This window comes from Streptomyces sp. NPDC006335 (genome assembly GCF_040612795.1).
In the GTDB taxonomy this organism is placed as follows: domain Bacteria; phylum Actinomycetota; class Actinomycetes; order Streptomycetales; family Streptomycetaceae; genus Streptomyces.
In genome coordinates, this window is the sequence record NZ_JBEXQX010000003.1 from 628,295 (window position 1) to 681,159 (window position 52,865).

Sequence of the window (52,865 nt, forward strand, 5' to 3'; positions counted from 1 at the left end):
AGGACCGCGACCTGCTCTACTACCTCGCCGAGTCCTTCCGCGGCCGTCTCGTCAAGGAACTCCCGGCCAGCAAGGAGCACATGTCGGCGAACGGCCGCCAGACCGCCTACCGCGCCAAGTCGCTGCTGGTCCAGCTCGCCGAGATCTCCGTCGAGGTCGCCCAGACTGTCATCGCCTCCGACGCCGACGGCAACCCCGTCCTGCCGTCCTGGTTCCTCGTCGAGGCCGCCCGGGACATGCCCCGGCTCGTGGAGGCGCGGCGGTGAGCCGCGGCCCCGAAAAGAAGAAGAAGCGGGACCTCGCCGGTGAGGCGTTCGCCGAGGGGATGCGTCTGCTCAAGGCCAACCCGGCCCTCGCGGCCGTCGAGTTCGACGTCTGCCGCAAGGAGGACTGCCGGTTCGCGCCCCGCGACGGGCTCGTGGTGGCCGACTCCGACGGAGACCTGCACGTCCATCCCCACCGCCTCGCCGAACCCGCCGCCTGGGCCTGGGCGCTCGCCCACGCCGTCCTCCACCTCGGCTTCGGACACGTCCCCGCAGTGAAGGGCGAACGCGTCCAGCCCGACCGCTTCGACCTCGCCGCCCGCTGCGTGGTCGTCAACCGCTTCCTGCTCGGCTTCACCATCGGCGAGACCCCCGAGCACCTGCCCGCCTCCTACCCCGACGGCGACGAGGAACAGCTCGCCGCCCGCTGGCGGCGCGACGGCATCCCGGCCGCCTACGAACACTGCGGTACCGCGGGCCCCGAGCCCGACCAGCTGCTGCTCAGGTGGGTGGGCTGGTCCCAGCCGCCCGACTGGCAGCTGGCGTTCGCGACCGCCCTGACCCGGACCGTGTCCGCGGCGATGGACATGGCGGGCGGCCGCCGCGACTCCCTCGACGGCGAGCTGCCCCGGCAGCGCCCCTGGCAGCGGGCCCTGAGCTGGTTCATCTCCTCCTACCCGCTGCTCGGCGGCATCGCGGCCGGCATCAAGCTGGTCGCCGACGCCGAACTCGCCCGCGCCCACGGCATCGCGATCGCCGCCGTCGACACCGAGTCCGCGGAGATCTACATCAACCCGCTGCGCCACCTCGACGACGAGGAATGGCGGTTCGTCCTCGCCCACGAGATGCTGCACGCCGCCCTGCGCCACGGCGACCGCTGCGGCACCCGCGACCCCTACCTCTTCAACGTCGCCTGCGACTACGTCATCAACGGCTGGCTGAACGAGATGCAGATCGGCCTCATGCCCGAGGGCCTGCTCCACGACCCCGAGCTCACCGGCCTCTCCGCCGAGGAGGTCTACGACCGCGTCGCCGGCGACCTGCGCCGCATGCGCCGCCTGGCCACCCTGCGCGGCAAGGGCACCGGAGACATCCTCGGCGGCCCGCTCGGCTCGCCCCGCGACTACGTCGACCTCGACGAGTTCTACCGCCGGGGCCTCGCCCAGGGCCTCGACCTGCACCAGCGGCAGGAGCGCGGCTTCCTGCCCGGCGGGCTGGTCGAGGAGATCCGCGCGCTCAGCCACCCGCCGCTGCCCTGGGACGCGCAACTCGCCCGCTGGTTCGACGAGTTCGTCCCCAGCCCACAGCCCGTGCGGTCCTACGCCCGTCCCGCGCGCCGGCAGTCCTCCACTCCCGACATCCCCCGCGCGGGCCGGTACTTCCCGCCCGAGGAGATCGCCCGCTGCACCTTCGGCGTGGTCCTGGACACCTCCGGCTCGATGAGCCGCACCCTGCTCGGCAAGGCCCTCGGCGCGATCGCCTCGTACGCCGAGGCCCGGGACGTACCGGCCGCCCGGGTCGTGTTCTGCGACGCGGCGCCGCACGACGCCGGCTATCTGCCCGTGACCGAGATCGCCGAGCGGGTCCGGGTGCACGGCCGGGGCGGCACCGTCCTCCAGCCCGGCGTCGACCTGCTGCACCGCGCCGACGACTTCCCCGCGAGCGCGCCCGTGCTGGTCATCACCGACGGCTGGTGCGATGTGCTGCGGGTGCGGCGCGAGCACGCCTATCTGATTCCACAGGGTGCTCGACTGCCGTTCACCGCAGGGGGACCGGTCTTCCGGGTGAGCTGAGTCGTAGAGTGATCGAATGGAGCCCGCACCCCCTACGCGGGACCATACGAAAGGACTGATCGTGGCTACCACGCGCTCCGCACACACCGTCTGGGAAGGCAGCCTCCTCGAGGGGAGCGGTGTCGTCAACTTCGACTCCTCCGGTGCCATCGAGGCCCAGCCGGTCACGTGGGCCTCGCGTTCCGAGGACGCCAACGGCAAGACCAGCCCCGAAGAGCTGATCGCCGCCGCGCACTCCAGCTGCTTCTCCATGGCGCTGTCGCACGCCCTGAACGGCGCCGGCACCCCGCCCACCAAGCTCGTCACCTCCGCCGACGTCACCTTCCAGCCGGGCGAGGGCATCACCGGTATCCACCTCACCGTCGAGGGCACCGTGCCGGGCCTCGACGAGGACGGCTTCGTCGCCGCCGCCACCGACGCCAAGGCCAACTGCCCGGTCAGCCAGGCCCTGAAGGCCGTGCCGATCACGCTGGACGCCAAGCTCGCCTGACCCGAGGACACCAGTCGCGCAGGCCGCTCGTCCGGGGCGGTCTGCGCACTGCCGGACTCGGGCGGGAAGCCCAGGGTGTGGGAAGGCACGCGATGATCTCGGGCACAACGGCCGACGGCACGGCGGAACTCGACTCCGGGACCCGGGGACTCACCCGCGTCCTGGTGCTGTTCAGCCTCAGCGGCACCCTGGACCCGCGGGGCCCCGCACTCGGCCGCCTCGTCGACCGGTTCGACTTCGGCCGGTTCGCCCTGCACCTGAAGTCCAGCGAGGCGGTGCTTCCCGCGCCGGTGCTCGTGCAGGACGTGCCGCCCGGGGAGCTGCGGCTGCCCCACGGCCACCACGGACTCGCCCCGGCGTCGGCCGAGCTCGTCGTTCTCACCACCCCGCGCGGCGACATCACCCTGGTCCTGGACTGCGAGTTCGCCGGCCGCACCCCCTCCGACGCCCTCGCCGCGTGGCTCGCCGACTCCTGCTTCGACCGGGACCTGATCAGGCTCGGCGACCGGCCGCTGCTCGACGTCCTCGGACAGCGGCTCGCCCCCCGAGAGCCCCTCGCCTTCGGCCACAACGTCCACCAACTCGTCTTCCCCGGCGGGGAGTTGCGCGAGGAGCTGCTCGGCGCCGACGCGGCCCGGCAGACGGTCGTGCTGAACGAGATCGTGTACCGCGGCCGGCCGGCCACGACACGGCCGCCCCACCTCAGCAGCCACGGCGGCACGCTCTCCGCGCACGGCCGCGGTGTCTCCGTCCACGCCGGCTGGGCCGAGCACGTCGAGAACGGCCTGACCCTGGTCGCCGTCGGCGTGGTCTCCGCGCTCGCCGTCCTCCAGCGCACCCGGCTGGCCGCCTTCGAGGCGATGCGGGCGAACGAACAGGCCTCGGCGAGCTCGCCGTACGAGATCCGCTCGCTGATCTCACGGCTGTCCGCAGGGGTCAACGAACTCCAACTGGACCTGGCCTTCGGGGTGGAGGCGTACGTCGACAGCCTGCTGATCCCGGAGATGGTCATGGAGACCTTCCAGTCCTCGCTGCGGGACGCGTTCGGCATCCGCGCCAGCCTGGACAACTCGGCCCGCATGGTGGAGCGGCTGACCTCGGTGATCAGCGCCCGCTCGGCGGCCCTGGACGCGGAGCTCTCGGAGCGCGACGACCGCCGGGACCGTACGGTGTCCGTGCTGGTCGCCGTCGCCACCCTGATCGCGCTGCCGCCGACGCTGCTGCTCGCGTTCTTCGGCGTCAACGCCACGACCGTGAACCCGCACCGCTCCATCTTCGACCCGCGCTACCTCCCGGCGTACCTCCTGGCCTGGGTTCCCTTCCTCGTGCTCGCCGTGATCGGGTACGTCCGGATCATCCGCACCGGCAGACGCCCCCGCTCCTTGCTGACCCCGGCCGCCCCGGTCCCCGCCCAGCGCCCGCCGTCCGGAGGCTGACCGCCGTATGCCACGCCGTCCCGCCGTCTCCGCCCACCGGGGCGGCTCCGAGCGCGCCGACGCCGCGACCTGGGCGGCCTACGAGGACGCCATCAGATCCGGGGCGGAGTACGTCGAGTTCGACGTCCGGCGTACGGCCGACGGGGTCTTCGTCGTCCACCACGACCCCCGGGCCGGGCGCACCGGCCCGCTCCTCAGGGAGATCACCCACGCCGAGCTCAGCGAACGGGCCGGTCATCCCGTGCCGGTCGTCGACGAGGTGATGTCCCTGATCTCGGGGAAGCTGGTCGGTCATCTGGACCTGAAGGAGAGCGGCTACGAGCGCGAGCTGATCGACCGGGCGGTGGCCCTGCTGGGCACTGACGGCTTCGTCGCCACGACCCTGGAGGACCGTTCCGTCGCGGCCATCACGCGGGCCTTCCCGGGGGTGCGCACGGCGCTGTCGCTGGGACGGGACGGCAAGGAGATCGCCCGCTCCCGACTGGCCGGTGTCCGGCTCAGTGAGCTCCTGCCGATGCGCCGGGTGCGCGCCTGCGGCGCGAGCGGGGTGGCCGTGCACCAGCGGCTGGCCCGGGCCAACGTCCTGCGCGAGGCGGTCCGGCACGACCTGTTCACCATGGTCTGGACGGTCAACGACGACACCCTCATGCGGGCTTTCCTCGACCATCCGCGCGTCGACGTCCTGATCACCGACCGGCCGCGGCGAGCCGTCGCCCTGCGCGGGGAACCGCACGAGTCGCGCGCGCCGGGGTACTCGTCCCACTGAGCAGAGCCCCCTCGCACCATTGACAAGAGCGCACTCAAGTTTTGTGCTGGAGGGCGGGAAGGCTCCCTGGCGGAACTCCTTGACGGAACTCCTTGGCGGAACTCCTTGTGGAAGGGGACAGCGATGGGACGTGCGGTCGGGATCGATCTCGGTACCACGAACTCGGTGGTGGCCGTGCTGGAGGGCGGTGAACCCACGGTTGTCGCCAACGCGGAGGGGGCCAGGACCACACCGTCGGTCGTGGCCTTCGCCAAGAACGGCGAGGTGCTGGTGGGCGAGGTCGCCAAGCGGCAGGCCGTCACCAACGTCGAGCGCACCGCGCGCTCGGTGAAACGGCACATGGGCGACGGGGGCTGGCGCTTCCCGGACCAGGGCTCGATCGACGGCGCCCGGTACCGGGCGCAGGAGCTGTCCGCGAGGGTCCTGCAGAAGCTGAAGCGGGACGCCGAGTCCTACCTCGGCGAGGACGTCACCGACGCCGTGATCACGGTGCCCGCCTACTTCGACGACACCCAGCGGCAGGCCACCAAGGAGGCCGGGGAGATCGCCGGCCTCAACGTGCTCAGGATCATCAACGAGCCCACGGCGGCGGCACTGGCGTACGGCCTCGACCGGGGCGAGGAGCAGACGGTGCTGGTCTTCGACCTCGGCGGCGGCACCTTCGACGTGTCCCTGCTGGAGATCGGCGACGGGGTGATCGAGGTCAAGGCGACCAACGGCGACACGCACCTGGGCGGCGACGACTGGGACCACCGGATCGTGGAGCACCTGGTCAAACGCTTCAAGGGGCAGTACGGCGTCGACCTCGGCAACGACAAGATGGCGTTGCAGCGGCTGCGCGAGGGGGCCGAGAAGGCGAAGATCGAGCTGTCGTCGTCCTCCGAGACCACGATCAACCTGCCCTACATCACCGCCTCCGCCGAAGGGCCCCTGCACCTCGACGAGAAGCTGACCCGCGCGCAGTTCCAGGAGCTCACCGCGGATCTGCTCGACCGCTGCAAGACCCCCTTCCACCAGGCGGTCAAGGACGCGGGCATCAAGCTCTCGGCGGTCGACCACGTGATCCTGGTCGGCGGCTCGACGCGGATGCCCGCGGTGACCGACCTGGTCAAGGAGCTCACCGGCAAGGACCCGCACAAGGGGGTCAACCCCGACGAGGTCGTGGCGGTGGGGGCGGCGCTCCAGGCGGGTGTCATCCGCGGTGACGTGAAGGACGTGCTGCTGCTCGACGTGACCCCGCTGTCCCTGGGGATCGAGACCAAGGGCGGCATCATGACCAAGCTCATCGAGCGCAACACCACGATCCCCACCCGCCGTTCGGAGATCTTCACGACGGCCACCGACAACCAGCCCTCGGTGGGCATCCAGGTCTACCAGGGCGAACGCGAGATCGCCGCCTACAACAAGAAACTCGGCGTCTTCGACCTCACGGGGCTCCCGCCGGCGCCCCGGGGCGTCCCCCAGATCGAGGTGGCCTTCGACATCGACGCGAACGGGATCATGCACGTCTCGGCGAAGGACCTCGCGACCGGACGCGAGCAGAAGATGACGGTGACCGGCGGATCGGCGCTGCCCAAGGACGACATCGACCGCATGATGCGGGAGGCCGAACAGTACGCCGAGGAGGACCGCAACCGCCGCGAGGCCGCCGAGACCCGCAACCAGGCCGAGCAACTCGTCTACCAGACCGAGAAGTTCGTCCGCGAGAACGGCGACAAGGTACCCGCCGACACGAAGACGGAGGTCGAGTCGGCGGTCACCGAGCTGAAGCGCCTCCTGGAGGAGGACGCCGACACGAACACCCTCCGTGGCGGCGTCGAGAAGCTCGCCTCGGTCAGCCAGAAGATGGGTCAGGCGATGTACGCCCAGGCGCAGCAGCAGCCCCCGCAGGACGAACCGCCGGCCTCCTCGCCGCAGGAGGAGGAGGGCGTGGTCGACGCGGAGATCGTGGACGACGAGAAGGACCGGAAGGGCGGAGCCGCCTGAGGTCCGTCAGACATCCGTCGCCGCGGTCGGCAGCGTGGCACAGACGGCGTCGAGGACCGTCGCGTACGGCGTGCCGAAGGCGGTGAGCCGGGAGCGGAGTCGCCGCAGGCCGTCGCGGTGTCGGGTGAGCAGGTCGATGTCCCCGGTGCGGGCCGCGAACTCCAGCACCGAGGGCAGGAAGTCCGGCAGTTCCTCACCGGTGAACTCCAGCCCGGCGGCGCGGTAGGCGTCCTCGAACCGCGCCGGCGACGTCCCGCGTCGCCGCGTGTCCCCGTCCTGCCACGAGCTCAGAAACAGACTGTGCCGGTTTCCGGAGTCGAAGACCTGGACGTAGTGCGCCGCCAGCTCCTGCGCGGGCGTGACCGCCGCGTGGTCGACGAACTCCCTCAGCTGCGGGGCCGCCTCCCGCAGCAGTGGCAGCCGGGCGCGGAAGTCGTCGCCGGGATAGGTCAGGCAGAGCGCCGCCGCCTGGTACAGCACTGCGTCCGAGGGCATCGGACCTCCTCAGTGTGGTCCCGCGGTCGCGGCGGTGTCCGGGTGCCGGGCACGTGCGCTCCCTCTGCCGGCCCGCGGTCGCTTCGAACCTAGGGCGGGGCGCGGGAACGTACCCGTTGACGGCACCCGTCCGGGTCAGACCTTGCGTGCGACCCCGGCGTACACCGACACGATGCCCTCCGCCTGCGCCGCCACGTCCTCCGGGCCCGGACGCCAGCCCGACACCGGGATCACCCCGGGGCCGAGCAGCTCCAGACCGTCGAAGAAGCGCGAGAACTCGGCGAGCGAACGGGGGAAGAAGGGGGTGCCGCTGCGGCGGAACTGCTCGGCGGCCTTCTCGATGGCCGCGGGGCTCAGATCGGGCGTGACCTGGGAGAGGATCACGTGACTGCCCGGAGCGAGCTCGGCGACGTACCGCTCGAGCAGGCCGTACACGTCGTCGCCCAGGTAGTGGGTGAGCGCCACCAGGGACAGCGCGACCGGCTGGGAGAAGTCCAGGGTCTCGGCGGCCGGCCGCAGGACGCTGTCCGGGTCGCGGACGTCGGCGTGGACGTAGTGCGTGGCGCCCTCGGGGGTGCTGTGCAGCAGGGCCTGCGCGTGCCGGAGGACGATCGGGTCGTTGTCCACGTACACGACCTTCGACTCCGGGGCGACCTCCTGCGCCACCTGGTGCAGGTTGGGCTCGGTGGGGATGCCGGTGCCGATGTCGAGGAACTGGCGGATCCCGGCCTCGGCGGCCGTCCGCACCGCCCGGTGCATGAAACGCCGGTTGGCGCGCGCCCCGCGCACCACCGTGCCGTCCACGGCGAGGATCCGGCGGGCCAGCTCCTCGTCCACCGGGTAGTTGTCCTTGCCGCCCAGCCACCAGTCGTACACCCGGGCCGGGTGCGGCCGGCTGGTGTCGATGGCGGGGGCCGCGGCGTCGGATCCGGTCATGCGGTGTCGTCTCCCCTGTGATGGTGGTGTGGTGCACCGGGCATGTCGCGTGCTGCCCGCTCAGAAGTCCTCGCGGCGCTCCCGCAGCAGCTTCTTCGTGCGCTCGGCCGACGCGGCGCGCGCCGACATGTGGTCCAGGACCTCCAGATGCGTGGCGACCTCCTGGCGGGAGTCGAGGTACAGCGCACCGGTCAGGTACTCGGTGAAGACCAGGTCGGGCAGCTCCGGCTCGGAGAAGCGGAACAGCGAGAAGGGCGCGTACGTCCCCGGGTGCGGGCCCTCGTCGAACTCGCACACCTGGAGCGTGACCCGGTCGCGCTCGGCGAACTCCAGGAGTTTGTCGAGCTGTTCGCGCATCACCTCGGAGCGGATGCTGACCGGACGGCGCAGCACCGTCTCGTCCATGATCGCCCACAGATGGGGGGCGTTGGGGCGCTCCAGCAGTTGCTGCCGGGCCATGCGCAGCGACACGTGCCGCTCCAGCGCCTCGGGACCGGCCTGTCCGATCGTCCCGGCCTCCATGACGGCACGCGCGTAGTCCTCGGTCTGGAGCAGCCCGGGAACGAAGTGCGGCTCGTAGGAGCGGATGATCCCGGCGGCGCCCTCCAGGCTGACGTACAGGCTGAACCACTCGGGCAGCACGTCGTGGAACCGCTGCCACCAGCCCGGTCTGTTCGCCTCCTCGGCCAACTGGACGAAGGCCTCGACCTGCTCCCCGGGCACCCCGTACGTCTCCAGGAGCACCTGGACGTACGGGATCTTCAGGGCGACCTCGGCCATTTCCATCCGGCGCACGGTGGCGGGGGCCACCCGCAGTACCTGCGCGGCCTCCTCCCGTTTGAGGCCGGCCGCCTCCCGCAGTTCCTGAAGCCGCCTGCCGAGCACCACCTGGCCCACGGTCGGCGCAGGTCGCCGCTCACTCACGCCACGCCTCCCCTACGCGTCGAAGCTTGCGTGCAGTGTGCCATGTTCCGGTGTCGCTCTCACCGGTCACGACCGTTTCCCTCCACCACGATCCCGGCCGCCCGTCGATCACGCGGGAGACAAGGAGTGAAGGTACTTGGCCGTCGCCGGGTCGGCCGGGAGGAACGTCTCGATGGCCAGCTCGGCGACGGTCACGTCCATGGGCGTGTTGAAGGTGGACGTGGACGAGATGAACGACAGCGTCCGCCCCTCGTGCTCGATCCGCATCGGCAGCGCGAAGTAGGGGACCGCGTCCGCCTGTTCGGGATCCGGCTCGGACTCGGGGGCCGGCACCGGGTACGCCGCCACCTCTTCGTACAGTTCCCGCAGGGACTCCGAGCGGCGCAGGGCGATCTGCCGCCGTATCTGCTCCAGCAGATGGCCGCGCCACTCCCGCAGGTTGCGGATGCGCGGGGCCAGGCCCTCGGGGTGCAGGGTGAGCCGCATGGTGTTGAGCGGGGGCTGGAGCAGGGACTCCGGGACTCCGTCGAGCAGCATCATGATCCCCCGGTTCGCGGCCACGACGTGGTACCCGGCGTCGAACACCAGGGCCGGATAGGGCTCGTAGCCCTGGATGAGCCGCTCGATCCCCTCGCGCACGGCGTCCAGGGCCGGATCGTCCAGCGGGGTCTCCGGGAAGCGGGGGGCGTAACCGGCCGCGAGCAGCAGGGCGTTGCGCTCCCGCACCGGCACCTCCAGATGCTCCGCGAGCCGGAGCACCATCTCCTCGCTGGGGCGGGAGCGTCCCGTCTCGACGAAGCTGATGTGCCGGGCGCTGGAGTCCGCCCGCAGCGCCAACTCGAGCTGGCTGACCCCTCGTTGCTCCCGCCAGGCGCGCAGGAGCGGGCCGACGCCCCGGGTGGGCGGGGTGGCCGCGGCGGAGTGGACAATGGTCATGCAGACGACCGTAGTCGAGGAGTGGGTGGATGAGCGGGCCGTGGACGACGCAGAGGGCCGCGGTGCACCGCGCCAGGGTGCGGGGTTGCCTGCTGGGCGGTGCGCTGGGTGACGCCCTCGGCTACCCGATCGAGTTCTCCTCCCTGGACCGGATCCGCCAGGCCCACGGACGGCACGGCATCACCGGACTGGTACCCGGCGCGTACGGCAGGGTGGGCCTGATCAGCGACGACACCCAGATGACCCTGTTCACCGTCGAGGCCCTCACCCAGGCGCGGGAAGAGGACCAGACACGGCAAGAGGACCAGGCACGGGAGAGCGGTGGCCGGGGCGGCGCCTACTCCCTGCTGCTGCGGTTCGCCTACCAGCGGTGGCTGGAGACCCAGAGCAAGCAGGGCCCCGAGCAGGCCGTCCTGCCCGAGCGCAGCCCCCGGGGCGAGCTGATCGACGAGGCCTGGCTGTACGCCCGCCGCGCCCCCGGCAACGCCTGTCTGTCCGGTGTGGCCCAGCTCCACGCCCCCGACCCGTGGGCGCCGATCGACGGCAGACGAGGGCCGGTCAACCCGCACTCCAAGGGCTGCGGCACGGTCATGCGCTCGGCCCCCTTCGGCCTGGGCGAAACCGCAGAGCGGGCCTTCGACATGGCCGCCCACGGTGCCCAGATCACCCACGGTCACCCCACCGGCTACTACGCGGCGGGAGCGCTGGCCGCGATCGTGGCGCACCTCGTCGCCGGGGACTCCCTGGAGGGAGCGGTGCTGCGCACGCTGCGCCTGCTGGCCCGGCACCCAGGCCACGAGGAGACGACGGTCGCTCTCGAACAGGCCGTCGACCTGGCCGCCGGCAAGCCGCCGACCCCGGAGAAGGTCGAGTCCCTCGGCGCGGGCTGGGTCGCCGAGGAGGCGCTCGCCATCGCGGTCTACAGCGCGCTGGCCGCCGACAGCGTCCGGGACGCGCTGCTGCTGGCGGTCAACCACTCCGGCGACAGCGACTCCACCGGCTCCCTCTGCGGCAATCTCCTGGGCGCCCTGCACGGTGACGTCGGCCTCCCGCACGAGTGGGTGCGGCAGGTCGAGGGCCGGGCCCGGATCGCCGCGCTCGCCGATGACCTCGCGGCCGCAGGTGTCCCCGGCTGACCACCGGGAAACCTCCTGACCAGGGCCCCGGCGGCACAGCTGTGGCACGCTGAGGACACCCCGACCCCCAGGAAGGAGCGAGGTCATGCCCGTCGAACCCCTGTCGCAGAAGGAGATCGAGGACCGGCTCGCCGAGCTGCCGGGCTGGTCCGTCGACGACGGCCGCCTCACCCGCTCGTACCGCCTCGCCACCCACTTCGCGGCCACGGCGATGGTCGTCCACATCGCCCAGGTCCAGGAGGAACTCGACCACCACTCCGACCTCACCCTCGGCTACAACACGGTCGCGCTGTCCGTCCACACCCACAGCGCGGGCGGCGCCCTCACCGAGAAGGACTTCGAGCTCGCGCAGCGGGTGACGGCGCTCGCCTCCGGTCACGGAGCCCAGTGAGCCCGTGCTCGACTACGACAAGGAGGCCGACGCCTACGACGCCACCCGCGGCGGCGAGCCCAGGGCCGCCGCGGCCGCGGACGCCGTGCTCGGTCTGATCCCGGCGGACACCCGCCGGCTCCTCGACGTGGCCTGCGGCACCGGGATCGTCACCCGCAGGCTCGCCGCCGCCCGGCCCACGACCCGGGTCACGGGCGCCGACCTGACGTACGGCATGGCCCGCATGGCCGCCGTACGGCTGCCCGGCGCGGTCGTGCTCGCCGACGGCCGTGCGCTGCCGTTCCCCGACGGGGTGTTCGACGCCGTCACCAGTGTGTGGCTGCTGCACCTCCTCGACCGGCCGGAGGACGTGCGGGCCGTGGTCGCCGAGTGCGCCCGGGTCCTGCGACCGGGCGGGGTGTACGTCACCACCGTCGACAAGGCCGCCGCCCACGACGTGGGCAGCGACATCGACGCCGTCCTCGCCCCGCGCCCGCGCCGCCCGGCCCCGGACGCGGCGCCGCTCGTCGAGTCGTACGCCGCAGCCCACCTCCTGCGTCCGGCCGGGCAGGCCCGCTTCCCGGGGCGCGGTCAGGGCCGCAGCCCCCGGCGGACCGCCGCCGACCTCAGGCGCGGCTGGTTCACCCTGCTGCCGCCCGGCGATCCCCGCACGGAAGCGTTCGCCGCCCGTCTGGAGGCCCTGCCCGACCAGGAACTCCCGCGCCCCGACCCGGTGTTCAGCGTCCGGGCGTTCCGGAAGGCCGGCTGAAGTCCATGGTCCAGTTGGTCACCCAGGTGTCCCCGCCGTCGACGGAGAAGGCCTGCTCCCAGTGTGCCGCCTCCGCGGACATGCCGGACCACACGAACCGCACCCGCACCTCCTTCCCGTCGTACGTGTCGTCGCCGTAGAACTCGCCGCGACCGTCCTCGAACCGCCCCATGACCGGCGGGTACAGCTTCCCGCTGCGGCTCGCGGCCCAGTTCAGCGACCACTGTCCGGTCTCCCGGTCGAAGAGCCGCAGGGTGGCGCCCTTCGCCTCCAGGTGCGGCATGTCGATCTCGTCGATGTTCGCGGTCCCGTCGAACAGCGGCCGGCAGCGGCTGGTGGCGGGGAACTCCTCCCAACCGCCGGCCGGGTCGAGGAAGTCGGCGCGGCGCCGGTTGACGACCTCCCAGTCGCCGTGGAAGAAGTCGAAGTCGTGCGGGCTGCTCATGAACGGTCTCCCGTGGTTCCTTCGGGCAGGGAATCGGCCAAGTAGGCCGTGAGGTCCGGGACTTCGGGCGCGAGCAGATGCCGTACCCAGGCGTCCCGTTCGTGCAGGATCGGCGGCAGCTCCCAGACGCAGCCGATCCAGGGCAGGTCGGGTGTGACGAAGTGCGTGGGATCGGTGTCGGGACAGCGCAGCGCCGGCTGCCCGGCGGCGGCGCCCCGGAAGTGGAGCACGTTGTCCCACACCCAGCTGTAGACGTTGAGGTAGGCGCCGGTGTCCGCGCCCCGGTGCAGCACGACGAAGGTCGCGGGCGGCGTGCCGTCCGGCTCCGGCAGCAGCTCCGGGAGGATCCCGTACGCCGCCTTCTCGACGTCGGGCGCGATGCCGGCCGGGTCGGCGGTGACGTGGTAGCGCTTGACGTGCCGCCCGGCGACCTCGATCGGCGGTGGCACGGTCAGCAGCTTCTCTCTGAAGGCCATGCGCGGGACGCTAGGCCCGGTTCACTGACATCCTGTGTCAGTGAAGGCCGGCCGACTCGTCTCGATCCTCCTCCTGCTCCAGACCCGGGGCCGGATGACCGCCGCCCAGCTCGCCGAGGAGCTGGAGGTGTCCGTGCGCACGGTCTACCGGGACGTCGAGGCGCTGAGCGCGGCCGGTGTCCCGCTGTACGGCGACGCGGGCCACGACGGCGGCTACCGCCTGCTCGACGGCTACCGCACCCGCCTGACCGGCCTCACCGCGCACGAGGCGGAGGCCCTGTTCCTGGCCGGCGCTCCAGGTCCCGCGGCCGAACTGGGCCTCGGTCCGGTCCTCGCCGCCGCCCAGCTGAAGGTGCGGGCCGCCCTGCCGGCGGAGCTGCGGGCCCACGCCGACCGAATCAGCGGGCGCTTCCACCTCGACGCGCCCGGCTGGTACGCCCAGGCCGAGGAGGCGCCGTACCTGCCGCAGGTGGCGGAGGCGGTGTGGAACAGCAGGGTGCTGCGTGTGCTGTACCGCCGCTGGGCCGAACCGACCGATGTGGAACGGCGGTTGGAGCCGTACGGGCTGGTGCTGAAGGCGGGGCGCTGGTATCTGGTCGCGGGACCGGGGCCGCGTACCTTCCGCGTGGACCAGATCCTCGAACTCTCCTGTTCCGGCGAGGAGTTCGTCCGTCCCGAGGGCTTCGACCTGGCCGCCTGCTGGACGGCCTACCAGCGGGACTTCCACGACCGGCTCCACCGGGACCAGGCGCTCGTGCGGACGGCGCCGGGGGTGCGGCTGCCGGGGGCGGTCGCCGACCGTGTCGACTCCGACGGCTGGACCGTCGCCCGGGTCCCCATCGAGTCCGTCGGACACGCGCAGGGCGAGTTCCTGCGCCTGGGCGCCGACATCGAGGTGCTGGAACCTCCCGAGCTGCGCGAACGGATGGCGCGAACCGTCGCCGAACTGGCCGAAAGGTACGGCAACCGGGCATCCCGGGGCGGCGACTGAGGGGTGGAACCCGTCCGCCCCACAGCTTCGGAGGTTCACCCCGTGCAGCACCCCCACCCGCACCGCAGACGCCGCGTCCTCCTCTCGGCGGTCACCGCCGCGACGGCCCTCGTGGCCGCGGGGCTCACCGTCCTGAGCCCCGGCTCCGCCGAGGCGGCCACCGCCCGCCAGGTCGAGAAGCTCGACCGCGGCGTCGTCAGCGTGCACACCAGCAGCGGCAACCTGGTGAGCTGGCGCTGGCTCGGCACCGACCCGAACGACGTGTCCTTCAACGTCTACCGCGCCGGCACCAAGGTCAACTCGGCCCCGATCACCGGCTCCACCAACTACTTCCACTCCGGCGCGCCCGCCGAGGCCGACTACACGGTCCGCGCGGTCGTCGGTGGTGTCGAGCAGGCCGACTCGGTCCACGCCGTCCAACTCCGCACCGGATACAAGGACGTTCCCATCAGCCCGCCGGCCGGCGGCACCACCCCCGACGGCGTCGCCTACACCTACGAGGCCAACGACGCCTCCGTGGCCGACCTCGACGGCGACGGGGCGCTCGACTTCGTCCTCAAGTGGCAGCCCACCAACGCCAAGGACAACTCCCAGTCCGGCTACACCGGCAACACGGTCGTGGACGGCGTCAGGCTCGACGGCACCCGGCTGTGGCGGATCGACCTGGGCCGCAACATCCGTTCCGGCGCGCACTACACGCAGTTCCAGGCGTACGACTACGACGGCGACGGCACGGCCGAGGTCGCCATGAAGACGGCGGACGGCACGGTCGACGGCACGGGCGCGGTGATCGGCAGCGCGTCGGCCGACCACCGCAACTCCAGCGGCTACGTCCTGTCCGGCCCCGAGTACCTGACCATGTTCAACGGCAGGACCGGCAAAGCCATGCAGAGCGTCGACTACGTCCCCGGCCGGGGCACGGTGTCGTCGTGGGGCGACTCGTACGGCAACCGGGTCGACCGCTTCCTCGCGGGGACGGCGTACCTGGACGGGGCGCGTCCCTCGCTCATCATGGCCCGCGGCTACTACACCCGCTCGGTGATCGCCGCCTGGGACTGGCGGGGCGGCGCCTTCACCCGCCGCTGGACCTTCGACACCAGCTCCTCGACCAACAGCGGCAAGGGCTACGACGGTCAGGGCTCGCACAGTCTGTCCGTCGGGGACGTCGACAACGACGGCAAGGACGAGATCGTCTACGGGGCGATGGCGGTCGACGACAACGGCAACGGGCTGTGGACGACGAGGACCGGTCACGGCGACGCCCAGCACCTCGGCGACCTCGACCCCTCCCACGCGGGCCTGGAGTACTTCAAGGTCTCCGAGTCGACGTCACAGCCGGCGGAGCTGTACATCAACCCCGCCAACGGCACGGTGAACTGGAAGCTGGCCGCGTGCTGCGACAACGGCCGTGGAGTTGCCGCCGACATCTGGGGCGGCAACGTCGGCGCCGAGTTCTGGTCGGCCTCCGACACGTCGATCCGCGACAGGACCGGTGCCACCAAGGGCCGCGAGCCGTCCTCGGTGAACTTCCTGTCCTGGTGGGACGGCGACCCGCTGCGCGAACTCCTCGACGGCACCCGCATCGACAAGTACGGCACCTCGTCGGACACCCGCCTGCTCACCGGAGCGTCGGTCCACTCCAACAACAGCACCAAGGCGACCCCGTCCCTGTCCGGCGACATCCTCGGCGACTGGCGCGAGGAGGTCGTCTGGCCGACGTCGGACAACAGGGCCCTGCGGGTCTACTCCACGCCGTACGAAACGACGACGAAGATCACGACCCTCCTCCACGACACGATGTACCGCACGGGCCTCGCCTGGCAGAACACGGCCTACAACCAGCCCCCGCACCCGAGCTTCTTCATCGGCGACGGGATGGCCACGGCACCCAGGCCGACGGTGTACACGCCGTGAGGCGACAGATCTCGAACTGGTGAATCTTCAACCGGTGGGGCGTCCCGGCACGAACCCGGCAGATAATCTTCACACCTCATGCACATGTGGGGGGACTGATGACACAGCAAGACCTGCCGCCGTTGCCGGACGCTCCGCCGCCCGCCGTACCACCGATGATGCCCGCGCCGTTCCCGCCCCAGGCGGTGGTTCCCGCCCGGCGTATGAACCCGCTGGTGGCCGGGCTGATCGGGCTCGCCGTCGGGGCGGCGGTCGTGGGCGGCGCCTGGGCGATCACCGCGGCCGGCCCGGGAGAGCCCGGGACCTTCACGCTCGAAGGCAGCTTCGAGCTGACCGACGAGGTCTCCAGTGACGGCGACGGCTGCAAGGGCGGGTACGACAGCGGATACGACGACATCGCCGAAGGCACCTCCGTCACCGTGTACGGCGCAGGCGGCGAAGTCGTCGCCACCGGGGCCCTCGGGGACAGCGAGCTGGGCGAGGACGGTACGACCTGTACGTTCGCCGTCGCCGTCGACGGCGTGCCCAAGGGGGAGAAGTTCTACAAGGTCGAGGTCTCCCACCGCGGCACCGTGCAACTGAGTGCCGAGGAGGCGGAGAACGGCGGACTCGCCGTCAGCCTGGGCTGAGGAACGGGCGCGTACCCCGTGCGGTACGCGCCCTTCGTGCTTCCCTCAGGTGACCGTGCAGTTCTGGTCACCCACCTTGAACGCGGTCGGTTTCCCGTTCGTGCCCGACCAGCTTCCCGTGAAGCCGAAGCTCACGGACGAGCCCGCCGCCACGCCGCCGTTCCAGCCGACGTTCTTCGCGGTGACCGTCGCGCCCGACTGGGTGGTCGTGGCGTTCCAGGCCTGGGCGATCGTCTGGGCGTCGGGGAAGGTCCAGCCGAGTGTCCAGCCGGTCCAGGCGCTCGTCCCCGTGTTGCTGAGCTGGACGTCCGCCTGGAAACCGCCCGACCACTGGTTGGTGATCTTGTACGTCACCGTGCAGGCACCCGTCGGGGTCGGGTCCGGCGGATCCGTCGGATCGGTGCCGCCGCCCCCGCCGCCGGTGTCGGAGGTGTCGCCGTAGATCACACCCCTGCCGTTGGTCGAGACGTACACCCGGCCGTACACCCGTGGATCACCGGTGATCGCCGCCCCGGTCCAACCCCACTGGTGGGCGTCGTCGTTGACGCGGGTCCAGCTCGCGCCCTTGTCCGTGGAGCGGAAGATGCCACGGACTGCGCCGATCTTCGCGCTGGTGTAGAGCGTCTGGTACGACGCCCCCGTCGCGGCCTTCCCGAAGCCGATCGCGTCGGCCTGGTCGACGTTGGAGAGCTTCGTCCAGCTCGTGCCCCCGTTGGTCGAGTGCCACAGACCGTACGCGCCGTCCGCGGCCCCGCCGGCCAGCCACACATCGCCCTTCACCCCGGGCAGCGCCTTGAAGCGGACACTGTCACCGCTCGGCAGACCGGTCGCCGCCGATGCCGAGAACGTCGCCCCGCCGTCCGTACTCACGTAGAACTTCCCGGACTTGAAGCCGTAGAAGGTCTTCGCGTCCACCCGGTCCGACTCCACGATCGCCCCGGCCGGGATGCCGCTCGACGCCGACCAGGACGAACCGAAGCCCGTCGTGTATTGCACGCCCGCGCCGTCCGGGCTCCACACGAACCTGCTGCCGTCCGAGGCGGCGGCCACCGTCCCGCCACCGCTCACGCCCGAAGGGTCGCTGCCCGCGAACCAGTTGGCCCCGTTGTCCGTCGAGAACGCGATGTGCGGCCCCGAGTCCAGATTGCCGACCCGCACCACCGTGTTCGGGTTCGTCTCGGCGAAGTCCAGACTCGTGGTCGTGGTGAAGTTCGGTGAAGTGAACATCATCGACGGGACCTTGGTCAGGTCCGTGTGCCGGAAGCCGCCGATGTCGCCGAGCGCGCTCAGCAGCGGGGCACCCGAGGGCGGTGACGCGAGGTCCTGGACCGCGGTCTCCTCCAGGCCCTGCACCATGGGCTTGATGGTGAACTGGCCGCCGGAGTCCCAGTTCGTGAGATTCTCCGTGCCGTAGACCGTCGCCCCCGTCCCGTACATCATGCGGTTGGAGTTGAACGGGTCGATCTCCAACGACTCGGTCATCCACCCGAGCTTCGGCGCCTGTTCCGGCGGCGCGGGATTCGCCCCCCAGGTCAGCCACGGGGAGGACGACACGTCCATGGTGTAGCGGTTCGCGCGGTTGGGGTACGACGAGTAGTCCCATGCCTTCGTCCAGGTCGCCCCGCTGTCCGTGGAGCGGAAGATCTGGGTGTCCGGCCACCAGGAGCTGTAGGCGGTGGCCATGACCGTGCCGGGCTTCTGCCGGTCCACCGTCAGTCCGCTGAAGCCGTAGTAGGTGTCGGCCTCCGCGACCGGGCTGATGTTCGTCCAGGTGCCGGTCGCCGTCGTGTACCGCCACACCTGGCCCTTGCCACCGTCGTACGGCCCGCCCTTGTCGCTGTAGGAGAGGTACAGATAGCCGTTCGTCGCGTCCAGGACACCCTTGTGGGCCAGGTACCCGGTCGGCTGCCCGGCGACCCGGCTCCAGGTCGCGCCGCCGTCCGTCGACCGGTACACCGAGTTCTGCAGGTCCGCCACGCCGACGTAGACCGTCTGCGTCGCGCTCCCGGACGTGCCCGTGCGCTCGTCGAAGGTGACCCACACGACGCCCTGATTGTCGCTGGCGTAGCCGCTGCTGTCGCTCGGATCCTGCTGGTAGTTGCCGACGTTGGGGAAGTTCGCCACCTGCGACCAGCTCACACCCGAGTCCGTGGACCGCCACAGCCCCTTGCCGCTCGGCGCCCCGAGGTACAGCACGCTGTTCTTGTTCGGGTCGACCGCCAGCCGCTCACCCATGCCGCGCCCCGGCATGTTCCCGCCGAGCTTGAAGGGCAGGTCGGTCTTCTGCCAGCTCGCGCCCCGGTTCGAGGACCGCATGACCGCGCCGTTCTTCGGGTCCCAGCCGTTGGTGTACGTCCCCACGGCCGCGTACACCCGGTTCGGGTCCACGGAGTCGGAGGCCAGGCTGACCACGCCCGTGTGCCCCCAGTCGTCCCAGCCGACCGAGTCCAGCAGCGGCGTCCAGGTCTTCGAGGACTCCTGCCAGCGATAGGCCCCGCCGATGTCCGTGCGGGCGTACGCGAGGTTCTTCTCCTTGCGGTTGAAGACGATGCCCGGCACGAAACCGCCGCCGTCGATCCGGGCGTTCTTCCAGGTGTACGTGTCGGCGGCGAACGGGACCTTGGCGGCGCTGTCGGCCGCCAGTGCGGGCGGGGTGCCGGCGAGCAGCCCGGCCGCGAGCGCGAGCACGGCCGTGAGGATGCGGGTTCTTCGCACGGGGGGTCCTTTCCGGAAAGGGGGAGTGTGGGGGGAAAGCGCTTTCCGTACGGGGCGAGAGGTGCCGGGCGACCCCCAGTGCGGGAGGGGGCCGCCCGGCCGGTCGGCCCCGTCGTCAGGTGACGGGGCCTCGTACGTGGAGCCTTTCAAGCGGTTCCGTCGGAAAGGGCGGTACCTGGTGCGCCCCTACAGGGGCGCGGGGAACTGCGTGGCCAGCCACATCGGACCCGCAGCCGAAACACCACCCAACCTGCGGAGCGCTCGGCGGGGGCTATTCGAGAAGCTCCGCGTACGAACCCATGGCCAGGGCGATGTCCGCCTGGGCCCAGAACCGGTGGTAGGTGAACGAGGGCACCGCGCCGCCCGCGAGGTACGCCTCGATCTTCGACCAGGCCGGGTCGTCCTCGTAGAACGACCGGATGGACTCGAAGGTCGACGACGAGTTGATCGCGTCACCGTTCGGCATGGTCCCGGTCCAGCCGCTCGGGATGTACACCGAGTCGTCGAACCGGTTGTAGTCCGCCCGGTTCTCCGGCACCGCGATCCCGAGACTGTCCTGGTAGTTGTTCCACATGCCGTCCAGCAGGGCCTTCGCCGTCGACGCGGCGGCGGTGTCACCACTGCGGTCCGCGTAGTACGTCAGGGTCTTGGCGTAGGCGGCGGCCACGCCGACGTCGTTGGTGTAGTCGGCGACGGTGACGTGCAGCCCGCTGTTGGCGCCGGGACTCGACGCGTTCCAGGTGTCGGGCTGGCCCGACCACTGGAGCGTGGAGGGGATCCGGTAGGTGCCGTCCGGGTTGATCGTGGTCTTGGACAGCGCCCACTTGACCCACTTGTCGAGGACCGCCTTGGCCTGGGCGTTGCCCGTCTGCTGGTAGTACTCGGCCACCCGCTCCATCGACCACGCCTGGAAGCCGAACCACTGGTTGGACGGCGGGTCGTGGTAGACGGGCTGCTGGTCGTAGTACATGCCGTAGAACGTCGACTTCCCGGCCGGGGGAGGCGCGTAGCGGCCCGCCCAGCTGTTGGTCGCACCGCCCGCGATGGCGCCCTCGTCGGACTGCAGCCAGCGGTAGAACTCCAGCTGCCGGCCCAGCGAGGTGTTCCAGTCGGATGCGCCCGTCGCCGACTTGGGCTTGAGGTCGGCGTAGGAGCTCAGCGCGTACGCGGCCATCGGGTTCTGGTAGCCGCCGTGCGCGTGACTGGATCCGATGCGCCAGGCCCAGCCGGCCGAGGTGTCGGTGGCGCCGCCCCAGGCGTAGTACCAGGACAGCAGGTACATCGAGGCGTCCTTGCCGGTACCGGCCGCACAGGTGGACGGCCCGACGCAGTTGCCGATCTTCTTGAAGTACTTGTCGTACATCGCGTAGCGCAGGTAGTCGCCCATCTTCGCGGCCTTGCCCACGGTCGCCGAGACGTCCGAGCCCTTGCCCTGCTCCTTGGCCCACTTGTCGGCCCAGTACGCGGCCTGCACCGCGCGCGCGTCGGCGTCCGGGGCGTTGGTGAACTTCCACTGCTTGGCGTAGGAGGCGTCACCGGTGAACAGGTCCAGGTACCCGTTCTTGCCGCCGTACTTGAACTGGTCGCAGGTCGGCTGCGGCACCGTCTCCCACACCGACTCCTGCGCGCCGCGCTGGAAGGTGTTGATGTACGACGGTCCGGTGTCCGTCGGCCCGGCCTCGCACTTGCCGGGCGAGTTGCCGTAGCCGTAGACGTTGTCGACGTCCTGGAGCCAGTGCATGCCGTAGATGTCGTCCGTGCCGTACGCGGACTTCAGCTCACCGGCGATCGGGTCGGAGCCCACCGACACCGAGGAGTCCAGCTTCGCCGGGTACTCGTTCGGCGTGTCCAGCTCGGGCGCGTAGGTGGCCGGCTTGGAGGCGTTGTAGAAGGAGTTGGTCGGCTGGTCGGCGTGCGTGGGGATCATGTACTTCTCCATGATGTCCCAGGCGCCGTTGAACTTGGACCAGTCGCCCGTCACCTTGCCGTACATGGCCTGGAGCCACAGGAGGTAGCTGTACGCCTCCGAGGTGGTCTCGTGGCCGTGGTCCGGCGCCTCGACGATCAGTGTCTCGACCGAGTGGTAGGGGATGCCCTCGGGGGAGAAGTAGCCGTTCGCCGGGTTGGTGATCTTGCCGTACAGATCCAGGAACCGGGCGTTGTAGGTGCCCGTCGCCGCGATCTGGGTGACATTCACCGAGGCCTTGGCATGACCGGTCGCCGTCGACTCGAAGGTGGCCGCGCCGGTGCCGGAGGCGTTTGCGGTGATGGTCACCGTCTGCGCGGTGTTCCAGTTCGACGGGGTGAAGGTCAGCGAGGCCCCGCCGGTCACCGACAGACCCGCGTTGCCGCCCGTGCGGGCGGTCGTGACCGTCACGTTGGCCGAGGGCTGCGTCGACAGCTTCACGGTGTACGTGCCCGTCTTGCCTTGCTGGACGGCCAGTTGGGTGGCCGAGGCGACGACCGCGGGACCCGAGGCGACCGTGATGCCGACCGGCGTCGACTCGGCGGACGCGCCCAGGCTGTCGTACGCCTTCGCGAGCAGCGAATGACTGCCCACGGTCAAGCTTGAGACCGAGAGCGAGTACGGCGAGGTCGTGTCGGTGCCCAGCAGCGTGGTGTTGTCGTAGAACTCCACCTTGCTGATCGTCGCGTTGTCCGCGGCGGCGGCCGTCGCGGCGAGCGGGACCGCGGCGCCCTGGGTGTAGACCGCGCCCGCGGCCGGGCTGGTCAGCACGGTGATCGGCGGCTGGTGGGCGCCGGTACAACTCGTCCCGTTGACCGCGAAGTTCGTCGGGGCGGCGTTGCTGCCGCTGTAGGTGAACTGTGCCCCGGTGGTGACGGCGGCGCCCGCGGCGATGTTCGCGTTGTAGCCGGCGTCCTTCACGCTGATGTTCTGGCCGGACTGGGACCAGGTGCCGTTCCAGCCGTTGCTCAGCTTCTGGTTGCCCGCGTAGCTGTACGTCAGGGTCCAGCCGTTGATGGCGTCCGTACCGCGGTTGGTGAGGGTCAGATCCGCGGTGAAGCCGGAGCCCCAGTCATTGGTCTTGTAGTCGACACTGCACTGAACTGCCGCTGCCTGTGCGGGAGTTGAAGCCGCACTGAGCATAGCGAACGGCAGTGCCATGGCCGCCACGACAGCGGTCCACAATCGCCGGGCGGTCCGGCGTCTCCTGGTGGGGGGCATTGCTGGTTCCTCCTTGTGCGGCTCGGAGAAGTCAAGGCTTGAACCAGTGGGAGCGCTCCCATAGTGAGGACGAGTGTTCAAGGGGTCAAGGTGCTTGAAGAGTCGAAAAGATTCGACGAACGGGGCTTCGGAAAAGTCAAGTGACCCCCCTGTTCTTTGCCGTCACTTGGCGCTACCTTCCTTGACACCAGTGGGAGCGGTTCCATCAGTCGACGCGTCCGTAACGGCGCGCTGAGCTGCAAGGAGTCGCTCATGCGACACCCTCCGCGTTCAGTACTTTTAGCCGTTGCCGGCGCGGTCGCCCTTCTTGGGTCCGTGACGGTTCCGGTGGTCACGGCGTCCGGCGCCGCCCCTGCCTGCTCGGTGGAGTACACCGTCACCAGCCAGTGGGACAGCGGCTTCCAGGGTTCCGTGCGCATCACCAACAACACGGCCGCCGTGAGCAGTTGGAGCCTCACTTTCGACTTCGCCGGCGGCCAGAAGCTCACCCAGGGCTGGAACGCGAAATGGTCCCAGTCCGGTACGACGGTCACCGCGGCCAACGAGAGCTACAACGGCTCCCTGGCCACCGGGGCGAGCGTCAGCGCCGGATTCATCGCGTCCCGGTCCGGGAGCAACGCCGTACCGACCTCGTTCAAGCTCAACGGCACCGCCTGCAACACGGACAGCGAACCCACACCGGAGCCCACGGACCCGCCGTCGGACCCCGGTGACAGCACACCCCCCGCTCTGCGCGTGTCCGGCAACAAGCTCGTCGACGCCGGCGGCGTCACCCGCCGTCTGCTCGGTGTGAACCGGTCCGGTGGCGAGTTCATGTGCGTCCAGGGCCGCGGCATCTTCGACGGCCCGGTCGACGACGCCTCCGTCAAGGCGATCGCCGACTGGAAGGCCAACACGGTCCGCATTCCCCTCAACGAGGAGTGCTGGCTGGGCCTGTCCAACATCAACCCGGCCTACGCCGGGGCGAACTACGTCAACGCCGTCAAGGACCTGGTCGCCAAGGTCAAGGCCCACGGCATGACACCCGTGGTCGAACTCCACTGGACCTACGGGCAGTACACCGGCAACTCCGCCGGCTGCTCCGACGTGCACGCCAGCTGCCAGAAGCCGATGCCCGACATGCAGTACACGCCCTCCTTCTGGGCGTCGGTGGCCGACACCTTCAAGAACGACCGCACCGTCGTCTTCGACCTGTTCAACGAGCCCTACCCGGACCGCGCCACCTCCACGACCACCCAGGCGTGGCAGTGCTGGCGGGACGGCGGCACCTGCCCGGGCATCGGGTACCAGGTCGCCGGTATGCAGGATCTCGTCGACAGCGTCCGGGGCACCGGCGCGACCAACCTGATCCTGGCCGGCGGTATCGCCTACTCGAACGACCTCAGCCAGTGGCTGACGTACAAGCCGACCGACCCGGCGGGCAATCTCGCCGCCGCCTGGCACGTGTACAACTTCAACAGCTGCGCCAACGAGAGCTGCTGGAACTCCACGCTCGCCCCGGTGGCCGCCCAAGTCCCCCTCGTGGCGGGGGAGATCGGCGAGAACACCTGCGCGCACGGCTTCATCGACCAGGTCATGAAGTGGTTCGACAGCCGTGGCCTGTCGTACCTCGGCTGGACCTGGAACACCTGGGACTGCTCCTCCGGACCGTCCCTGATCAGCAGCTACGACGGCACACCCACAGCGTTCGGCACGGGGCTGCGTGACCATCTGCGCGCCCTGACCGGATAGCACCCGCTCAACGGACAGCACCCGCTCAACGGACAACTCCCGCGAACGAGAAGGAAACCCGCACTCATGAGTCGTACGAGAACAGCGCTCCTCGCTGCCCTGGCGCTCGTCGCCGGGGCCTCCGGGACCGCGCTCGCCGTGGCCCCCGGGGACGTGGGCCTCGCCGCCGTCCCCTGCACCGTGGACTACAAGGTGCAGAACCAGTGGGACACCGGCTTCACCGCCGCCGTAACGATCACCAACAACAGCGCCGCCAAGTCGAGTTGGTCGCTGAAGTGGTCGTACGCCGGAAACCAGAAGGTCACCAGCTTCTGGAACTCCAAGATCAGCCAGAGCGGCACCGCCGTCACCGCCGCCAACGAGAGCTACAACGGCACGCTCGCCACCGGCGGTTCGACCAGCTTCGGCTTCCAGGGCACCTACAGCGGCACCAACGCCGTCCCGACCACCTTCACCCTCGACGGGGTGACCTGCAACGTCGACGGCGGTACCGGTCCCACGGACCCGGGCCCCGGGACCGGCAGCCGGGTGGACAACCCGTACGCCGGCGCCAAGGTGTACGTGAACCCGGAGTGGTCGGCGAAGGCCGCCGCCGAGCCGGGCGGCAGCCGGATCTCCAACCAGCCCACCGCGGTGTGGCTGGACCGCACCGCCGCCATCAACGGTGTCAACGGTGGCATGGGAGTGCGCGCCCATCTCGACGAGGCGCTGCGGCAGAAGGGCTCGGGCGAACTCGTCGTCCAGTTCGTGATCTACAACCTGCCCGGGCGGGACTGCTCCGCCCTCGCCTCCAACGGTGAGCTCGGCCCGACGGAGATCGACAAGTACAAGACGCAGTACATCGACCCGATCGCCGCGATCTTCGCCGACCCCAAGTACGCCTCGCTGCGGATCGTCACCACGGTCGAGATCGACTCGCTGCCCAACCTCGTCACCAACACCGGCAGCCGTCCGACGGCCACCCCGCAGTGCGACGTCATGAAGGCCAACGGCAACTACCAGAAGGGCGTGGGATACGCCCTCAACAAGCTCGGTGACGTGCCCAACGTCTACAACTACATCGACGCGGGACACCACGGCTGGCTCGGCTGGGACGACAACTTCGCCCCCAGCGCGGCCATCATGAAGGAGGCGGCCACCACCGAGGGCGCCACCGTCAACGACGTCCACGGGTTCATCACCAACACGGCCAACTACAGCGCCCTGAAGGAGAACAACTTCACCATCAACGACTCCGTGGGCGGCAAGTCCGTGCGGGAGTCCAAGTGGGTCGACTGGAACCGGTACACCGACGAGCTGTCGTACGCCCAGGCGTTCCGGAACCAGCTGGTGTCGGTCGGCTTCAACTCCGGCATCGGCATGCTGATCGACACCTCCCGCAACGGCTGGGGCGGCACCGCCCGGCCCGCCGGCCCGGGACCGATGACCGACGTCGACGCGTACGTCAACGGCGGCCGCTACGACCGCCGTATCCACGTCGGAAACTGGTGCAACCAGTCCGGAGCCGGCCTCGGTGAGCGTCCGAAGGCGGCCCCCGCCGCAGGGATCGACGCATACGTGTGGGTGAAGCCTCCGGGCGAGTCCGACGGGGCCAGCTCCGCGATCCCGAACGACGAGGGCAAGGGCTTCGACCGGATGTGCGACCCGACCTACACGGGCAACCCGCGCAACGGGAACAACATGTCCGGCGCGCTGCCGAACGCCCCGCTGTCGGGGCACTGGTTCTCCGCGCAATTCCAGGAGCTCATGAAGAACGCGTACCCGGCGCTGTAACTCCGCCGAGCGCGACACCCCGCCGGGGCCCGGTCACTCTCTGGCCAGGCCCCGGCGGATCGCGAACTCCACCGCCGAGTGGTCGCCGTCCGGCCGGTCCAACGCGTACGGCTCCGCCGGGAGCAGCGGCGGCTGTGCCATGAAGCGGGGGTTCGTGCCGTGGTGGGGCTGGGCCGCGTGGACCAGGAAGGGGTGGCAGAGGTAGACGTCCCCGGGGCTGCCGGTGGCGTGGGCCAGCGGGCGGTGCGCCGAGGCCTCGGCGACCTTGGGGCCCAACTCCAGGAAGGACGCGCCCTGTTCGCCGTACGGCTCCAGGACCGGGGGGACGTCGAGATGCGAGCCCACCCGGATGCGGGTCGGGGCGTCGGTCTCGGTGACCTCGCTGAACAGGAACAGCATCAGCAGGGCGCGGTCCCTGGACCGCAGATTGGTGTGGTACATGCCGGCGGGCGCGCCCTCGGGGAGGTAGCTGCCTTCGATGTGCCAGCCCGCGTCGTCGGGCTCCTCCGCGTGCGGAAACCGCAACGGGAAACTGCCCAGGGAGTAGCGGGGCTGCCAGCGGTTCTCGCCCACCAGCAGGTCGAACGCCTCGTGCAGGACCGGTGTGTTGGCGGCCGCCGCGAACGGGCCCTGTGCCATTGCGGCCACCCAGACCACCGGGTCCTTCCAGGAGGCCGGATCCTCACGGTCGTAGCCCGTCTCCCGCCACAGCAGCGACGCGCAGTGCTGGGCGACACGGGGCGGGAAGGCGCCCTCGATCCTCACGAATCCGTCCTCGAGGAAGCGTTCCACCAGTTCGTCGTCCATGGGGTCATCGTCGAGGACCGGCCGGGGCGGGCGCACCCCATTTTCTTTGCGTCCCCATTGCCCTGTTTTTTGCTGTCGTGGCAACATCTCTGGCGTCTTCGCGGTGCGTCGACGCACGCTGGCCGCATCCTGAGGAGAGGCTGGCACCATGGCGCACGATCACGACACCCACGCTCCCCACCACCACGACCACAGCGACATCGACTGGTCCGGGATGGCCGCGCATCTGGAGACCCAGGCGGAGCTGTTCACGCCCCTGTACGAGCGGGCCCTGGCCTGGCTCGGGCACAAGCAGACCGAGCCGGGGCTGGTCGTCGACGCGGGCAGTGGACCCGGAGTGCTGTCCTGCCTGCTCGCCGAGGCCTTCCCGGGGGCCCGCGTGGTCGCCGTCGACGGGGCCGAGCCCTTGCTGGAGCGGGCGCGGGCCCGGGCCGAGCGGCTAGGTGTCGCCGATCGCTTCGGCACCCTCACCGGTGAACTGCCCGGAGTCCTCGACGACTTGGACTACCCCGTCGACCTGCTCTGGGCCAGCCGGAGCCTGCACCACCTCGGGGACCAGCGGGCGGGGATCGCCGCGTTCGCCTCACGGCTGGCGCGGGGCGGCACGCTGGCGTTGATGGAGGGCGGACTGCCCGCGCGTTTCCTGCCCCGGGACATCGGGATCGGGCGGCCCGGGTTGCAGGCGCGGCTCGACGCGCTGGAGGAGGAGTGGTTCGCGAACATGCGCGCGGATCTGCCCGGCTCCGTCTCCGAGACCGAGGACTGGCCCGCCCTGATGGCCTCCGCCGGCCTGCGGCACACCGGGACGCGCAGCTTCATGCTGGACCTTCCGGCCCCGACGACCGATCGGGCCCGTGCATACATCGCCGGATGGCTCGGGCGGCTGCGGGACGGGTTCGGGGAGCGGCTGGACCCGGACGACCGCCACACCCTCGACCGGCTCCTCGATCCCGCGGACACGGCGAGCGTGCATCAGCGGGCGGATGTGTTCGTGCTGGCGGTGCACACGGTCCATACGGCGGTGCGGACCGGTTGAGGGCGCCCGGGGACGTGCCGCTTCGTGTCCCGTGCCTGACCCACCCGGCGGCTTCGGAGCCTGCGCCGGACCTGCGGCCCTTGACTTCGAGAACGCTCCAACTGATGTACTCCCCGGTGTTCACGAGATGACAGAAACACACAGGGGGAAGTCATGTCCGACTCACCGGTCGCGCTCATCACCGGCGGCGGCAGCGGTATCGGCGCCGCGGTCGCGCGGCAACTGCTCGACGCGGGGCACCGGGTCGCCGTCACCGGGCGGGGCGAGCCGCGCCTGAGGGCCTTCGCCGAGGAACTGGGCGACCCGAAGGGGCTGTTGACCTTCGTCGGCAACGCCGCCGAGTACGACGACGTCAAGGCCGCGGTCGACGGCACGCTGAAGGAGTTCGGCCGACTGGACACGGTCGTCGCCAACGCCGGCTTCGCCACCCATGACACCGTGGCCACGGGGGACCCCTCCGGCTGGACCGAGATGGTGCTGACCAACGTGCTCGGCCCCGCCCTCCTCGTCCGCGCCTCCATCGACGCGCTCAAGGAGACCCGCGGCCGGATCGTCCTGGTCGGCAGCGTCGCCGGGTTCATCCACGGGCCGGGCAACATCTACGGGGCGACGAAGTGGGCGGTGACCGGGCTCGCCGAGAACACCCGTCGTGAGGTCACCGAGTTCGGCGTCGGCGTCACCCTGGTCGCCCCGGGCCGTGTGGAGACGCCGTTCTGGGACGCCTACGGCAGCCTGCCGCCGGGCCACCTGCTCACCGCCGACCAGATCGCCGCCTCGGTCGTGTGGGCCGTACGGCAGCCGGAGGGCGTCGACGTCAACACCGTGGTCGTACGGCCGATCGGGCAGCCCGTCTGACGCGTGGGGCGCCGCACGTACGACGGCCGGCGGCGGGACCCGAATCCTGGGGCCCGCCGCCGGCCGAACCGCTGTTCCGTCAGGCGGCGTTGAACGTCGTCGGGTCCGGGCCGAGGCGCCGGTCCTCGTTGAGCGCGCTGATCGCCGCCAGGTCCTCGTCGTCCAGGCTGAAGTCGAAGACCTCGATGTTCTCCTTGATCCGGGACGGGGTCACGGACTTGGGGATCACGACGTTGCCGAGCTGGAGGTGCCAGCGCAGCACGATCTGGGCCGGGGTGCGGCCGTGCTTCCGGGCGATGGCCACGACGGCCGGGACCTCCAGGAGGCCCTTGCCGGAGCCGAGCGGCGACCATGCCTCGGTGGCGATGCCCTGCTCCGCGTGGTACTCGCGCGCCGCCTGCTGCTGCAGGTGCGGGTGCAGCTCGATCTGGTCGACGGCCGGGACGACGGACGTCTCGGCGATCAGCCGCTTCAGGTGGTCGGGTTCGAAGTTGGAGACGCCGATGGCCCGGATCCGGCCGTCCGCGTGCAGCTTCTCGAACGCCTTGTAGCTGTCGACGTACAGGTCGCGGGAGGGCGTCGGCCAGTGGATCAGGTACAGGTCCACGTAGTCCAGACCGAGCTTGCCCAGCGAGGTGTCGAAAGCGCGCAGGGTCGAGTCGTAGCCCTGGTCGCTGTTCCAGAGCTTGGTGGTGACGAAGATGTCCTCGCGGGCCACTCCGGAAGCGGCGATGGCCTTTCCGGTGCCCGCTTCATTGCCGTAGATCGCCGCTGTGTCGATGCTGCGGTACCCGGCCTCGAGCGCGGTGGCGACGGCGCGCTCGGCCTCGTCGTCCGGCACCTGCCAGACGCCGAAACCGAGCTGGGGCATCTCGACGCCGTTGTTGAGGATGATCGGGGGGACCTTGCTGCTCACGAGCTCTTGATCCTTACGGTTGTCGTCAGGTGGTACTCCCATCGTCAACGATCACGAGCCGTGATGCATTCCTGACCGGAGAATCCATTCGGTCTCTTTGGTCCGGACCATTGACCGGCCAACTGCCCTGACGCGACTCTGGATTGCGTCACTGAACGTCGTGCATGAATGTGAACACTCCCTCTGTGAGGTGATGTATGTCATGAGCACATCCAGAAGGGCCCTGCTGGGCGCCGCCCTCGCCGGTGCGGCGGGAGCCGCGGCCGGTTTGCCCACCGCCGCGTCCACCGCCATCGCCGCGCCCGCCGCCTCCTGGCAGCAGAAGTGGGCACCGACCGCGAGCGGCGACGGCCTCGGTGCCTTCGAGACGGTCGAGGACGACCGCGCCGACTCGCACCCCGGCGGACAGCCCCACATCCACGCCACCGGCAACAACTGGCGCTTCGACATCCACATGGCCGACCGCGACACCTCGACCGACCGTCAGCGCCAGGAGGTCACCGGGCTGCGCACCAGCGGCAGCAGCTACCTGAAGTGGACCCAGGGCCAGACCTGGCGGGTCACCTACTCGATGTACATCCCGAGCTCGCTGAAGGCGACCACCAGCTTCACGCACATCATGCAGATGAAGCAGCCGGGCACCGGCACCTCGCCGATCGTCGTGCAGTCCCTGCGCCGGGTGAACGGGGCGCAGACCATCGAACTGAAGCTGTTCGACAGCGACACCCTCGTGGGCCGTACCAGCCTCGACCCGCTGCACGACAAGTGGACCGACGTCGACTTCCAGATCAAGGTGGGCAACGGCTCGGCGGGCTCGGTCCGCTGGATCCTCAAGTCCGGCGGCTCGACGGTGATCGACGCGTCGAAGACCGGCGTGGACACCTTCCTCGCCGATCGGGTGCGCCCCAAGTGGGGCATCTACCGCTCCCTGGGCGACACCTCCGGGTCCCTCCAGGACACCTATCTCCTGCTGACGAACCTGCGCGGCTACCAGCTCGTCTGAGGCGGGAGTCAGGCCCGGTACAGCGCCTCGACCTCGTTCGCGTACGCCGTCTCGATCGCCTTGCGCTTCAGCTTCAGCGACGGCGTGAGCAGCCCGTGCTCCTCGGTGAAGGGCTGGGCGAGGATACGGAAGGTGCGGATCGACTCGGCCTGCGAGACCAGGGTGTTGGCGGCGACCACCGCCCGCCGCACCTCGGTCTCCAGGTCGGCGTCGCGCACCAACTGGGCCGGGGCCATCCGGGGCTTGTCGCGCATCCCCAGCCAGTGCTCGACGGCCTCCTGGTCGAGGGTGACCAGGGCGGCGATGTACGGCCGGTCGTTGCCCACGACGATGCACTGCGAGACCAGCGGATGGTCGCGCACCCGCTCCTCCAGCACGCCGGGGGAGACGCTCTTGCCGCCGGAGGTGACGAGGATCTCCTTCTTGCGGCCGGTGATGGTGAGGTAGCCGTCCTCGTCCAGGGAGCCGAGGTCACCGGTCGCGAGCCAACCGTCGTGCAGCGCCTCGTCGGTGGCCTTGTCGTTGTTCAGGTAGCCCTGGAAGACGTTGGGGCCGTACAGCCAGATCTCGCCGTCGTCCGCGATGTGCACGGTCATGCCGGGGATGGGCTGGCCGACCGTGCCGTAGCGGGTGCGCTCGGGCGGGTTGGCGGTGGCGGCCGCCGTCGTCTCGGTGAGGCCGTACCCCTCGTAGATGTGCACGCCGGCGCCGGCGAAGAACAGCCCCAGCTTGCGGTCCATGGCCGAACCGCCGGTCATGGCCTGCTTGATGCGGCCGCCCATCGCCGCCCGCATCTTGGCGTACACGAGCTTGTCGAAGAGCTGATGCTGCATCCGCAGCCCCGCCGACGGGCCGGGACCGAGACCCCAGGCCTTGGCCTCCATGGCCTCGGCGTACTTCACCGCCACGTCGACGGCCTTCTCGAACGGCCCGGCCTTGCCCTCCTTCTCGGCCTTGCGGCGGGAGGCGTTGAAGACCTTCTCGAAGATGTACGGCACCCCGAGGAAGAAGGTCGGCTTGAACGCGGCGAGGTCCGGCAGCAGGGCGGCCGCGTTCATCTGCGGCTGGTGGCCGAAGCGGACCCCGCCACGGATCGCCGCGACCTGCACCATCCGCCCGAAGACGTGCGCGAGCGGCAGGAACAGCAGGGTCGCCGCCTCGTCGCCCTTCTTGGAGTGGAACACCGGCTCCCAGCGCTCGATGACGGTGTCCGCCTCGAACATGAAGTTGCCGTGAGTGATGACACAGCCCTTGGGGCGGCCGGTCGTGCCCGAGGTGTAGATGATCGTCGCGACCGAGTCCGGGGTGACCGCCTGCCGGTGCCGGTGCACCACGTCGTCCTCGATGGCGGCGCCCGCGTCGTACAGCTCCTGCACCGCGCCGGAGTCCAGCTGCCAGAGCCGGTGCAGCCGCGGCAGCCGGTCGATGACGGTGGCGATCGTCATCGCGTGGTCCTCGTGCTCCACGATCGCGGCCGTGCACTCGGCGTCGTACAGCGCCCAGAAGCACTGCTCGGCGGAGGAGGTCGGGTAGACCGGCACGACCTGTGCGCCGATCGTCCACAGCGCGAAGTCGAAGAGCGTCCACTCGTAGCGGGTACGGGACATGATCGCGACCCGGTCGCCGAAGCGGATGCCCTGGGCGAGCAGTCCCTTGGCGAGGGCCAGGACCTCGTCACGGAACTCCGCGGAGGTCACGTCCCGCCACTGTCCGTTGTCGTCCTTGCGGCCGAGGGCGATGTGCACGGGGTCGTTCTGGGCATGCTCGAAGACGACGTCGGCCAGTCCGCCCACCGGGGGTGCCAACGCCAACGGAGGGTTGGTGAACTCGCGCAAACCCCGCTCCCCGCTCTCCCTGGCGCTCAGTGAAGCTCCGCACAGCGCCGTGAAAGCTACCCCACCCCGACATCGGGCGGGAGGGGGGTCGAAGCCGAGGGGTGCTCACGTATGGCCTGGTCAGTACCGGAAAATACCCTCACATGGGGAAGGGTCGGACAGAAAACTGACGGTTGAGTAAGTTTCTACGCCGCAATCTCCACTGAATCTGTACGTCCCGATTACGGCTCACCACCTAGGTGAAACGATTGTCCACGCGGTGGGGTCCTCTCTTCCCTCAGCGTCAACGGCCCGGGATGTGTCACTCCGGTCCGCCTGTCCGGCTCGGCGGGCTCACCGCCGGTGCAGTCGGTCTCCGCCGGCGAGGATCGCTGAGGTCAGCGCGTCGGCTGCCTCCTGGGCGGCGGTCCGGCGGCGGCCGTGGACCAGGACGAAGTCCACGCGCCCGAGCTCGGGCAGCCCGAACCGGTCGGGCACCTCCACCAGCCCCGGTGGCACCAACCCCCGGGAGTGCGCCATCACCCCCAGGCCGGCCCGCGCCGCGGCGATCAGGCCGTTGAGGCTGCCGCTGGTGCACACGATCCGCCACTCCCGCCCCTGCCGCTCCAGGGCCTCCAGAGCCAGCGTCCGCGTGATGCCCGGCGGCGGATAGACGATCAGCGGCACCGCGCGGTCCCCGTCCAGGCGGAGCCGCTCCGCGCCGATCCACTCCAGCCGGTCGTGCCACACCAGCTCCCCCCGGGGATCCTCGGGCCGCCGCTTGGCGAGCACGAGGTCCAGCTTCCCGGCGGCCAGCTGCTCGTGCAGGGTGCCCGACAGCTCGACCGTCAGCTCCAGGTCCACCTCGGGATGGTCGTACCGGAAGCCCTCCAGGATCTCCGGCAGCCGCGTCAGCACGAAGTCCTCCGACGCCCCGAACCGCAGCCGCCCCCGCAGGCGCGTGCCGGTGAAGAACGCCGTCGCCTGGTCGTGCACCTCCAGGATCCGCCGGGCGAACCCCAGCATGGCCTCGCCGTCCTCCGTCAGTTCCACGGAGTGGGTGTCCCGGGTGAACAGCTGCCGCCCGGCGGCGTCCTCCAGACGCCGTACGTGCTGGCTCACGGTCGACTGGCGCAGCCCCAGCCGCCGGGCGGCCTGGGTGAAGCTCAGGGTCTGCGCCACCGCCAGGAACGTACGCAACTGCGACGGGTCGTACATGGCGCCAGGTTATCGCGGAACGTGATGACAGTCAGAGTGGTATGCGGGATTCCCGATCAAGGAGTGAAGGAGGACGATGGAGGGGGACCCTCCGACCTGAGGGAGGCGTCCTTCATGACCCCGTACCGCAGTCGAACACGAGCAAGTGGAGCACCGTGAAGCGCCTGAAGTGGCCGGCCTGGATGCCGGTCGACCCGTACATCCTGTTGCTGCTCGGCACGGTGGGTCTCGCGGCCCTCGTACCGGCGCGCGGGACCACCGCGGACGTGGCCTCCGGAGCCTCCACGGCGGCGATCGCCTTCCTCTTCTTCCTGTACGGCGCCCGACTGTCCACCCGCGAGGCCCTGGACGGCCTCAAGCACTGGCGCCTCCACGTCACCGTCCTCGCCTGCACGTTCGTGATCTTCCCGCTGCTCGGTCTCGCCGCCCGCGGACTGGTCCCGGTGTTCCTGACGGACCCCCTCTACCAGGGTCTGCTCTTCCTCACCCTCGTCCCCTCCACCATCCAGTCCTCGATCGCCTTCACCTCGATCGCCCGCGGCAACGTGCCCGCGGCGATCTGCGCCGGCTCCTTCTCCTCCCTGGTCGGCATCGTCATCACCCCGCTCCTCGCCGCCGCCCTGCTCGGCAGCAGCGGCGGCGGGTTCTCGGCGGACTCGCTCCTGGAGATCGTGCTCCAATTGCTCGTGCCGTTCGTGGCGGGCCAGTTGACGCGCCGCTGGATCGGCGGCTTCATCACCCGCCACAAGAAGATCCTCGGCCTCGTCGACCGCGGATCGATCCTGCTGGTCGTCTACACCGCGTTCAGCGAGGGCATGGTCCAGGGCATCTGGCACCAGGTGAGCCCGCTCAGGCTCGGCGGACTCATGATCGTCGAGGCCGTCCTGCTCGCCGTGATGCTCGCCCTGAGCTGGTACGGCGCCAAGGCGCTGCGCTTCAACCGCGAGGACCGGATCGCCATCCAGTTCGCGGGCTCGAAGAAGTCACTCGCCTCCGGACTCCCCATGGCCAGCGTCCTGTTCGGCGCGCACGCCTCGCTCGCCGTGCTTCCGCTGATGCTCTTCCACCAGATGCAGTTGATGGTCTGCGCGGTGATCGCCAAGCGCCGCTCGCACGACCCCGTCGTCGAGGAGGGCCGGGAGGTCAGCGCCCGGGAGTCAGCCGCAGCGTCACGAAGCGCGGTCGGTACAGCGACACGTTCCGGTTGAGCTGGGCCGAAGCGACCGCCGTCTCCAGCCAGTTGACGTCGTAGCTGAGCACCAGCCGCCCCCCGCCGCTGAGTTCGAGGTGCGCCTGCGGGTTGTAGGCGGCGACCTGACCGGAGGGCAGGGCCGGGGTGAAGTCCCGCTCCGGACCGTGCCACGGTCCGGTGGGGGAGCAGGCCCAGTACGAGGTCACGGCCGCGAGCCCCTTCGTCCCCGCGGCCATGGTGAACAGCACGTACGTCCCGTCCTGCCGTACGACGGAGAAGGCGCTGCCCACCCCGGTGCGCCGCCCGTCCCCGAGCACCGGGCGCGGGCGGGTACCGGTCGTCCACGCCGAGCCGTCCCAGTACTCCCAGGCGCCCGGCTCGGCGAGAGCGCCCCTCGGCACCCGGGCCACGTACGCCGAGGAGGCGGAACGGGACGCGGCCTGGCCGTCGTCGCCGCCGAAGACGTACGTCCACTCGCCGTCCTCGACCAGCGTGGTCCCGAACAGCACCCGCCGGGACGGGTCCTCGACCCGCTGCTGGTCGAGGGTCTTCGTGATCGACTGGACGCGCAGGTCGGGCAGGGAGAGCGTGGCGACCTCGGTGGCGGTCGGGACGCCGTAGATCCAGGGGAACTGGCCGGCTGTGCGCATCCACAGCAGCACTCTCAGGACCTGCTCGTCCGAGCCGGGGGAGCGGGGCTCGACGCGGGCCGCGACCGGCCAGCGCCACTGGTTGGGGCCGGGGTCCGGGAACAGGGGCGCGGGGAGGGTGCCCTCCAGGCGGCCGTCGCGCATCAGCACCGCCGAGTTGCGCACCAGGGGCGCGGTGGTGTCGCGCCAGGCGTGCGACTCGCCGAACGGGTTGGGCGGGCCGTACACCTGGCCCAGGTAGGTGTCGGAGAACAGCCACAGCAGCCGCCCGTCGGGCAGCCGCACCGAATGGGTGCCGTCGCCGCCGGTCCAGTCGTCGCTGCGGGCGCCGTCGTCGCCGTAGCGGGCGAACTCGCCGGTGAGGCGGTCGTCCGCGGACCAGGACCCGACGGTGAGCGGTGCGCAGTCACCGGCGTTCCGCCCGCCGCCGTCCGGGAGGGCGGTGAGCAGCACGGCTCCCAGCACCAGCGCCAGCAGCAGCCCGACGCCGGTGCCGGTTCGCTGTCGTGCTCGTGCGTCCTCGGGCACGGTTGGCGACGTTAGCGGCTGTCGACCACCTGGTCCATGGGCAGCCACAGCACGGTGTTCCCGGGCGTGGCCTTGGCGCCGGTGATCTCCGCGTCGGTCAGGGCCCGGTCCCAGACCCGGACCTCGTCGATCGCGCCGGTGAAGTGGGCCCGGCCGTCCACGCGCTGCCCGATGTGCACCCCGAACGGCGCGTTGCGGCTCACCGAGCCCGGCACGTCCGGTGTGCCGCTCGCCCTGCCGTCGACGAAGAGCGTGAGCCGGCCGCCGCCCCGGCGCAGGGCCAGATGATGCCACCGCCCGTCGTTGTGGGCGCCGCTCGTGCTCACCCACGCCGTCCGCACGGCCGACGCGCCCTCCCGCACGGTGATCAGTCCGCGCACCCGGCCGCTCGCCGGCTCCCCGCGCAGCCAGACCTGCGGCTGGGTGGTGCCGACGCCGCCCATCCACAGCAGCGGCTGCTCCCCGGACCCGGCGGTGTACCGGAACCACAGGGACGCGGTGAAGTCCCCGCTGCCGAGCGGGAGTTGTTCGCGATACGGCAGGCGTACGGCGTCGTCGGCGCCGTCGAAGGCCAGGGCGCCGCCGATCACCCCGGCCGTCTCGCGGGCGCCGCCGAGCACGACCGCGGGCGGGGCGAGGGGAGCGCGGTCCGGGGTGGTCGGGTCGGGGCCGCGGCGCGGGGTCAGCCGGCCCTCGGCGAAGCGGGCGAAGCGGATCTCGTCGCGGGCGTCGACGGCCCCGGCCTCGTACAGCAGGCCCACCGTGTCCTGGTCGACGCGGGCCATGTCGGAGTAGCCGGACCAGTCCGTGGTGACGACCGTGCCGCGGTCGGGGGTGTCCCAGGTGCGGCCGCCGTCGTAGGAGGAGCGGATCGTCATGGTGCGGCGGCGGTCCGGGTCCGCCGGGCAGGACAGCAGCAGGCGCTCGCCGAGGTCGAGGGTGGCGCACTGGACCTGCGGTGCGTACAGGTCGGGCAGGGCCCGGAAGGGGGAGGCGAAGCTGTCGCCGCCGTCGTGGCTGACGGCCTGCGTGCGGTGGCCGAGGTCGGTGCCGTCCTGTTCGCGCCCGCTGACGAGGAGCGAGCCGTCGGCGCGCTCGGCGAGAGTGAGCTCGGAGGGCTTCTGCCGGAAGGTGCCGTCGGCGGCGACCGGCCAGGAGTCGATGGCGCCGAGCCGCCAGTGCGCGCCGCCGTCGTCGCTCACCGCGAGCGCCGCGTGGTTGGCGCTCACCCGACTGCCTTCCCATGTCTCGGCGTTGACACCGAACACCAGCCGCCCCGCGTACCGGCCGCGGCCGAGCTGGATGCCGTGCACGGGGCCGGTGGCGTACCAGGAGCTCCGCCGCGGGGGCAGGATCTCGTCGCTCAGGTCGCGGGGCACGGACCAGGTGCGGCCGTCGTCGTCGCTGTACTGGAGGTGCGGGGTGCGGTCGCAGGGCATCCGGCAGTTCTCGCCGTCCGCACGGCCCGTGTTGTACGTCTCGGCCAGCAGGACCCGGCCGGTCACGCGGTCCACGACCGGGGCCGGATTGCCGTGGGTGTCGCCGCCTCCCTCGTTGACCACCTGGAGGGGACCCCAGGTACGGCCTCCGTCGGTGGACCGCTTCAGGACGATGTCGATGTCGGTGGCGTCCCCGCAGTCGAGGACCCGGCCCTCGGCGAACGCGAGCAGGGTGCCGCCGGTGGTCCGGACGATCGCCGGGATACGGAAGCAGGCGTAACCAGGGTCCCGGCCCGCCTCGAAGAGGGGCCGCTGCTCGAACCCCGGTGGGGTGGACCGGGGTTGGGCGTGAGCCGGGTCCGGCGCGGCGAGGGGGAGGGCGAGCAGGGCGGCGGTGGGCAGGGTGGTCAGGAGGGGTCTCAGACGTGCGCGACTCGACGGCACGGGCGCCCTTTCGGTGGTCCGTACATTCGGAAATGTGACCTTTTCGGTCACGGACCGTAGTTCCGCACCCGGTGCCCCACAAGAACCGTGCGCGTGTCCCGTCACGGATGGAGTACGACCTTTCCGAGGTTGCGCCGCGACTCGATCACCTCGTGTGCCCGCGCCGCGTCCTCCAGGGCGAACTCCCCGTGCACGACGGGCCGGAGGGCTCCGTCCATGAACATCCGCCACAGCTCCCGTCGCCATCGCTCGTACAACTCCGGCCGCTCCCGCGCGATCCGCGCCATCTGGAAGCCCGTCACGGACTTGGCGCCGACGAGGAGGTCGTACGCCTGGATCGTCCCGCCGCCCGAGCTGTACGCCACCAGCCGCCCGCCCGGGGCCAGCGCGGCCAGTGCGGGGGCGAGCAGCTCGCCGCCGACCGCGTCGAGGGCGTAGTCGACGGGATCCCCCCAACTGTCGTCCCCGTAAAGGACGGTGGCGTCGGCGCCGAGCGAGCGCACGAAGTCCGCCTTGCCCGGGTCGGAGACCGCGCCCACCACCCGGGAGGCCCCCCGGACCCGGGCGAGCTGCACGGCGAGGTGGCCCACCCCGCTCGCCGCCGCCGTGATCAGCGCCGTCTCCCCGGGCTCGGGGCGCGCCGCCTCCAGCGCGCCGAACGCGACCAGGCCGCTGCGGACCAGGGCGACCGCGTCGACCGCCGAGGCGCCGTCCGGGACCGGGGAGGCCATGGCCTCGTGGAGCAGCGCGAAATCGGCGTAACCGTGGCCGAAGCACAGTCCCGTGACCCGCTCGCCAGGACGGAAGCGGGTGACCCCGGCGCCGACGGACACCACCTCTCCGGCGAGTTCTCCGCCGAGCGGCACCGGCTGCGCGGCCTCGGTCACCTTGCGCACCACGGGGAGCGTGACGCCGACCGCCTCGCAGCGCACCAGGAGCTCGCCCGGGCCCGGCGCGGGGACCGGCACCTCCTCCAGGAACAGCGGGCCACCCGTGGACTCGTAACGGACGCGACGCATCGACCGACCTCCCGGTGAATTCATTGGGGTTCCCAACGATAGCCAGAAGGTCGTTGGGAAGTCCAATGAATAGTGGCTAGGCTGGCCGCATGACCGAAGCGCCCCTCCCCGCGATCCGCTCCCTCCCCAGTTGGCTCCTCGGACGCGCCGCCGCCCGCGGACGGGCCCTGGTGGCCGAGGCGCTGGCCACCGAGGGCATGAAGATGTGGCACCACGTGGTGCTCTCCGCCGTCCGCGACCTCGCCCCCGTCGCCCAGGCCGACCTCGGCCGCGGAGTGCGGCTCGACCCCAAGGACCTGGTCGGCATCCTCAACGACCTCCAGTCCGCCGGTCTCGTCCTGCGCCAACCGGACCCCGCGGACCGCCGCAAGAACGCGGTGTCCCTCACGGACGAGGGAGCCCGGCTGCTGAAACGCTGCGAGAAGGTCGCCCGCCAGGCCAACGACGAGCTGCTCGCCCCCCTCTCCCCGGCCGAACGCGCCCAGTTCATGAGCCTGTTGATCCGGATCTCCGGCACGGAGGGCTGACGGCGGATAACGTTCCGTCATGACCGGACCCCTCGCACTCGACCCCGCGCGCAGCGCCCTCGTCCTCGTCGATCTGATGGACCGGATCGTCGCGCTGCCCCTGGAACCCCGCAAAGGCACCGAAGTCCTGACCGTTGCCGAGGAGTTGGCGACCACCTTCCGCGCGGCCGGCGCGACCGTGGTCCTCGTGCGCGTCGAACGGCCCGGCGTCGCCGACCAGCCGCCCGGCAGCGGCCTGGCCACCGGCCTCGCCCGCCCCGGCGACATCGAGATCGTGAAGCGGACCATCGGCGCCTTCCAGGACACGGAACTGGACGCCCGTCTGCGCCAACTCGACGTCACGACCCTGGTGTTCGGTGGAATCGCCACCAACCTCGGCGTCGAGTCCACCGCCCGCGCCGCCCTCGACCTCGGCTACGACCTCGTCTTCGTCGAGGACGCCATGGCCGCCTTCACCGCCGCCGAGCACGAGGCCTCGGCACGCCTCGACTTCCCGCGCCTGGGCACCGTGGTCACGGCCGACCAGGTGCGCTTCGTGGCGTGCTGACCGCTCACACCAGAACCGTCCCGCCGTCCACGACCACCACCGAGCCGGTGCTGAAGCCGCCCCGCATCAGATAGAGATACGCCTCGGCGATCTCCTCCGGCTCGCCGACCCGGCCGACCGGAAGCGCCTGGGCGGCGGACGCGAACAGACCCTCGCGGTCCTCCGCCGGCAGCTCCCGCCACAGCTCGGTGCGGACCACCCCGGGCTCGACCACGTTGACCCGGATCGGAGCCAGCTCCAGGGCCAGCGCCCGGGTCAGCGACTCCATCGCCCCGGCCAGACCCGCCACCACACTCGTCCCCGGCATCGGCCGACGCGCGACGGTACCCGTGGTGAGCACGACCGAACCGCCCTCCCGGATGAGCGGCGCCCCGTGCTTGACCACCGTGACCGCGCCCCACAGCCGCGTCTCCAGAAAGCTCCGCGCCCGGGCCAGGTCGGTCCGCGCCAGCGGCTCGAACCGCAGCGGCTCGCCCGCTGTGAAGACGAGGTGATCGAAGGCCCCCGTCCGCGCGAAGAAGTCCCGCACACCGACCTCCGAGGTGACGTCCAGGACGTCCCCCGACACACCCGGCGGCAACTGCTCGAGTGCCGCCTCCACACTCTCCTTCCGGCGCGAGGCGACCACCACCTCGGCGCCCTCCCGCGCCGCCGCGTCCGCCACCGCCAGACCGATACCCGAAGTGCCGCCGACCACGACGATCCGCTGTCCCCGCAGGCTCATGCCGTTCTCCCTTCCGTGGATGTCCGGCTCCAGCCTGCGGGCGCCCCCACCGAGCCGTCCAAGACCTCTTTCGACCACGGCGATACCCTGGAGGTATCGCCCAGGGAAGGAACGGCCATGGACCTCGACCTGCGGAAAGTGCGCTACTTCGTCGCGGTGGCCGAGCTGCTGCACTTCGGACGGGCGGCCGAACGGCTCCACATCGCCCAGCCGGTCCTGAGCCGCCAGATCAAGGCCCTGGAGAAGGACTTGGACGCCGTACTGTTCCAACGCGACAGCCACGGCGTCACCTTGACCCCCGCCGGACGCCAACTCCTCGACGACGCCCGCACCCTGCTCGCCGCAGCCGACGCCACCCGGCGCCGGGTCCGCCGGGCCGCCCACGCCCCGCACCGCCTGATCGTCGGCTTCCGCGCCGGCATCGTGCTGTCCCGAGCCCTGCGCGCCTTCTGCGCCGCCCGCCCCGACATCGCCGTCGAAGCACGCCGGGTCGAATGGGACGACCAGGAGGACCTCATCCTCGACGGCACCGTCGACCTCGCCTACGTACGGCCACCGGTCCGGCAGCACGGCCTGGAACTCCTCCCGCTGTTCACCGAGAACCGCGTGGCCATGCTCCCCACGCACCACCGGCTCGCCGGCAAGCGGGACCTGCTCCTGGCCGACCTGGAGGACGAACCCCGGCTCCGGTACGCCGATCCCGGACCGGACGACGTCCCGATCCGCACCATCGAGGAGAAGTTCGAGCGTGTGGTGGCCGGACAGGGCATCACCCTCGTCCCCGAGTCCGTCGCCCAGCAGTACTCCCGGCCGGACATCACCTACGTGCCGGTCCTGGACGCGGAGCCGGACCAGGTGTTCCTGGCCTGGGAGGCGAACCGGAAGGCACCGCTCGTCGAGGCCTTCGTCGAAGCCCTCGCCGAAGCCCCCCGCGAGGGTTTCGCCGAGGACGCGGAGGACTGAGACGGCCCCCGGTCAGCTCTGGGCGGCCGCCGCCTCCAACGCGAGCCGGTGTTCTCCCGCGTACACGTTCATGGTGTGTCCGCGCAGGAAGCCGATGAGGGTGAGGCCGGTTTCGGTGGCGAGGTCGACGGCGAGGGAAGAGGGTGCGGAGACGGCCGCGAGCACGGGGATGCCGGCCATGACGGCTTTCTGCGCGAGTTCGAAGGAGGCCCGGCCGGAGACCAGCAGGATGGTGCGGTCGAGGGGGAGGTCGTCGTGCTGGAGCGCGCGGCCGATGAGTTTGTCGACGGCGTTGTGGCGGCCGACGTCTTCGCGTATGTCGGTGAGTTCGCCGTGTTCGGTGAACAGGGCGGCGGCGTGCAGGCCGCCGGTGCGGTCGAAGACGCGTTGGGCCGCGCGGAGCCGGTCGGGGAGGCTCGCGAGGAGGTCGGGCTCGATACGGACCGGGGGTGTGTCGTTGATGGGCCAGTGGGTGGTGGTGCGGACGGCGTCGAGGCTGGCTTTGCCGCACAGGCCGCAGGAGGAGGTGGTGTAGACGTTGCGTTCGAGGGTGATGTCGGGGATCTGGACGCCGGGGGCGGTTTTCACGTCGACGACGTTGTAGGTGTTGGAGCCGTCGGCGGTGGCTCCGGCGCAGTAGACGATGTTCTGCAGGTCGCTGTGCTGGGCCAGGACGCCTTCGCTGACGAGGAAGCCGGCGGCGAGGGCGAAGTCGTCGCCCGGGGTGCGCATGGTGATGGCGAGGGGTTTGCCGTTGAGGCGGATTTCCAGCGGTTCCTCGGCGACGAGGGTGTCCGGGCGGGACGAGACGGCCCCGTCGCGGATGCGGATCACCTTGCGTCGTTCCGTGACTCGTCCCATATGTGTCAGTCCCGGTTCTGTACGAGCTGGTGGCCGAAACGGCCCTTGCTGCAGAGGCTGCCCTGGGCCTCCGGCCCGTCGAGCGGAGCGGTGACCTTGACGATCTCATTGTCCTGCACATGCGGGTGCGGGTCTGCGGACCCCTCGTGCCCCAGGTACCCGCGTACCCGCCGCCCGCGTGTCTGACCCGGCCCGGCTCGGCTCGGCCAGGCGCTCCGTTGTGTCGACGGAATATTGTCTACAGTGTGGCCGAGGTTGCGCAAGGGTGCGGCTCGACCGTTCGTCGCGTCCGGGATACCGCTCATCGCATACGGTCGACGCGCCGCCTTTTCAACTACCCTCATTCTTCCTACCGTTCGGGATCATGAGTCCCCCTGTCGCGCCCCCGGGGTGGAGCCGCTGGCTCGTCCCCCCGGCCGCTCTCTCGGTCCACCTCTCCATCGGACAGGCGTACGCCTGGTCTGTGTTCAAGCCGCCGCTCGAGTCCGCTCTCGGTCTCAGCGGCACGCAGAGCGCACTGCCCTTCCAGCTCGGCATCGTGATGCTCGGCCTGTCCGCCGCGTTCGGCGGCACGCTGGTGGAGCGCAACGGGCCGCGCTGGGCGATGACGGTGGCGCTGATCTGCTTCTCGTCCGGTTTCCTGCTGTCCGCGCTGGGGGCGGCCACCGAGCAGTACTGGCTGATCGTCCTCGGCTACGGCTTCGTCGGCGGCATCGGCCTCGGCATCGGCTACATCTCGCCGGTCTCCACCCTGATCAAGTGGTTCCCCGACCGGCCCGGCATGGCCACCGGCATCGCCATCATGGGCTTCGGCGGCGGCGCGCTCATCGCCTCGCCCTGGTCGGCGCAGATGCTGGAGTCCTTCGGCTCCGACAGCTCCGGGATCGCCCTGGCGTTCCTCGTGCACGGGCTGTCGTACGCCGTCTTCATGCTCCTCGGCGTCCTGCTGGTGCGCGTGCCGCGCAGCGAGAAGCCGGTCGAGAACGCGCCCAGCGCCTTCGACGGCCCGCAGGTCTCGGCGCGCAACGCCGTACGCACCCCCCAGTTCTGGTGTCTGTGGATCGTGCTCTGCATGAACGTCACCGCGGGCATCGGCATCCTGGAGAAGGCCGCCCCGATGATCACCGACTTCTTCAAGGAGACCTCGACCCCGGTCTCGGTGTCGGCCGCCGCCGGATTCGTCGCCCTGCTGTCGGCGGCCAACATGGCGGGCCGCATCGGCTGGTCCTCGACGTCCGACCTGATCGGACGGAAGAACATCTACCGCGTCTACCTGGGCGTGGGAGCGGTGATGTACGGGCTCATCGCCCTGTTCGGCGACTCCTCGAAGCCGCTGTTCATCCTGTGCGCGCTGGTGATCCTCTCCTTCTACGGCGGCGGTTTCGCGACGATCCCCGCCTACCTGAAGGACCTCTTCGGGACCTACCAGGTCGGCGCCATCCATGGCCGGCTCCTCACCGCCTGGTCCACGGCCGGTGTCCTCGGCCCGCTGATCGTGAACTGGATCGCCGACCGGCAGGAGGAGGCGGGCAAGAGCGGCTCCGCCCTCTACGGGACGTCGTTCGTGATCATGATCGGGCTGCTCGTCGTCGGGTTCGTCGCCAACGAGCTGGTCCGCCCCGTCAGTGCCCGTCACCACATTCCCGCGCCGAGGGAGGCCGCCGATGTCACAGAACGACAGCAGTCAGAGTCCGCCTGACCGGCGCCCGCTCATCGCCCTGGCCTGGGTGTGGGTGGGCACGCCGCTCGTCTACGGCCTCTACGAGCTCGTACAGAAGGCCACGCAGCTGTTCACCAAGTAACTGTTCGGCAGGTGTTCGGGCGTCCGAGATGTGTGAGGGAAGCCGACAACTCGGGCGCCCGTTTCCTGTGGCCTTACGTGCCCGCGTACCCGTGAGTCACTGATCAGACTGGGGGATCCGGCTACCCAAGGCAACGAGGGGGACCCCCCATGAACGGCTCGCGGATCGCCGCAGTCGGCCACTACCAGCCCGCGAAAGTACTCACCAACGAGGAACTTGCGGGCCTGGTCGACACCAGCGACGAGTGGATCAGGTCCCGGGTGGGGATCCGGACCCGCCACATCGCCGGTCCCGACGAGCCGGTCGACGAGCTCGCCTCGCACGCCGCTGCCAAGGCACTGGCCTCGGCCGGGCTCACTCCCGCCGACATCGACCTCGTCCTGGTCGCCACCTCGACCGCCGTCGACCGCTCCCCGAACATGGCCGCCCGGGTCGCCGCCCGGCTCGGCATCCCCTCGCCCGCCGCGATGGATGTCAACGTGGTGTGCGCCGGCTTCACCCACGCGCTGGCCACCGCCGACCACACCGTGCGGGCCGGTGCGGCGACCCGGGCGCTGGTGATCGGCGCCGACAAGATGTCCGCGGTGACCGACTGGAGCGACCGCACCACCTGTGTGCTCGTCGGCGACGGGGCGGGCGCGGCGGTCGTCGAGGGCGCCGACGTACCCGGCATCTCGCCCGTGCTGTGGGGGTCGGTGCCCGAGATGGGGCACGCCGTGCGGATCGAGGGCGAGCCGGCGCGGTTCGCGCAGGAGGGGCAGAGCGTGTACCGCTGGGCGACCCAGAAACTTCCGGCGCTGGCCCGGCAGGCCTGCGAACGCGCGGGGCTCACGCCCGCGGACCTCGCCGCGGTCGTGCTGCACCAGGCGAACCTGCGGATCATCGAGCCGCTCGCGGAGAAGATCGGCGCGGTCAACGCCGTGGTGGCCCGTGACGTCACGGAGTCCGGGAACACGTCGGCGGCCAGCATTCCGCTCGCCTTCTCCAAGCTGGTCGAACAGGGGGCGATCTCGACCGGTGACGCGGTGCTGCTGTTCGGGTTCGGCGGGAACCTCTCCTACGCCGGCCAGGTCGTCCGCTGCCCCTGACGTGCGGGGTGTGACGAGGCCGACGGGCGGTGTGCCTGGCCACTGTGCGCCGTAGACTGTACACAAAAGGCAACGAGTCAGTGGTGTCCGGGGTAACCGGGTGTCCGGGGTATCCGGGGTGTCCGCCGCCGAGGAGGGGGACCGGCATGTTGTCGACAGGTCTGCCGCAGGGATCCGTACCGAAGCTGGAACGTCCTGGTCCGCTGCGTGATCGTGTCTACGGCGCGCTGCTCGAACTGATCACCACGCGTGCGCTTCAGCCGGGTCAGCATCTGGTGGAGAGTGAGCTGGCGGGTCATCTGGGGGTGTCCCGGCAGCCGGTGCGTGAGGCCCTTCAGCGGTTGAACACCGAGGGGTGGGTGGATCTGCGTCCGGCGCAGGGGGCGTTCGTGCACGAGCCGACGGACGAGGAGGCCGACCAGCTGCTGACCGTGCGCACGTTGCTGGAGGCAGAGGCGGCCCGGCTGGCGGCCGCGAACGCGGGCAGCGCCGGCATCGCCGCCCTGGAGGAACTCTGCGCGCAGGGCGAGAGCGCGGTGGCCGCGGACGACGTCGACGCCGCGGTCGCCCTGAACGCCCGACTCCACGCGAAGGTCATGGAGCTGGCGGGCAACGCGGTCCTCGCCGAGCTGGCGGGGCAGGTGGACCGTCGCGTGCGCTGGTACTACACGCCGATCGCCCGTCAGCGCGGCCACCAGTCCTGGATCGAGCACCGTGAACTGATCGCCGCGATCGCCGACCGGGACCAGCGGCGGGCCACGGAGCTGATGCGCGAGCACACCGAACACACGCGGACGTCGTACCACGCACGTCAGCGGGGGTAGTCGGGCGTCGTCCGGGGGACAACGCGGGCGTGAGTCGTTGTTGCGCGTCGGGTCCTGGTGGGGGTAGTTGCCCGTCGGGTGGGCGGCGGGTCACGCAGGTCGTGGGGCCGCGAGGCTCGGATCGGTAGGGGGTTTGGTCGCTGTCGCCGCCCGGATCGGCGGTGGGCTACGGGGGGATGGGGGTGCGGGCCCGCCGGATTCCGCCGACGCGCGCACGAGTTCGGCCCCCCACGTCCCCCGTCGCACCTCGTCACCGGAAACATGTGCTCCCTCCAGCGAGCCAATCCTGCGGGAGAGCGCGCCGGGCCGCCAGAGGGCGGCACGTCTTTGTCCTGTGAGTGGAGAAAGTCGGCGGCAATCTGTGCACAGCTTCTTCCCAGGTGTGGCAGCCACTGCTACGTTCCCCTCGAAAGCCCGGCAACTGGTGGCCGAACGAGGCGGGGAGGGGCTCGTGAGACGCATGACGGCACGACCCGCGAACGCGCATCAGGCCCGGCTGCTCAAGCTGTTGCGCGACGGAGGACCCAACTCCCGTGCGCAACTGGGCGATCAGGTCGACCTGTCACGGTCCAAGCTGGCCGTGGAGGTGGACCGGCTGCTGGAGACGGGCCTGATCGTGGCCGACGGACTCGCCGCCTCGCGCGGCGGGCGCCGCTCCCACAACATCCGGCTCGCCCCCAACCTGCGTTTCCTCGGCGTGGACATCGGCGCGACCTCGGTCGACGTCGCCGTCACCAACGCCGAACTGGAGATCCTCGGACATCTCAACCAGCCCATGGACGTCCGCGAGGGCCCGGTCGCGGTCTTCGAGCAAGTCCTGTCCATGGCAGCCAAGTTGAGGGCCTCGGGCCTCGCGGAGGGATTCGACGGTGCCGGCATCGGCGTCCCGGGACCGGTCCGCTTCCCCGAGGGCGTACCGGTGGCTCCACCGATCATGCCGGGCTGGGACGGCTTCCCCGTACGGGAGGCGCTCAGCCAGGAACTCGGCTGCCCGGTCATGGTCGACAACGACGTGAACCTGATGGCGATGGGGGAGATGCACGCGGGCGTGGCACGCTCCGTGGGCGACTTCCTCTGCGTCAAGATCGGCACCGGTATCGGCTGCGGCATCGTCGCCGGCGGTGAGGTCCACCGCGGGGTGACGGGCAGCGCGGGCGACATCGGGCACATCCAGGCCGTGCCCGACGGCCGCCCGTGCGCCTGCGGCAACCGGGGCTGCCTGGAGGCCCACTTCAGCGGGGCGGCCCTCGCCCGGGACGCCGTGGAGGCGGTCGAGCAGGGGCGCTCCGAGGAACTCGCCTCGCGGTTCGAGGCGAACGGCGGACTGACGGCCGTCGACGTCGCCGCCGCGGCGGCCGCCGGTGACGCCACCGCACTCGACCTGATCCGTGAGGGCGGCAACCGGACCGGCCAGGTCATCGCCGGACTGGTCTCCTTCTTCAACCCGGGTCTGGTGGTGATCGGCGGCGGGGTGACGGGTCTCGGCCACACCCTGCTCGCCGCGATCCGCACCCAGGTCTACCGCCAGTCACTGCCACTGGCGACCGGCAACCTGCCCATCGTTCTTGGGGAGTTGGGCCCCACCGCCGGAGTCATCGGCGCGGCCCGGCTCATCAGCGACCACCTGTTCTCCCCCGCGTAGCAACCGACGTCAGCACGCTTTCGCCCGCTCAGCACGTTCTCGCCCGCGTAGAAGACAACTTCGGCACGTCTGGCACAGCGCCCTGCTCCGCCCTGCCCTGAAACCGGCCCGCACGCCCGCCAAGGGGACCTCATGGCACCAGAACCACCGCTGCTCAGCATGTCCGGCATCACCAAGACGTTCCCCGGAGTCCGGGCCCTCGACGGCGTCGACCTCGACGTCCAGGCCGGCGAAGTGCACTGTCTGCTCGGCCAGAACGGGGCCGGGAAGTCCACCCTCATCAAGGTCCTGGCCGGCGCCCACCAGCCCGACACCGGCCGGCTGCGCTGGCGCGGCGAGGAGGTCACCCTCCGCTCACCGATCGCCGCCATGCGCCTCGGCATCGCCACCATCTACCAGGAACTCGACCTGGTGGAGCACCTCTCCGTGGCCGAGAACGTCCACCTCGGCCATGAACCCACGGCGGCGGGCTTCGTCGTACGGGGCAAGGCGGCCCGCCGGTCGACCGCCGCTCTGCTGCGACGACTCGGGCACCCGGAGATCGATCCGGCGCGCCTGGTGGGGGAGTTGTCGGCGGCGCAGCAGCAGATCGTGTCCATGGCGCGGGCCCTCTCGCACGACGTACGGCTCATCGTGATGGACGAACCGTCCGCCGCCCTGGACCCGGACGAGGTCGACAACCTCTTCCGGATCGTCGGCGACCTCACCGCCGAGGGTGTCGCCGTCGTCTACATCTCCCACCGGCTGGAGGAGATCCGGCGGATCGGCGACCGGGTGACGGTCCTCAAGGACGGCCGGGCGGTCGCGGTCGGACTGCCCGCCAAGTCGACGCCGACGCGCGAGGTCGTGGCGCTGATGACGGGCCGCAACGTCGAATACGTCTTCCCGCAGCGGCCGCCCGCCGACGCGAAGGGCGAGGGCAAACCGCTGCTGGAGGTCCAAGGGCTCGCCAGACAGGGCGAGTTCGAGCCCCTCGACCTCGTGGTCCACCCCGGGGAGATCGTCGGCCTCGCCGGACTCGTCGGCTCGGGGCGCTCCGAGATCCTGGAGACGATCTACGGAGCCCGCAAACCCGCCTCCGGTCAAGTCGTCGTGGACGGGCGGGCGTTGAAGCCCGGCAGTGTCCGTGCCGCCGTCCGCGCCGGGATCGGTCTCGCCCCCGAGGAACGCAAGGCGCAGGCCCTGCTGATGCTGGAGTCGGTCACCCGCAACGTGTCCGTCTCCTCCATGTCCCGCTTCTCCAGGGCCGGTTGGATCGACCGGGGCGCCGAACTCGCGGCGGCACGGGCGGCGACCCGTGAACTGTCGCTGCGGCCCGACAACCCCTCCGTGCCGATCCGCACCCTGTCCGGCGGCAACCAGCAAAAGGCCGTCCTGGCCCGCTGGCTGCTGCGCGGCTGCCGGGTCCTGCTGCTCGACGAACCCACCCGGGGCGTCGACGTCGGCGCCCGCGCCGAGCTGTACGCGGTCGTGCGGCGCCTCGCCGACGAAGGGCTGGCCGTGCTGCTGGTCTCCAGCGAGGTCCCCGAGGTGCTCGGCCTCGCCGACCGTGTGCTGGTGCTCCGCGAGGGCCGTGTCGTGCACCGGGCGCCCGCCCGCGAGCTCGACGAACACCGTGTACTCGACCTCGTCATGGAAGGAAGCCCGGCGTCATGACGCAGCATGTGTCCCCGCCGAGGGGAAGCGCCGACAAAGTGCCTCCGGTGAGCGAATCGTTCGCCTGGCGGGGTGTGTTCGCCCGCGCCGACGTCCGTACCCTCTCCCTCCTCGGCGTGCTCGCCGTACTGATCCTCATCGGCGGCATCACCAAGCCCGACGAGTTCCTCGACACCCGCAACCTGCAACTCGTCCTCACCCAGGCCTCGGTGATCGGTGTCGTCACCGTCGGCATGACCTTCGTCATCACCTCGGGCGGCATCGACCTCTCCGTCGGCGCGATCGTCGCCCTCGCCTCGGTGTGGGCCACCACCGTCGCCACCCAGGAGTACGGCTTCGCGGGCATCCTCTTCACCGCGGTGATCGTCGGCGTCGGCTGCGGTCTGGTCAACGGGCTGCTCGTCGCGTACGGAGCCATGGTCCCCTTCATCGCCACCCTCGCCATGCTCGCCTCGGCCCGCGGACTGGCCCTCCAGATCACCGACGGCCGGACGCAGATCGTGACCGTGCCCTCCGTCCTCGACCTGGGGGAGCGCGACGCCTACGTCCTCGGCATACCCCCGCTCGTCATGGTCTTCGCGGTCGTGACGATCATCGGCTGGCTGGTGCTGAACCGCACCACCTTCGGCCGGCGCACCGTCGCCGTCGGCGGCAACGCCGAGGCCGCCCGGCTCGCCGGCATCGACGTCCGCCGCCAGCGCCTCTACCTCTACCTGCTGTCCGGGCTGTGCTGCGGCATCGCCGCCTTCCTGCTGATCATCCTGTCCGGCTCCGGCCAGAACACCAACGGCAACCTCTACGAGCTCGACGCCATCGCCGCCGCGATCATCGGCGGAACCCTGCTCAGCGGGGGCCGCGGCACCATCACCGGCTCCGTGCTCGGCGTCCTGATCTTCACCACGATCACCAACATCTTCGCCCTGAACAACCTGCAGAGCGACGTCCAGCAGATCGCCAAGGGCGCGATCATCGTCGCCGCCGTGCTGGTCCAGCGCCGTACCGCAAGCACGACCTGAGGAAAGGGTTCACGGACATGCCTGAACTTACGAGCCGTAGAGGACTGCTCTTCGGAACAGCCGCCGTCGGGGCCGGTGCCCTCCTCGCAGGTTGCACCAGCAACGACCCCAAGGACGAGGAGCCGGCCGCGGACGACCAGCCGGCCGCCGCCGACTCGCCCGGAAAGCCGGTCACCATCGGCTTCGCCGGACCGCAGGCCGACCACGGCTGGCTCAACGCCATCAACGACAACGCCAAGAACCGGGCGAAGAAGTACTCGGACGTCACCCTGGAGATCACCGAGGGCTCCAACGACACCGCCCAGCAGATCGGCCAGATCGAGACCCTGATCAACAAGAAGGTCGACGTGCTGGTCGTGCTGCCCGCGGACGGCAAGGCCCTCACCCAGGTCGGCCTCAAGGCGATGCGCGCCGGGATCCCGGTCGTGAACCTCGACCGGATCTTCAACACCCCGCAGGCGTACCGCTGTTGGATAGGTGGCGACAACTACGGCATGGGGCTCAACGCCGGCCACTACATCGGCGAGAAGCTCAAGGGGAAGTCGAACGCCAAGGTCATCGAACTGGCCGGGCTCGACAACCTCGAACTCACCAAGCAGCGCACCAAGGGCTTCGACGACGCCCTGAAGAACTACCCCAACATCAGGAAGGTGGCCCGCCAGGCCGCCGAGTTCACGGTGGAGTCCGGACAGGCCAAGATGGCCCAGCTCCTCCAGGCACAGTCCGGCTTCGACGCGCTGTGGAACCACGACGACGACCAGGGCGTGGGCGCGTTGCGCGCCATCGACCAGGCCGGCCGCGACGACTTCCTGATGGTCGGCGGTGCGGGCGCGCTGTCCGCCTTCCAGGCCATCAAGCAGGACAACGGTGTCCTCAAGGCGACCGTCCTCTACCCGCCGACCATGGCCGCCTCGGCGATCGACCTCGCCCGCGCGCTCGGCCAGTCCAAGGGCATAGGCGGACTCGCCGAGTTCGAGATCCCGGCCTCGCTCACCCTCTACTCGGCCGTCGTCGACAAGACCAACGTCGACCAGTACATGTCCACCGGCTTCAAGTGAGGCGTCCCGAGCGGGGGCCTGCCTTACGGCCTGGTCCGGGGCTTGCCTTTTGGTCTGGTTCGGGGGTTGTTCCAGCGGTTGGTCCGGGGGTTGTTCCTCCGGCCGTTCTGGGGCTTGCCTTTTGGTCTGGTCCGGGGCCTGTTTCAGCGGTTGGTCCGGGGGTTGTTCCTCCGGCCGTTCTGGGGCTTGCCTTATGGCCTGGTCCGGGGCCTGTTTCAGCGGTTGGTCCGGGGGTTGTTTCTCCGGTCGGTCCGGGGCTTGCCTTATGGCCTGGTCCGGAGCCTGTTTCAGCAGCCGGCCCGATGCCTGTCCCACCGGCCGGCCCGATGCCGGTCCCACCGGTCCGCCCAGGGCCTGGCCCTCCGGCTCACCCAGGGTTTGTCCCACCAGTCAGCCCAGGGGCTGTCCCTCCGGCCGGCCTGGAGTCCGTCCCTCCAGCAGATCTGGGGCCTGCCCCACCGGTCACGCCGGCCCCGGGCGGCAGCGCGCCCCCGCCGGGCCGATCCGAAGGGCGGGCCCCAGGCGCCCGGTTCGTCGACGGACCGGGCTGCACCCCCCACCGCGCCACGACGACGAGGAGGACATCGCGCATGGCACAGCCGCAGCAGTCAGAAGAGGCCGAGGTGCCGCCGCTCCGGGTCGGCATGGTCGGCTACGCCTTCATGGGCGCCGCCCACTCCCAGGGCTGGCGGACCGTCGGACGCGTCTTCGACCTGCCCCGCCGCCCGGTGCTCGCCGCGATCTGCGGACGGGACGCGGACGCCGTGCGCCGGGCCGCCGACCGGCACGGCTGGGCGGCCACCGAGACCGACTGGCGGGCCCTGATCGAACGGGACGACGTCGATCTCGTCGACATCTGCACCCCCGGCGACAGCCACGCGGAGATCGCTGTCGCGGCGCTCGCCGCGGGCAAGCACGTGCTGTGCGAGAAGCCCCTCGCGAACACCGTCGAGGAGGCCCAGGTGATGACCCGGGCCGCCGAGGAGGCCTTCGGGCGCGGTCAGTTGGCGATGGTCGGCTTCAACTACCGCAGGGTGCCCGCCACCGCGCTGGCCCGCCGCATGGTGGCCGAGGG

General features: G+C 70.7%; 47 protein-coding genes and 1 pseudogene (1 of these 48 cut by a window edge). 30 read left to right on the forward strand and 18 right to left on the reverse strand.

Annotated features, from left to right (window positions below):
* From ABZ098_RS13565 to dnaK, 6 genes are all read left to right on the forward strand, one after another.
* On the forward strand, window positions 1-266 hold the 3' portion of the coding sequence (locus ABZ098_RS13565) for a MoxR family ATPase (RefSeq protein WP_356590392.1). The gene continues 796 nt to the left of window position 1, outside the view; 266 of the gene's 1,062 nt are visible here — the last part of the coding sequence; its start codon lies beyond the left edge, outside the window; its stop codon occupies window positions 264-266.
* The gene (locus tag ABZ098_RS13570) at window positions 263-2,056 is read left to right on the forward strand and encodes a hypothetical protein (protein WP_356590394.1); all 1,794 of its coding nucleotides are present in this window, start codon (window positions 263-265) and stop codon (window positions 2,054-2,056) included. The genes ABZ098_RS13565 and ABZ098_RS13570 overlap by 4 nt, the downstream gene beginning before the upstream one ends.
* A gap of 61 nt (window positions 2,057-2,117) precedes the next feature.
* Window positions 2,118-2,546: an OsmC family protein gene (locus tag ABZ098_RS13575; RefSeq protein ID WP_356590396.1), complete on the forward strand. Its 429-nt coding sequence runs from the start codon at window positions 2,118-2,120 to the stop codon at window positions 2,544-2,546.
* 92 nt (window positions 2,547-2,638) lie between these two features.
* Window positions 2,639-3,982 (forward strand): hypothetical protein, encoded by a 1,344-nt coding sequence (locus ABZ098_RS13580; protein ID WP_356590398.1) that lies wholly within the window; start codon window positions 2,639-2,641, stop codon window positions 3,980-3,982.
* 7 nt (window positions 3,983-3,989) lie between these two features.
* Window positions 3,990-4,748, forward strand: coding sequence for a glycerophosphodiester phosphodiesterase family protein (locus tag ABZ098_RS13585; protein WP_356590400.1), 759 nt, complete (start codon window positions 3,990-3,992; stop codon window positions 4,746-4,748).
* Between the two features lie 123 nt (window positions 4,749-4,871).
* Complete coding sequence (dnaK, locus tag ABZ098_RS13590) at window positions 4,872-6,734, forward strand: molecular chaperone DnaK (protein WP_356590402.1); 1,863 nt, start codon at window positions 4,872-4,874, stop codon at window positions 6,732-6,734.
* A gap of 6 nt (window positions 6,735-6,740) precedes the next feature.
* On the opposite strand, the gene narJ is transcribed toward dnaK, so the two are convergent.
* The 4 genes from narJ to ABZ098_RS13610 form a co-directional block, all read right to left on the reverse strand.
* Window positions 6,741-7,229 (reverse strand): nitrate reductase molybdenum cofactor assembly chaperone, encoded by a 489-nt coding sequence (gene narJ / locus ABZ098_RS13595; protein ID WP_356590404.1) that lies wholly within the window; start codon window positions 7,227-7,229, stop codon window positions 6,741-6,743.
* 135 nt (window positions 7,230-7,364) lie between these two features.
* Complete coding sequence (locus ABZ098_RS13600) at window positions 7,365-8,165, reverse strand: SAM-dependent methyltransferase (protein ID WP_356590406.1); 801 nt, start codon at window positions 8,163-8,165, stop codon at window positions 7,365-7,367.
* 60 nt (window positions 8,166-8,225) lie between these two features.
* The gene (locus ABZ098_RS13605) at window positions 8,226-9,089 is read right to left on the reverse strand and encodes a helix-turn-helix transcriptional regulator (RefSeq protein ID WP_356590408.1); all 864 of its coding nucleotides are present in this window, start codon (window positions 9,087-9,089) and stop codon (window positions 8,226-8,228) included.
* A gap of 108 nt (window positions 9,090-9,197) precedes the next feature.
* Window positions 9,198-10,025, reverse strand: a complete 828-nt coding sequence (locus ABZ098_RS13610) for a helix-turn-helix transcriptional regulator (RefSeq protein ID WP_356590410.1) — start codon at window positions 10,023-10,025, stop codon at window positions 9,198-9,200.
* Window positions 10,026-10,054: 29 nt separating this feature from the next.
* Between ABZ098_RS13610 and ABZ098_RS13615 the strand changes: the two genes are divergently transcribed.
* From ABZ098_RS13615 to ABZ098_RS13625, 3 genes are all read left to right on the forward strand, one after another.
* Window positions 10,055-11,161 carry an ADP-ribosylglycohydrolase family protein gene (locus ABZ098_RS13615; protein ID WP_356590412.1) on the forward strand — a complete coding sequence of 369 codons (1,107 nt, stop codon included), beginning with the start codon at window positions 10,055-10,057 and terminating at the stop codon, window positions 11,159-11,161.
* Between the two features lie 85 nt (window positions 11,162-11,246).
* Complete coding sequence (locus ABZ098_RS13620; RefSeq protein ID WP_356590414.1) at window positions 11,247-11,552, forward strand: 4a-hydroxytetrahydrobiopterin dehydratase; 306 nt, start codon at window positions 11,247-11,249, stop codon at window positions 11,550-11,552.
* Between the two features lie 4 nt (window positions 11,553-11,556).
* Window positions 11,557-12,300, forward strand: a complete 744-nt coding sequence (locus tag ABZ098_RS13625; RefSeq protein ID WP_356590418.1) for a class I SAM-dependent methyltransferase — start codon at window positions 11,557-11,559, stop codon at window positions 12,298-12,300.
* On the opposite strand, the gene ABZ098_RS13630 is transcribed toward ABZ098_RS13625, so the two are convergent.
* Both ABZ098_RS13630 and ABZ098_RS13635 read right to left on the reverse strand, forming a co-directional pair.
* Window positions 12,269-12,745, reverse strand: coding sequence for a hypothetical protein (locus ABZ098_RS13630; RefSeq protein ID WP_356590420.1), 477 nt, complete (start codon window positions 12,743-12,745; stop codon window positions 12,269-12,271). The genes ABZ098_RS13625 and ABZ098_RS13630 overlap by 32 nt on opposite strands.
* On the reverse strand, window positions 12,742-13,221 hold the full coding sequence (locus ABZ098_RS13635; RefSeq protein WP_356590422.1) for a hypothetical protein: 480 nt from the start codon (window positions 13,219-13,221) through the stop codon (window positions 12,742-12,744). The genes ABZ098_RS13630 and ABZ098_RS13635 overlap by 4 nt, the downstream gene beginning before the upstream one ends.
* Before the next feature lie 40 nt (window positions 13,222-13,261).
* Between ABZ098_RS13635 and ABZ098_RS13640 the strand changes: the two genes are divergently transcribed.
* The 3 genes from ABZ098_RS13640 (at window position 13,262) to ABZ098_RS13650 (ending at window position 16,755) form a co-directional block, all read left to right on the forward strand.
* On the forward strand, window positions 13,262-14,212 hold the full coding sequence (locus tag ABZ098_RS13640; RefSeq protein WP_356590424.1) for a YafY family protein: 951 nt from the start codon (window positions 13,262-13,264) through the stop codon (window positions 14,210-14,212).
* A gap of 42 nt (window positions 14,213-14,254) precedes the next feature.
* Window positions 14,255-16,126 carry a rhamnogalacturonan lyase gene (locus ABZ098_RS13645; RefSeq protein WP_356590426.1) on the forward strand — a complete coding sequence of 624 codons (1,872 nt, stop codon included), beginning with the start codon at window positions 14,255-14,257 and terminating at the stop codon, window positions 16,124-16,126.
* Between the two features lie 98 nt (window positions 16,127-16,224).
* Window positions 16,225-16,755: a hypothetical protein gene (locus ABZ098_RS13650; protein WP_356590428.1), complete on the forward strand. Its 531-nt coding sequence runs from the start codon at window positions 16,225-16,227 to the stop codon at window positions 16,753-16,755.
* Between the two features lie 45 nt (window positions 16,756-16,800).
* Here the strand turns inward: ABZ098_RS13650 and ABZ098_RS13655 are convergent, their stop codons facing one another.
* Together ABZ098_RS13655 and ABZ098_RS13660 are read right to left on the reverse strand one after the other, a co-directional pair.
* A complete protein-coding gene (locus ABZ098_RS13655; protein ID WP_356590430.1) occupies window positions 16,801-19,470 on the reverse strand; it encodes a cellulose binding domain-containing protein in 2,670 nt (889 codons plus the stop codon).
* Window positions 19,471-19,741: 271 nt separating this feature from the next.
* Window positions 19,742-22,657 (reverse strand): glycoside hydrolase family 48 protein, encoded by a 2,916-nt coding sequence (locus ABZ098_RS13660; RefSeq protein WP_356590432.1) that lies wholly within the window; start codon window positions 22,655-22,657, stop codon window positions 19,742-19,744.
* Between the two features lie 252 nt (window positions 22,658-22,909).
* On the opposite strand from ABZ098_RS13660, the gene ABZ098_RS13665 reads away from it, so the two are divergent.
* Both ABZ098_RS13665 and ABZ098_RS13670 read left to right on the forward strand, forming a co-directional pair.
* Window positions 22,910-24,388, forward strand: coding sequence for a cellulose binding domain-containing protein (locus ABZ098_RS13665; protein WP_356590434.1), 1,479 nt, complete (start codon window positions 22,910-22,912; stop codon window positions 24,386-24,388).
* A 66-nt stretch (window positions 24,389-24,454) separates the two neighbouring features.
* On the forward strand, window positions 24,455-26,161 hold the full coding sequence (locus ABZ098_RS13670; RefSeq protein WP_356590436.1) for a glycoside hydrolase family 6 protein: 1,707 nt from the start codon (window positions 24,455-24,457) through the stop codon (window positions 26,159-26,161).
* 33 nt (window positions 26,162-26,194) lie between these two features.
* On the opposite strand, the gene ABZ098_RS13675 is transcribed toward ABZ098_RS13670, so the two are convergent.
* Window positions 26,195-26,968, reverse strand: coding sequence for a phytanoyl-CoA dioxygenase family protein (locus ABZ098_RS13675; protein WP_356590438.1), 774 nt, complete (start codon window positions 26,966-26,968; stop codon window positions 26,195-26,197).
* A 148-nt stretch (window positions 26,969-27,116) separates the two neighbouring features.
* On the opposite strand from ABZ098_RS13675, the gene ABZ098_RS13680 reads away from it, so the two are divergent.
* Together ABZ098_RS13680 and ABZ098_RS13685 are read left to right on the forward strand one after the other, a co-directional pair.
* The gene (locus ABZ098_RS13680) at window positions 27,117-28,004 is read left to right on the forward strand and encodes a methyltransferase domain-containing protein (protein WP_356590440.1); all 888 of its coding nucleotides are present in this window, start codon (window positions 27,117-27,119) and stop codon (window positions 28,002-28,004) included.
* A gap of 153 nt (window positions 28,005-28,157) precedes the next feature.
* A complete protein-coding gene (locus ABZ098_RS13685) occupies window positions 28,158-28,859 on the forward strand; it encodes an SDR family oxidoreductase (RefSeq protein WP_356590442.1) in 702 nt (233 codons plus the stop codon).
* A gap of 79 nt (window positions 28,860-28,938) precedes the next feature.
* Here the strand turns inward: ABZ098_RS13685 and ABZ098_RS13690 are convergent, their stop codons facing one another.
* The gene (locus ABZ098_RS13690; protein WP_356590444.1) at window positions 28,939-29,775 is read right to left on the reverse strand and encodes an aldo/keto reductase; all 837 of its coding nucleotides are present in this window, start codon (window positions 29,773-29,775) and stop codon (window positions 28,939-28,941) included.
* A gap of 202 nt (window positions 29,776-29,977) precedes the next feature.
* Between ABZ098_RS13690 and ABZ098_RS13695 the strand changes: the two genes are divergently transcribed.
* Complete coding sequence (locus ABZ098_RS13695; protein ID WP_356590446.1) at window positions 29,978-30,778, forward strand: heparin lyase I family protein; 801 nt, start codon at window positions 29,978-29,980, stop codon at window positions 30,776-30,778.
* Window positions 30,779-30,786: 8 nt separating this feature from the next.
* On the opposite strand, the gene ABZ098_RS13700 is transcribed toward ABZ098_RS13695, so the two are convergent.
* Window positions 30,787-32,613: an AMP-dependent synthetase/ligase gene (locus tag ABZ098_RS13700; RefSeq protein WP_356590448.1), complete on the reverse strand. Its 1,827-nt coding sequence runs from the start codon at window positions 32,611-32,613 to the stop codon at window positions 30,787-30,789.
* A 333-nt stretch (window positions 32,614-32,946) separates the two neighbouring features.
* Complete coding sequence (locus tag ABZ098_RS13705) at window positions 32,947-33,810, reverse strand: LysR substrate-binding domain-containing protein (RefSeq protein ID WP_356590450.1); 864 nt, start codon at window positions 33,808-33,810, stop codon at window positions 32,947-32,949.
* Window positions 33,811-33,992: 182 nt separating this feature from the next.
* Here ABZ098_RS13705 and ABZ098_RS13710 point away from each other — a divergent pair, with 182 nt between their 5' ends.
* A complete protein-coding gene (locus ABZ098_RS13710) occupies window positions 33,993-35,018 on the forward strand; it encodes a bile acid:sodium symporter family protein (protein ID WP_356590544.1) in 1,026 nt (341 codons plus the stop codon).
* Here ABZ098_RS13710 and ABZ098_RS13715 read toward each other — a convergent pair.
* The 3 genes from ABZ098_RS13715 to ABZ098_RS13725 all read right to left on the reverse strand — a co-directional run bounded on the left by ABZ098_RS13715 (window position 34,954) and on the right by ABZ098_RS13725 (window position 39,082).
* On the reverse strand, window positions 34,954-36,180 hold the full coding sequence (locus tag ABZ098_RS13715; RefSeq protein ID WP_356590452.1) for a DUF4185 domain-containing protein: 1,227 nt from the start codon (window positions 36,178-36,180) through the stop codon (window positions 34,954-34,956). The two genes, ABZ098_RS13710 and ABZ098_RS13715, sit on opposite strands and share 65 nt — an antisense overlap.
* Window positions 36,181-36,191: 11 nt before the next feature.
* Window positions 36,192-38,063, reverse strand: coding sequence for a sialidase family protein (locus tag ABZ098_RS13720; protein ID WP_356590454.1), 1,872 nt, complete (start codon window positions 38,061-38,063; stop codon window positions 36,192-36,194).
* 101 nt (window positions 38,064-38,164) lie between these two features.
* Complete coding sequence (locus ABZ098_RS13725) at window positions 38,165-39,082, reverse strand: zinc-binding dehydrogenase (RefSeq protein ID WP_356590456.1); 918 nt, start codon at window positions 39,080-39,082, stop codon at window positions 38,165-38,167.
* An 89-nt stretch (window positions 39,083-39,171) separates the two neighbouring features.
* On the opposite strand from ABZ098_RS13725, the gene ABZ098_RS13730 reads away from it, so the two are divergent.
* Together ABZ098_RS13730 and ABZ098_RS13735 are read left to right on the forward strand one after the other, a co-directional pair.
* Window positions 39,172-39,609, forward strand: a complete 438-nt coding sequence (locus tag ABZ098_RS13730) for a MarR family transcriptional regulator (RefSeq protein ID WP_356590458.1) — start codon at window positions 39,172-39,174, stop codon at window positions 39,607-39,609.
* A 19-nt stretch (window positions 39,610-39,628) separates the two neighbouring features.
* Window positions 39,629-40,156, forward strand: a complete 528-nt coding sequence (locus ABZ098_RS13735; RefSeq protein ID WP_356590460.1) for an isochorismatase family protein — start codon at window positions 39,629-39,631, stop codon at window positions 40,154-40,156.
* Window positions 40,157-40,160: 4 nt separating this feature from the next.
* Here ABZ098_RS13735 and ABZ098_RS13740 read toward each other — a convergent pair whose 3' ends face one another.
* Window positions 40,161-40,880, reverse strand: a complete 720-nt coding sequence (locus ABZ098_RS13740; RefSeq protein ID WP_356590462.1) for an SDR family oxidoreductase — start codon at window positions 40,878-40,880, stop codon at window positions 40,161-40,163.
* A 117-nt stretch (window positions 40,881-40,997) separates the two neighbouring features.
* Here ABZ098_RS13740 and ABZ098_RS13745 point away from each other — a divergent pair, with 117 nt between their 5' ends.
* Window positions 40,998-41,843, forward strand: coding sequence for a LysR substrate-binding domain-containing protein (locus ABZ098_RS13745; protein WP_356590464.1), 846 nt, complete (start codon window positions 40,998-41,000; stop codon window positions 41,841-41,843).
* A 12-nt stretch (window positions 41,844-41,855) separates the two neighbouring features.
* Here ABZ098_RS13745 and fdhD read toward each other — a convergent pair whose 3' ends face one another.
* Both fdhD and ABZ098_RS13755 read right to left on the reverse strand, forming a co-directional pair.
* Window positions 41,856-42,704: a formate dehydrogenase accessory sulfurtransferase FdhD gene (fdhD, locus tag ABZ098_RS13750; RefSeq protein WP_356590466.1), complete on the reverse strand. Its 849-nt coding sequence runs from the start codon at window positions 42,702-42,704 to the stop codon at window positions 41,856-41,858.
* A 5-nt stretch (window positions 42,705-42,709) separates the two neighbouring features.
* Window positions 42,710-42,826 (reverse strand): annotated as a pseudogene (locus tag ABZ098_RS13755) (Fe-S-binding domain-containing protein); the annotation flags it as partial.
* Window positions 42,827-43,068: 242 nt separating this feature from the next.
* On the opposite strand from ABZ098_RS13755, the gene ABZ098_RS13760 reads away from it, so the two are divergent.
* The 9 genes from ABZ098_RS13760 to ABZ098_RS13800 form a co-directional block, all read left to right on the forward strand.
* Window positions 43,069-44,403, forward strand: coding sequence for an OFA family MFS transporter (locus ABZ098_RS13760; RefSeq protein ID WP_356590468.1), 1,335 nt, complete (start codon window positions 43,069-43,071; stop codon window positions 44,401-44,403).
* Complete coding sequence (locus ABZ098_RS13765; protein WP_356590470.1) at window positions 44,369-44,506, forward strand: hypothetical protein; 138 nt, start codon at window positions 44,369-44,371, stop codon at window positions 44,504-44,506. The genes ABZ098_RS13760 and ABZ098_RS13765 overlap by 35 nt, the downstream gene beginning before the upstream one ends.
* 149 nt (window positions 44,507-44,655) lie before the next feature.
* A complete protein-coding gene (locus tag ABZ098_RS13770) occupies window positions 44,656-45,594 on the forward strand; it encodes a beta-ketoacyl-ACP synthase III (protein ID WP_356590472.1) in 939 nt (312 codons plus the stop codon).
* A 146-nt stretch (window positions 45,595-45,740) separates the two neighbouring features.
* Window positions 45,741-46,418 carry a GntR family transcriptional regulator gene (locus tag ABZ098_RS13775; RefSeq protein ID WP_356590474.1) on the forward strand — a complete coding sequence of 226 codons (678 nt, stop codon included), beginning with the start codon at window positions 45,741-45,743 and terminating at the stop codon, window positions 46,416-46,418.
* A gap of 460 nt (window positions 46,419-46,878) precedes the next feature.
* Complete coding sequence (locus tag ABZ098_RS13780; RefSeq protein ID WP_356590476.1) at window positions 46,879-48,060, forward strand: ROK family transcriptional regulator; 1,182 nt, start codon at window positions 46,879-46,881, stop codon at window positions 48,058-48,060.
* A gap of 132 nt (window positions 48,061-48,192) precedes the next feature.
* Window positions 48,193-49,716 carry a sugar ABC transporter ATP-binding protein gene (locus tag ABZ098_RS13785; protein ID WP_356590478.1) on the forward strand — a complete coding sequence of 508 codons (1,524 nt, stop codon included), beginning with the start codon at window positions 48,193-48,195 and terminating at the stop codon, window positions 49,714-49,716.
* Window positions 49,713-50,732: an ABC transporter permease gene (locus ABZ098_RS13790; protein ID WP_356590480.1), complete on the forward strand. Its 1,020-nt coding sequence runs from the start codon at window positions 49,713-49,715 to the stop codon at window positions 50,730-50,732. The genes ABZ098_RS13785 and ABZ098_RS13790 overlap by 4 nt, the downstream gene beginning before the upstream one ends.
* A gap of 17 nt (window positions 50,733-50,749) precedes the next feature.
* The gene (locus ABZ098_RS13795) at window positions 50,750-51,790 is read left to right on the forward strand and encodes a substrate-binding domain-containing protein (protein ID WP_356590482.1); all 1,041 of its coding nucleotides are present in this window, start codon (window positions 50,750-50,752) and stop codon (window positions 51,788-51,790) included.
* A gap of 590 nt (window positions 51,791-52,380) precedes the next feature.
* Window positions 52,381-52,865: Gfo/Idh/MocA family oxidoreductase (locus tag ABZ098_RS13800; RefSeq protein WP_356590484.1), on the forward strand; the 485-nt coding region annotated here is incomplete at its 3' end.

Excerpts from the sequence above, each read along its gene's own strand:
- ABZ098_RS13705 (WP_356590450.1), bottom strand. The coding sequence starts at position 33,810 with ATGTACGACCCGTCGCAGTTGCGTACGTTCCTGGCGGTGGCGCAGACC.
- ABZ098_RS13770 (WP_356590472.1), top strand. The coding sequence starts at position 44,656 with ATGAACGGCTCGCGGATCGCCGCAGTCGGCCACTACCAGCCCGCGAAA.
- narJ (WP_356590404.1), bottom strand. The coding sequence starts at position 7,229 with ATGCCCTCGGACGCAGTGCTGTACCAGGCGGCGGCGCTCTGCCTGACC.
- ABZ098_RS13585 (WP_356590400.1), top strand. The coding sequence starts at position 3,990 with ATGCCACGCCGTCCCGCCGTCTCCGCCCACCGGGGCGGCTCCGAGCGC.
- ABZ098_RS13785 (WP_356590478.1), top strand. The coding sequence starts at position 48,193 with ATGGCACCAGAACCACCGCTGCTCAGCATGTCCGGCATCACCAAGACG.
- fdhD (WP_356590466.1), bottom strand. The coding sequence starts at position 42,704 with ATGGGACGAGTCACGGAACGACGCAAGGTGATCCGCATCCGCGACGGG.
- ABZ098_RS13670 (WP_356590436.1), top strand. The coding sequence starts at position 24,455 with ATGAGTCGTACGAGAACAGCGCTCCTCGCTGCCCTGGCGCTCGTCGCC.
- ABZ098_RS13680 (WP_356590440.1), top strand. The coding sequence starts at position 27,117 with ATGGCGCACGATCACGACACCCACGCTCCCCACCACCACGACCACAGC.
- ABZ098_RS13775 (WP_356590474.1), top strand. The coding sequence starts at position 45,741 with ATGTTGTCGACAGGTCTGCCGCAGGGATCCGTACCGAAGCTGGAACGT.
- ABZ098_RS13675 (WP_356590438.1), bottom strand. The coding sequence starts at position 26,968 with ATGGACGACGAACTGGTGGAACGCTTCCTCGAGGACGGATTCGTGAGG.
- ABZ098_RS13685 (WP_356590442.1), top strand. The coding sequence starts at position 28,158 with ATGTCCGACTCACCGGTCGCGCTCATCACCGGCGGCGGCAGCGGTATC.
- ABZ098_RS13710 (WP_356590544.1), top strand. The coding sequence starts at position 33,993 with ATGCCGGTCGACCCGTACATCCTGTTGCTGCTCGGCACGGTGGGTCTC.
- ABZ098_RS13620 (WP_356590414.1), top strand. The coding sequence starts at position 11,247 with ATGCCCGTCGAACCCCTGTCGCAGAAGGAGATCGAGGACCGGCTCGCC.
- ABZ098_RS13600 (WP_356590406.1), bottom strand. The coding sequence starts at position 8,165 with ATGACCGGATCCGACGCCGCGGCCCCCGCCATCGACACCAGCCGGCCG.
- ABZ098_RS13745 (WP_356590464.1), top strand. The coding sequence starts at position 40,998 with ATGGACCTCGACCTGCGGAAAGTGCGCTACTTCGTCGCGGTGGCCGAG.
- ABZ098_RS13735 (WP_356590460.1), top strand. The coding sequence starts at position 39,629 with ATGACCGGACCCCTCGCACTCGACCCCGCGCGCAGCGCCCTCGTCCTC.
- ABZ098_RS13695 (WP_356590446.1), top strand. The coding sequence starts at position 29,978 with ATGAGCACATCCAGAAGGGCCCTGCTGGGCGCCGCCCTCGCCGGTGCG.
- ABZ098_RS13780 (WP_356590476.1), top strand. The coding sequence starts at position 46,879 with ATGACGGCACGACCCGCGAACGCGCATCAGGCCCGGCTGCTCAAGCTG.
- ABZ098_RS13635 (WP_356590422.1), bottom strand. The coding sequence starts at position 13,221 with ATGGCCTTCAGAGAGAAGCTGCTGACCGTGCCACCGCCGATCGAGGTC.
- ABZ098_RS13630 (WP_356590420.1), bottom strand. The coding sequence starts at position 12,745 with ATGAGCAGCCCGCACGACTTCGACTTCTTCCACGGCGACTGGGAGGTC.
- ABZ098_RS13725 (WP_356590456.1), bottom strand. The coding sequence starts at position 39,082 with ATGCGTCGCGTCCGTTACGAGTCCACGGGTGGCCCGCTGTTCCTGGAG.
- ABZ098_RS13760 (WP_356590468.1), top strand. The coding sequence starts at position 43,069 with ATGAGTCCCCCTGTCGCGCCCCCGGGGTGGAGCCGCTGGCTCGTCCCC.
- ABZ098_RS13615 (WP_356590412.1), top strand. The coding sequence starts at position 10,055 with ATGAGCGGGCCGTGGACGACGCAGAGGGCCGCGGTGCACCGCGCCAGG.
- ABZ098_RS13665 (WP_356590434.1), top strand. The coding sequence starts at position 22,910 with ATGCGACACCCTCCGCGTTCAGTACTTTTAGCCGTTGCCGGCGCGGTC.
- ABZ098_RS13790 (WP_356590480.1), top strand. The coding sequence starts at position 49,713 with ATGACGCAGCATGTGTCCCCGCCGAGGGGAAGCGCCGACAAAGTGCCT.
- ABZ098_RS13765 (WP_356590470.1), top strand. The coding sequence starts at position 44,369 with ATGTCACAGAACGACAGCAGTCAGAGTCCGCCTGACCGGCGCCCGCTC.
- ABZ098_RS13660 (WP_356590432.1), bottom strand. The coding sequence starts at position 22,657 with ATGCCCCCCACCAGGAGACGCCGGACCGCCCGGCGATTGTGGACCGCT.
- ABZ098_RS13610 (WP_356590410.1), bottom strand. The coding sequence starts at position 10,025 with ATGACCATTGTCCACTCCGCCGCGGCCACCCCGCCCACCCGGGGCGTC.
- ABZ098_RS13730 (WP_356590458.1), top strand. The coding sequence starts at position 39,172 with ATGACCGAAGCGCCCCTCCCCGCGATCCGCTCCCTCCCCAGTTGGCTC.
- ABZ098_RS13740 (WP_356590462.1), bottom strand. The coding sequence starts at position 40,880 with ATGAGCCTGCGGGGACAGCGGATCGTCGTGGTCGGCGGCACTTCGGGT.
- ABZ098_RS13650 (WP_356590428.1), top strand. The coding sequence starts at position 16,225 with ATGACACAGCAAGACCTGCCGCCGTTGCCGGACGCTCCGCCGCCCGCC.
- dnaK (WP_356590402.1), top strand. The coding sequence starts at position 4,872 with ATGGGACGTGCGGTCGGGATCGATCTCGGTACCACGAACTCGGTGGTG.
- ABZ098_RS13580 (WP_356590398.1), top strand. The coding sequence starts at position 2,639 with ATGATCTCGGGCACAACGGCCGACGGCACGGCGGAACTCGACTCCGGG.
- ABZ098_RS13795 (WP_356590482.1), top strand. The coding sequence starts at position 50,750 with ATGCCTGAACTTACGAGCCGTAGAGGACTGCTCTTCGGAACAGCCGCC.